Below are 57,671 nucleotides of genomic sequence, written 5' to 3' on the forward strand. Positions count from 1 at the left end.
GCGTCTTGCCATTGACCTTCGTCGTAAAGAGCGGGCTGGCTTGCGTGGCGTCCCAGTCATGCGTGTCGTGCGGCACCAGCTGATAATGCCACTGCCGTTTTCCGGTGCGCACGTCGAGCACGACCATCGAGCTGGTGTAGAGGTTGGCGCCCGGTCGAACGGTGTCGTAGAAATCCGGCGCCGGGTTGGCCACGGGAACATACAGCAGACCTTTTTCATGGTCGAGTGACACAGGCGCCCAGACCGCGCCGCCGCCGTGCAGCCGGGCGTCGGGCTTGCCCCAGGTCTCCGCGCCCGGCTCGCCCTCGTCAGGCACAGTGTTGAAGCGCCAGACCGGCTCGCCGCTCTCCAGTTTGAAAGCACCGATCCAGCCTTTGACGCCCTGCTCGCTGATGCCGAGGCCGACCACCACGAGGTCTTCGAAGATCAGCGGCGCGCCGTTGAACGAGCCTTCGTTCTTCTCCGCGGCGACAACTTTCTTCTCCCAGAGCAGCTTGCCGGTTTCCATGTCCAGGGCGAAGAGGTAGCCGTCGGTTGTGGCGCGGACGACCCGCCCCTCTTTGATGGCCGCGCCGCGATTCGGCGGGAAGACTTCGACGGATTTGGGGTTGCGGTCATAGCGCCAGAGCAGCTTGCCGTTGGCGGCGTTAATGGCAATGGTTGAGCGCGTTGTTGTAATGTACATCACACCGCGATAGACGAGCGGGTTGTTATGAAAGGCCCGCGTGTCGCCGGTCTGATAGATCGCCGCGGGCCGCAGCCGCGCGACGTTCTGCGGCGTGATCTCTTTGAGGTCGACGTAGCGCTGACCCGTGTAATCGTGGTTCGAGACGAGCCAGTCTTTGGTATTTGCCGGCGCCGCGTTCAACTCCTGCTGAGTCGGGAAAGCGGTGGACGGAGATAGCGGGGCGGCGCTCTCGCCCGACTGCGCCCTGGTCTCCGGGGTGGGACGTGCCATCGGTTCTTTGCCCGCGGGCCGCCCCGTGAGCTTGAGGCGGGCGAGTGATTCGGAATTCGCCGGCAGCTCGCGCGCCCCCGCCGTGTAGCCATTGGCTTTGAGAATGTGAGCGATGATGTCTATGTACTGTTGCGGCTCAAGCGTGTTGCCTGCCCCATAGGGCATCTGCGTCCGCGTGATGAAGTACAACTCATCCACGTTGTGGTCGCCCTGTCCCCATTTGCCCATGAAGCGGCTGCCTGAGAGCGCCGACGCTGACGCGCCTTCGAGCTGCGCGCCGTGACACGAGGCGCATTTCTTCTCGTAGAGCGCCCGCCCGCGCTCGGCCTGAGCGGTCGTATAGATGCCGTCCTGGCCGGCGGCGCGCGAGCCTCCGGGCGCGAACGCCAGCCCGCCAATCAGCAAAAGCCCGACGAGGGTGGCGAAAACACGATGGGATTGCAGTAGCGACAGCAGAACGCGCGTGTTCATGGGCATGCCTCTTTCTTCCGCACCTGAGACGGTCTTTCTGAATGTCCCTGAAGGAAAAGCTTGAGTAGAAGGACCAAAGGGCCATCCTTCAGCAGCGACATTATACAGAGTTTCGCGCAAAACGGAATCCCCGATGGCAAGCCGCGCCACCTCTGCCCGGCGCGAAAAGACTTGCCCGCCGGTGTAGCTGGCGCGCTATAATGCGCCCACGATCACGGTTTCAGGAATTGAATAAGCAAACGAGGATATCCGACATGAAACGCCGGCTCTGTTTGATGGCTTTATCCTGGCTTGTGCTGCTTATCCCGTCCGCGGCCCGGGTCGCCGCGCAGCCGCCGCCAACCCCTGAGCCCATCCTGATTCGCAACCGCGTTGATGCGGAGAACTGGCGGCTCGATAATATTCGCAAGCTCGATGAAGAGAAGCGGAGCGAAGGGACGCGCAAATCTGACCCGCCAGCGGTCGCGCCCGACGCCCAGTTCTACAGACGGAAACTGACTGAAGATCAGAAAAGACTGCTCGCCGCGACGGCTGAAGAGAAGGCCGCGCACCGCGACTTTCTGCGCCAGGACCATACAGGGTTGATCCGCCTGCTGCCGCGCGGCAAATACGAGTTCAACGTCACGGTCGCTGCCGCTCATCCCGACCTGATTCTGCCGATCAAAGGTGGCGGCGCGTTCTATTCGTTCATCGAAAAGAAGCACCCCTTTGGCCCGTGGTCAGAGATCAGCTTGCGGGAGGGGCGGCTCGTCGTCGGCTTCCAGCCGCAGTCGCTCGCCGTGCTGACGATGCTCGGAGACGTGCCGCTCGAATCGTTGACGGCGGCGACGCCCGGCATCGCTTACCTGGCGCAGTGGACGCCGCCGACCGAGCGCGGGGCGGCGCGCGACCAGAGCCGCCGCAACCTTAAAGGCTTCGTCAACGCCGACCGCGCCTATAATTCAACCCTGCCGGCGATGGTGCATCAGACCTACGCGCTGCGCACGACGATCTATAAAAAGGAAGGCCGTCTGCGCATGATTCGCGGCATCGGCTCGATCTATGTCCCGCACCCGTATGAATACGGCGGCGCCGACGAGTTGATCGTCTTCCGCATCCTGAGCGCCGGCGAAGATGGCAGTGTCACCCTGCTCTGGAAACGCTTGCAGAAATTCACCCCGCCCAAGCTCGAAGATCGAGGCGACGACACGGCGACGCGGGAACGCGGCGACACGTCGCCACGCGACCGCGGCGACGACCGGAGACAGTAGCCGGCAGAACGTTCAACCCGCTCGCGCGCCGCGTCGCCCCTTCGCCGCGTCGTCTCTACATCGCCTCGTCTCGATTCCGCGTAACGCGCTGGCCCGGCGCGTCGTACAGGGTTAATGATCGCCTTAAACCAGATAGCGGCGCCCCGTAAACTGATTTGCTGCGCGATTCCGTCAACCGCTATCATGTTCACTTGACTGCTTAAACAGATCGCCATTAAAGGAGCGCTTCGAGTAATCAGCAATGTTGTTTCTTCAATCAGCCCAGGTGAAAAGGCAAACCCTCACAACCGTTGCAATGATGCTGGCGCTGGCCGCCGTCGCATTGCTTAACGCTGCCTGCAAGAGCGGCTATCCGGTGTCGGCAAAGAACGCGCCGGGCACGGCAGAATCGCGCGTCGTCAAGACGGCGCAAGTCAGCGAAGTTCCGATGGAGCGCGCCGTCACGGTTTCGGGCACGCTCGTCGCTCAGGATCAAGCCACGGTCAGCGCCAAAGTGCCGGGGCGCGTGCAGACCATCACCGTTGACCTCGGCAGCGTCGTGCGCAAGGGGCAGGTGATCGCCCAGCTTGAGCAGCAGGATTATCAACTGCGCTTGCAGCAAGCCGAGGCGGCGCTGGCGCAGGTGCGCGCCCGCGTCGGGCTCTCGCCGGACGGCAAGGATGAAAAGGTTGACCCTGAGAACACCGCCACCGTGCGACAGGCGCGGGCGCTGCTCGACGACGCCCGGCTCAAGCTCGAACGCGCCAAATCGCTGTTAGCCAAGGGCGTCATTGCTCAGGCGCAGCTCGATGCCGCCGAAGCCGATTACAAGGTGGCCTTGAGCCGTTACCAGGACGGCGTCGAAGAGATTCGCAACCGCCAGGCGCTGGTGGTGCAGCGGCGCTCGGAGCTTGAGATCGCTCGCCAGCAGCTTACCGATTCGACGATCAGCGCGCCCTTCGACGGCGTCGTGCAGGAGAAGCGCACGAGCGTCGGCGAATACCTGGCCGCCGGCACAGCCATCATCAATCTGGTGCGCATGGATCCGCTGCGACTGCGCGCCGAAGTTCCCGAGCGCGAGGCGCACAACGTCAAGCAGGGGCAGCAGGTGCGCGTCACCGTCGAAGGCGACACCAACGTCTACACCGGCATCATTGCGCGTCTGAGCCCGAGCATCACCGAACAGAACCGCATTCTGATCGTCGAAGCCGAAGTCCGCAACAACGGGCGCTTGCGCCCCGGCTCGTTTGCGCGCGCCGACATCGTCGCCGACGCCAAGAGTCTGAGCCCGGCTGTGCCCGCCAGCGCGGTGGTCAGCTTTGCCGGCATTGATAAAGTCATCACCATTCAAGACGGCAAGGCGCTGGAGAAGCCGATCACGATGGGCCGCCGCGCCGGCGATTGGATCGAAGTGCTCTCCGGCGTCAAGACCGGCGACACCGTCATTGTTGAACCCGGCAACCTTCAGTCGGGCCAGCCCGTCACGATTGCAGCAGAGTGACAGGTGACAAGAACAAGCGGGACTTCCCGCTTGTTCTTGTCACCTGTCACCTGTCACTGAATTATTATGCAGAAGCTCGCGGAAATTTGTATCAAGCGTCCGGTCTTTGCGGCGATGATCATCCTGGCGATGGTTGTCATCGGCGCGGCCAGTTACTTTCGCCTCGGCGTTGACCGCTTCCCCTCGGTAGACCTGCCGACCGTCAGCGTGCGCACGACCTTGCCCGGCGCTTCGCCTGAAGAGGTCGAAAGCGAGGTGTCGCAGAAGATCGAAGAGGTCGTCAACACGGTCGAAGGCATTCAGGAATTGCGCTCGGTTTCGGGCCAGGGCACGTCGTTCATTATGGCGACCTTCAGCCTGAACCGTGACATTGACGTGGCGGCGCAGGACGTGCGCGACCGCGTTGCCGGAGTCACCCGCGATCTGCCGCGCGATGTTGATCCCCCTGTTGTCGGCAAATTCAACAATGATTCGTCGCCGGTTATGACGGTGGCGCTGTCGGCGGATCGCCCCTTGCGCGAGCTGACGGAGCTGGCCGACAAAGTCGTCAAGATTCAGCTCGAACGCTCGACGGGCGTCGGCGAAGTCGCCATCGTCGGCGGCCTGGGCCGCGCCATCAACGTCTGGGTTGATCCCGACCGCCTGGCGGCTTATCAAATCCCCATCACCACCGTGCGCACGGCCATCGTCGCGCAGAACGCCGACGCGCCGGGCGGCAATGTCACCGCCGGGTCGCGCGAGCAATCTTTACGCACCATGGGCCGCGTCGTTGACCCCAAGAGCTTCAGCGACCTGGTCATCACCAACATCAACGGCGCGCCGGTGCGCGTGCGCGACATCGGCTGGGCCGAAGACGGCACCAAGGAGCAGCGCTCGCTGGCGCGCTTGAACGGCGTGCCGACGGTGACGCTGGAAATCCGCCGGCAGTCGGGCGCGAACACGATTGAAGTCATCGAAGGCATCAAGGCGGCGCTCGCGCGCATCGCCCCGCAACTGCCCACGGACGTTAAGCTCGAAGTCATCCGCGACCAGTCGCGTTACATTTACGCGGCGCTGCACGAGATCAACCTGCACCTCGTCCTCGGCAGCATCTTCGCCTGCCTGGTGGTGATGTTTTTCATGCGCAGCTGGCGCACGACGCTGATTGCCGGCATCGCCATCCCGACATCCGTAATCGCTTCGTTCGGCGTGATGCGGGCATTGAACTTCACCCTGAACAGCGTCACGATGCTGGCGCTGGTGCTGATGGTCGGCATCGTTATCGATGACGCCATCGTGGTTCTGGAAAACATCTTCCGCCACGTCGAAGAGAAGAAGATGCGGCCCTTTGAAGCGGCGCGCGCCGCGACCGCGGAGATCGGCCTGGCCGTCATGGCGACGACCTTCAGTCTGGTGGTCATCTTCGTGCCGGTGTCGTTCATGTCGAGCATTTCGGGCCGCTTCCTTTATCAATTCGGGATCACGGCGGCGGCGGCGATTCTCGTCAGCCTGGTGGTTTCGTTCACCCTGACGCCGATGATGAGCGCGCGGTTGCTGAAGACCGAAGACGCCGCGGGACATGGCCATGACGAACAGGCGAAATCGCGCGGCGGATTCTATGGCTTTATTGACCGCTTCTACATGGTCGTGCTCGGCTTCGCCATGCGCCACCGCATCGCCGTCGCCGTGCTGGCGCTGCTCGTGGTCTTCTCTTCGGTGCCGCTCTACGGCGTCGTTCATCAGGATTACCTGCCGAGTGATGTGGACGAATCGGAGTTCGACGTTAACGTCACGGCGCGCGAAGGCACGAGCCTTGAGGCGATGAAGAGCGCGATGCTCTCGGTCGAAAGCGAGCTGCGCTCGACGCCCGGCGTTGAGCTGGTGCTGGCGACCGCCGGCGGCGGCTTCATCGGCGGCGTCAACCAGGGCGGCGCTTACGTGCGCATCGTGCCGATTGAAGAGCGCAGCTTTTCGATCAGCCGCCTGTGGCACGGCCTGACTCATGGCCGCCCGCTCGAAGCCTTCCAGACCAACTACTCGCAACGCGACGTGATGCAGGAGATACGCTCGCGGCTGCGCAAGTACAAAGACCTGCGATGCAGCGTGCGCAACGCGCCGTCGTTCAACATCGGCGGCGGCAACTTCGACATTGACTTCAACCTGCGCGGCCCCGACCTGGAGATGCTCTCGAAGTACGCCGAGATTCTGCGCCAGAAAGCGCCGGAGCTGGGCGTCGTTGATGCCGACACCACTCTGAAGCTCGACAAGCCGGAGCTGCGCGTCGAGATTGATCGAGTGCGCGCTGCCGACCTCGGCGTTTCGACGGATGACATTGCCTCGGCCATGCGCTTGATGGTCGGCGGCGATCAGCGCGTCTCGCGGTTTCACGATCCGGGCGTCAACGACGATTACGACGTGCAGCTGCGCTTGACCGAAGGCACGCGCAACGACCCCGGCGCCATATCGCGGCTCTATGTCGGGCGGCGTAGCGGCGGCCTGGCGCGGCTCGACAACCTCGTGAAGCTGACGCCGGCCAACACCGCCTCGCGCATTGACCGATTGGATCGCCAGCGCCAGGTCTCTTTGCGCGGCGCGGTGGCGCCCGGCTTCGCGCTGTCCGACCGCATCAACGCGCTACGCAAAGAAGTCGCGAGCATGAACCTGCCCGCGGCTTACACGACCAGCGTGTCGGGGCGCGGGCGCGAGCTTGAGCGCACCTTCAACGAATTCATCTGGGCGTTCTTGCTATCGATCATCTTCATGTACATGATCCTGGCGTCGCAGTTCGAAAGCGTCGTCCACCCGCTGACGATCTTGCTCAGCCTGCCGTTATCGATCCCCTTCGCGCTGGTGTCGTTGTGGGCGACGGGCAACACGTTAAATCTTTATTCGGCGCTCGGCGTCCTGGTGCTGTTCGGCGTCGTCAAGAAGAACGCCATCTTGCAGATCGATCATATGAACAATCTGCGGCGTGCCGGACAGGAGCGACTGCCGGCTATCATGCAGGCGAACCGCGACCGTTTGCGGCCGATCCTGATGACGACGCTGGCGCTGGTCGCCGGCATGATGCCGCTGGCGCTGGGGACGGGGCCGGGCTCGGACGAGCGCCGCGCCATCGCCGTCGTCGTCATCGGCGGGCAGACCTTATCGTTGCTGCTGACCTTGATCGTCACGCCGGTCGCCTATTCGCTCTTTGATGACATCGGCGCGACCGCGGCGTGGCGGCGATTCGCGGCGCGCCTCTACGCCTTCAGGCACCCCTTCCGCCGGCGCGTACAGTCTGCCGCGCCGCGCCGCGCCGCTGCGAGTCATCTGCAAACCGATAAAGAAGACTTTAAAGCCCGCGCCGGCAGCGGCGACTGACGTTTCAGCCGGATCGTCCACATCAGGTAGCCTGAAAGAAGCCCGCAGCTGCGGGCTTCTTTCGTTTTAGATCGTTTCTGAGTCTGGGAAACGGTGATCCCAAATTCGCGCACTCCGCGCTTCCCACAATTTCAATGATGCAAGCTTAACCGCTTCTGCGCGGGCTCTAGGCCACTTGCCTTGACTGGCACGGCAGTTTCATACTCATCAGCAAATTCGTCTCGGAGGCATATTCATGGATACCTGGCTGCAAGACTTGCGCTTCACCCTGCGTACACTGCTCAAGAGTCCCGGCTTTGCCGCCGTGGCGATTCTTTCACTGGCGCTCGGCATCGGTGCGAACACGGCCATCTTTTCGGTCGTCAACGCCGCCTTGCTGCGCCCGCTGCCAGTGACCGACCCTCAGCAGTTGATGTTCGCCTTTTCGGGCCGCAGCGACCAGCCCTACATCACCGCTTCTTATCCTGATTACGTGGACTTCCGCGACCGCAACGACGTCTTTAGCGGACTGGCCTGTTACTCTCCGGTCACTGTAAGCATGACTACAGATGAGCAAGCCGAGCAGGTTGACGGGCTGATTGTTTCGGGCAACTACTTCGACGTGCTCGGCCTGCGCCCTGCCGAAGGCCGCGCCTTTTCCGCCGAAGAAGATCAAACGCCATTGACCCATCCGGTCGTCATCATCGGCCACGGGCTGTGGCAGCGGCGCTTCGGCGGCGACCCGCAGATCATCGGGCGCACGCTGACGCTGAACGGTCGCGCCTTCACGGTGATCGGCATCACGCCGACCAAGTTCAGCGGCACCGAAGTCGGCGAGACGGTTGACCTGTTTGTGCCGATGATGATGCAGTCGCTCGTGCGCCCGCCACGCGGCGGTTTTTCCGGCGAGCAGGACGCCGACCTGCTCGGCAAGCGCGGCCCGCGCTGGCTCAACATGGTCGGGCGCTTGAAGCCAGGGGTTACGCAGGAGCAAGCGCAAAGCGCCATGACGACCATTGCCGGCCAGCTTGAGCAAGCCTATCCTGCCACCAATCGCGGCTGGATCGTGACCCTCTTCCCTGTAAGCAAAGGCGACCCCGGATTGCGCGGCGAAGCCATGCCCATCGCCGCCTTGCTAATGGCGATTGTCGGGTTGGTGCTGTTGATCGCCTGCTTCAACGTCGCCAACCTGCTGCTGGCGCGCGCCACGGCCCGCCGCAAAGAGATCAGCATCCGCCTGGCGCTCGGCGCCAGCCGCTTTCGCTTGATCCGCCAACTGCTGACCGAAAGCGTCACCATCAGCCTGCTGGGTGGCGGCGTTGGGCTGTTGCTGGCGCTATGGCTGACGGATGTGATGAAAACCCTGAACCCGCCGGCCAACGTCTTTCCGCTGCACCTGGACTTGCGTCTTGACGGGCGCGTGCTCGGATTCACCTTGTTGTTATCGCTGGTGACCGGATTGATCTTCGGACTGGCGCCGGCCATTCAGGCATCCAATCCCGACCTCGTGCCGGCGCTCAAAGACGAGGCGGCGTCGCTCGGGGCCGGCGCACGGCGCTTCAACCTGCGCAACCTCTTTGTCATCGCGCAGGTGGCCATCTCGCTAGTGTTGCTGATTGCGGCGGGGCTTTTCCTGCGCAGTCTGAAACATGCCGAAGCCATTCACCCGGGCTTCAACCCCGACAATATGCTCGTCGTGCCGCTCAACATTCAACTGCTGAAGTACACGCGCGCTCAGGGCCGCACCTTCTATGATGAGGTCATCGAAAAGGTCGAATCTTTGCCCGGCGTACAGTCGGCATCGCTGGCGCGCGTCGTGCCGCTCAGCGGCGGCGGGCGCACGAACACGTTCTTGATCGAAGGCCAGGAGCCGCCGCCCGAAGACCGCCCGCAGACGACTGGCGCCAACGTCGTCGGCTTGCGCTACTTCGAGACGATGGGCATCCCTTTGCTTGGCGGGCGCGATTTCAGCGCCAACGACCGCGAAGGCTCGCCCGGTGTCGTCATCGTCAACGAGACCTTTGCGCGGCGCTTCTGGAACGACGAAAGTCCCCTCGGCAAGCGCATCACCCTGCGCGGCCAGCAGGGACCATACCTCGAAATCATCGGCCTCGCCCGCGATGGCAAATACCGCACGATTGGTGAAAGCCCGCGCTCAATGATCTACCTGCCGGTGTTGCAGAACCATGAGACCGGCATGACGCTGCACGTGCGTACGAGTATCGAGCCAACGCAACTCGTCGCCGCCGTGCGCGGACAGATTCAAGGTCTTGAAAAGAACCTGCCGGTTTACGACATCCGCACGATGCGCGAGCAACTCGGCAGCGCGCTTTTCGGCGCGCGCGTCGGCGCGATCCTGCTGGTCGTCTTCGGGGCGCTGGCGCTGTTGCTGGCTTCGGTCGGACTCTACGGGGTGATGGGCTATTCGGTGGCGCGGCGAACGCGCGAGATTGGCGTGCGCATGGCGCTGGGCGCGACACGGCGTGACGTGTTGCAGCTGATCTTGAAAGACGGCATGGCGCTTGTCGGCATCGGCGTCGGCGCGGGCATCATCGGCGCATGGTTTGCGACGCGGCTGCTGGCCGGCTTCCTCTACGACATCAGCACCACCGACCCGCTAACCTTCGTCGTGATCGCCCTGCTGCTGATCGGAGTGGCTCTAGGAGCCAGTTTCGTGCCGGCGCACCGAGCGACGCGCGTGGACCCGCTCGTGGCGCTCAGATACGAATGACCGCCTAGACTCTAGCCTCTGGATCGGTCAGAATATAGCTTGATGCGATTGAGCAGGGGCAAAGCATGGCGAAACCGAAACTGACTGGGCCGCGACCTGAATGGTTAAAAGTGCGACTGCGCGCCGACGCGTCCTTTGACCGCGTGCATCAGTTGATTAGCGACTTGAGCCTGCACACGGTCTGTCAGGAAGCGCGCTGCCCGAACATCTACGAATGCTGGGGCGAAGGCACCGCGACCTTCATGATTTTGGGCGACATCTGCACGCGCCATTGCGGTTTCTGCGCGGTCGCCAAAGGCAAGCCGCGCCCGGTTGATCCCGAAGAACCGCGCCACGTCGGCGAAGCCGTCAAGCGTCTGGGGGTGCGCCACGCCGTCGTCACCAGCGTCAACCGCGACGAATTGCCCGATGGCGGCGCGCTCCATTTCGCGCGGACGATTCAGTGGATTCGCCGGCTCAACCCCGGCACCCGCGTCGAAGTCTTGATTCCCGATTTCTGCGGCAACCCGGCGGCGTTGAACACGGTGCTGGCGGCGCGGCCCAACGTGCTCAATCACAACACGGAAACCGTGCCGCGGCTCTACAAGCGTGTGCGCCCCGATGCGCGCTATGAGCAGTCGTTGGAACTGCTGCGCCGCGCCCACGCGCACAAAAGCGAATGGCCAATGCTGACGAAGTCGGGGGTGATGGTCGGGCTGGGCGAAACGGTGGACGAGCTGCTTGAAGTGTTTCGCGATCTGGCGGCGACCGGCTGCGATATTCTCACGGTCGGCCAGTATCTGGCGCCGACGCCGAAGTATATTCCGATTGAAAAGTATTACTCGCCTGAAGAGTTCGCCGGCTTGCGCGACCAGGCGCTCGCGATGGGCTTTCGTTACGTCGAGTCGGGGCCGCTGGTGCGTAGCTCGTATCACGCGGGCCGCCACAGCGACGGCCCCGCCGCCGCCGCGGATTATGGCAGCGATCCGATCTTCAGTGAAGCCTGGCAGGTTGAGCCGGCAGCGCCGCTCGTCCAGCTAAAAGGCCGCGCCGAAGCCGGCGATTAGCCATATACTCAGCTAAAGCAAAAGGCCGGATGCACCTGCATCCGGCCTTTGTCGTTGAATAGGGTGATTGAAATAGCTTGAGCTTACTTCTTGCCGCGCGCGGCTGCCTTCGAAGCCTTCAAAGGGTTCTTGGTGCCGTCAGACCTGCGCATGGCATCGAGCGCCTTCTCGTGCGCCGCGCAATCGTGTTCGGCGGCCCGCGCCTTCCAGTATTCCGCGGCGTCAATCCCTTGCGACAGGTAAGCGACCACCGTGAACCCCGCGGCGCATTTCGGGCAGGTCAAGCGCACTCCGCGTGCTGCTCCTCTTCTTACAGACATTAGCCTCGACTCCTTTCTTTTACGTTGCTCGACGCCTCGCGGCATCAATGATGGCCACCATGACGCGAATTGCGCGCCTGGTGCAAAATCATAGCTTAACAGAACCGCTGTCAGCTTTTCAATCTTTACAAAAAATCGCTCAGGGCCGCTGCCAGCGCGGGCGCTTTCGCGGGAACGGCATGGCGTTGCCGGCATCGCTTTGCGATGTAGCCGCGGGCACGCGGTCGATTTGAATCTGCATGATGTTGAGGCCGGCGTTTAGCGTTTGCATCTTGGTGCCGAGCATTGCGCCGCGCAGCCCGAAGACGGCGACGCGCACGCGGTGGCCTGCCGTCAGACCGCATTTGCGCAAGCGCCCTTTCTCGTTCGTGCGCCCGTTGTACATGGCTGCCGCCGCCGTATCCGGCTCTTCGATGACCACGACGCGCAAATCTGCGGGCGCCATCTCGCCAGCCGGCCCGGTGACCCAGACGCCTATGCAAGTCATTCCCTGTGTGGCGGGCGGTTCAGCCTCGGTCTGCTGCGGAGGCGTGGGCGTCGCCGGTGCCGCCGCGGGCGGCGCGGATTCATCCTTTGCCGGTTTCTGCTGTTCTTCTTTCTGCTTGCGCTCGGCTTCGGCGCGTTTCTTTTCGAGCGCCGCGCGCTCGGCATCTGTTCCCTTTGCCGCATCCGGGCTAGCCGGCGGCGTCGCCGCATCGGGCGCGGCGGGCGGCGGGATGGCTCCCTGTGGCGCGGGTGGCGTATCGGGCGGCGCCTGGCCGGGCGACGGGCGGCGAAAGACCATAAAAGCACCCACTGCCAGCACAATCAGCAGCACCGCCGCTGCCGCATAAGCGATGCGCCGGCCTTGTGGCGAGGGTTCGGGGCGAACGGCGACGGGCGCAGCCGCGCGCGCCGGCCCAGCCGCCGAAGTCGCGCCGGCGACGAGCGAGGCCGCAGCCGGCGCTTGCACTGACGCGAGCGGCGTTGAAGCCGATGCCATCACATTATTGGTCGGCAAGGCGGGCCGCGCCGTAGGCCGTGCCGGTGACTCGACAGGCATGGCAACGGTCCTCAACGAGCCTGTGTCTGCTTCGTTGACATGGATGACGGTGATGGCGCTAGCGCCGTTCGGGTCGGTGACGCGGACGGCGTGCGCGCCGGGCGGCAACTGTAGCGTCGCGCGTCCGTCTTGGCCGGCAGCGGCGATGACTTCGGAGCCGAGAAAGACGGTGCTGCCCGCCGGCAAGCTCTCCAGCACCAGCATCGCGGTTTTGCTGGTGTCGGCGCTGGCAAACTTGTCCGTGCCGAAGCTGGCAGCGGCGGTGACTTCAGCCGGCGGCATCATCGCCGTCGCCCGCGCTGCCAGCGCGACCTGTAAATCGGTCTGCTGGCCGGCTTCGAGGGCGACGCTGATTTTGTAATCCGAATAACCCGCCTTTGATACCCTGACGGAGCGCAGACCGGGCGCGAGCTGCTCGATGACAATCCGCCCGCGAATGGCGTCCGACGTGCCCTGCCGCGCCTCGTCCACGTAAACGTCAGCGCCGCCCGGCACGGTTGTTAGCATCAGCCGCGCCGTGGCGCTCGGCGCCAGCATCGTTGCGGCCATCTGCGCGTTGAGGCTTTTGCTATTGCCGCGCTTCAGCTCGTCGAGCATCTCATCCACAGAGGCGTAACGGTCTTCGGCGCGCTTGGCGGTGGCGCGAGCGATGATGTGCTCAAGCTCTGCGGGGATGCCGGGGACCGCGAGCGCCGGCAGCGCCGTGCTTTCATGCAGGGCGCGCATCTCTGACCAGTAGACGACCGGATCGGTGGCGACGGATTGAAAGGGCGGGCTGCCGGTCAGCATCTCGAAAAGGATGATGCCGATGGCGTAGATGTCTATGCGCGGGTCGTCGCTGGTATTGCCCCACATCCGTTCGGGCGACATATAAGCCGGCGTGCCGAAGCCTTCGCCCGCGAGCGTCAGGTTTTCGCCGCCGACCAATCGGGCGATGCCGAAGTCGAGCACCTTGACGCGCAGCATACCGCCCTCGTCAATCAGGATGATGTTATCGGGCTTGAGGTCGCGGTGGATGATGCCGTTGCGGTGGGCATAGCTGACGGCTTCGAGCACCTGCGCGAGAATCGCTGTGGCGGGCTCTGCCGGCATCGGGCCGTTCTGGTGCAGTTCATCGGACAGCACGCGCCCGGAGATAAATTCCATTACCAGGTAATAGCAGCCGTTGTCTTCGCCGAAGGTGTAGAGCCGCGGCAGGTTCGGGTGATCGAGCCGCGCCATCGCGACCGCTTCTTGAAAGAAGCGCTGTTTGATAACGCTGTTGCGGGTGTGCTTCTTGTGCAGCTCTTTGATGGCGACGATGCGCCCGGGCTGCGTCGTGTCTTCGGCCTTGAAGACCGAGCCGAAGCCGCCGCCGCCAATATATTCGGTGATCAGGTAATTGCCGATTCGTCTGCCGCTCATAATGCGCTCCGAAGCGATAGTTCACACAGCGTAATTCGCATCACGCCAACAAAGTCACGCCGGCCCGAAGTATGTTTAACAACGGATGATCGTCCCAGGCCGCAATCTCAACACGAGGGCTTTGACTTGGAGAGTCTGGTGCCGCCGTCCGATTCTCACACAACCGCCCATCGCAGTCAACAATTCGCCACCTGATTAAGACGCAGGTCGGCGGCCAAAAGACGTGCCGACCATTGGGGAAAGCAAAAGGCAAAAGGCAAAGGGCAAAAGGCAAAAGGTCGGCAGGGGATTCAATCGATAGGATCAAGCGCTTTCACTACTCGCCCTTTCCTATCTGTTGATCCGGCTCCGCCACTTTTGCCTTTTGCCTTTTGCCCTTTGCCTTTTGCCTTCCCAAAGGGTTGTGCTATTGTTCGTCCTGTCGGTCGCGGGTCTCCCGGATCGCGCGTGCAGGGGCCGCGTCGAGCGGCTGACAAATCTCAACCAAAGCCCGAATGATGAAAGACGACAGCGCACAACCGGGGCAGCAAAGGAGGATTATGAAGAGTTCCGCGCAACTGGAGCGTCGGCGATTTGAGCGCGCCCCCATCACTGCGCAAGTCGAATACGAGCTGACCAACAGCAGCAGCGGGCCATCGCGCGTGCGCCGCAACATGGCCAACATCAGCCTCGGCGGCATGTTTATCACCACCGAAGAGGCGATCCGCACTGGCACCCGCATGGTCGTGCGCTTCGAGCTGCCCAACCGCCACCGGGTCATTGCCGTGTCGCGCGTCTGCTATGCCCGCAAAGGCGTCGGCCTCGGCGTCGAGTTCCTCCACCTCGACGAGGAAGACCGCGAAGAGATCGAAGCCTATATCGACGCGCTGAAGGTCAAAGGAGAGCTGCGCGCCTGAGACTCGTGGCGCGAATTCATCCCCCATCTGCGGGACGTTTTGGCGCAAAAAAATAAACTCTTGTGTTGCCCCTACCGCTGTGTGATAATCGCTATCGCCTAAACTTTCGCCCCACTTTGAAATAGCCCCAACTCATCAGTCAGCATACAGAAGTGGTCTGCGCCGCTTTGCGTCCGGCCATCAGCGCCCGAAGCCATTGCCGACTGGCGATAGAGGTTGCTCAACCGGCAGGTCCGTTTATGCAAGGTGAAACCTTAAGCCCAATCTGTCCGCTCTGCCGCCGTTCCGCCAACGGCGATGGCGCGCCGACGCGGCTGTGCCGCGATTGCCGCGCGATGCTCGCGCCGATTATGTCGCGCGCCGGCGGCGTTCAAACCGATTACGCCGTGGCCCTGCCAAACGCTACGGCCCGGCAAGCCATCGCGGTCGCGCCGGCGGTGGCCGAAGCGGATTTTGATGATGTGGTGTTTGCGCCCGCCACCGCTCAGGGCGAAGTGATTGCGCCGTTGAGCGAGCCCTTCGATGAGGATTTCGGCGGCGACTTCGACACCCCGCTCGTGGCCGGCGAAACGGCCGAGGCCAGCCATACGACTCCTGTGCCGGATGCCGCGCCGTTTGCGACCGAAGTTTTTATCGCGCCCGAGCAGTACGAAGAGGGCGATTCTGTCGTCAAGGCGGATCATTTCGTAGGTGAGCGGATGACCGCGCCGCTCGGCCCGCCGCCCGCACCTGCTGATGACATTTTTGAATTGGATTTACCTGACGCCGAGCCTGCGGTCGGGCAGCCCGCCGAGCCGCCCGCGCCAGCCATCGAAAGCCACGCCGCGCTGGTCGAGGCGCACACTGAACAGATCACTACGGCCGGGCCGATTGGCGACGCCTCTGCCGCGGCCGAGACCGTAGCGCCCGCGGACCCGTGGGATGATCCTTTGCCGGCGGACGAATACTCGCACCGCGAATGGCCCATGCTGGCCAGGGATGAACGGCCATCGCTGATCTCGCGGCTGAAATGGCCGCTCGTCGCTTTACTGGTCTTAGCGGTTGCCGCCGCCGCTTACTTCCTGTTTATCAAGCCGCGCGGCAACGCGCCTCGGGCCGGCGTACAAGAACCGTTGACCGTGCCGGTCGCGCCGCTGCCCGCGCCGCCCGCTCAGACGCCGCCCGCTCAGACGCCGCCTGCGACCAGTTCAGCTTCGGCCGGCGCTCAACCGGAAACGTCCCCCGCGCCTGCCGGCCAGGCCATAGACAGCCAGTTGAAGCACACACTGCAAGTGATGGCCTCGAAGGACGAAGGCGAAGCCACCAGCATGGTCGCCCGTTTGAAGAGCGCGGGCCTGCCGGCTTATGTAGTGCGCGCCGACCTCGGCAGTCGCGGCGTCTGGTATCGCGTGCGCATCGGCGGCTTCGCGACTCAGGAAGAAGCGCAGCGCTTTGCCACGGAAGCCCGCAGTCGCGCCGCTGCTGCCGGCGTGCAGATCAAAGACTTGCCAGTGACCGCTTACGACAAGCCCTGAGCGAAGGCGAGAGATAAACGCCGGAAGTGTGGATTGCGAAGATGCAGGACATAAATCCACAAAACCTCAGACACGCGAAACTGGTTGATCGCTATTCGCGTTACATCAAGTCGCCGATTCTGCGGCTGAGGTTTTTGCAGAGCGCGATGAAGATCGAGCCGCCCGCGGGCTTCACCAATCGCGTGCCGATTGTCGGCACGCTTCCCTATCGCGCCTTGTTGATCGTTGAACTGTCGAAAGTCATGCCGGTCAACGAAGCCGCGCCGCTGGCCTTGCGGCTCACGGCGCTGCTCTACCGCCTGCGCTATGGCGTTTACGCCGCCTGTGTGATTGTGGCGCTCGGGGCCGGCGCGGGATTGGGATACGCGATGATGAATGTCGCCAGTCATTTTCTCGCCTCGACCGAAGCGAAAGGCGCGGGGACCGAGCAAGCCGACGTCGCCAACTCGAACGCCAATGCCAGCGAAGCCGTAGCGCACATCGGCTCTGAGGCGGGGCTGACGCTCGATAAGGTCTGGCTTGCCGAGCAAGGCGGCGGCTACGAGTTTTACAGCAATGGCGCGCGCGTGCTCACTGAATATCAGACGGCGGGCGAACGGCGCGACTTTTACCGCTTCCCGTCTGATCAGGTGGCGCGCGGCGCGGACGACGGCCAACGGCAGAGCCAGCCGCTCGGCATCGTCTATCACGTTTCCGAAGGCGATCAGTTGCCCTTTGACAATCAGTATAACCAGTCGCTGCAAACGCACTCGAAGGCGCTGCTCGAATATGCGCGGGCGCACCGGCTCTACAATTATGTGATTGACCGTTTCGGGCGCGTCTACCGCGTCGTGCGCGACGAAGAGACGGCCAACCACGCCGGCAACTCGGTCTGGAGCGACGGGCGCGACATCTACGTGAACTTGAACGCCAGCTTCCTCGGCGTCTGCTTTGAAGGCCAGTCGCGGCGCGGCAAAGCGGTCGGCGCCGACGGCATCAACGAGGCGCAGATTTACGCGGCGCGCCAGTTGACCGCCGTGTTGCGCTCGAAGTATCAGATCAGTGACGCCAACTGCGTGACCCACGGCCTGGTCAGCGTCAACCCGTCGAATAAGCTGATGGGCTATCACACAGACTGGGTAGCGGGCTTCCCGTTTTCGGCCATTGGATTGACGGACAAGAACGAGACCGAGATCGCGGCGATTTCGCGGCTCGGCTTCAACTATGATTCGGCTTACCTGGCCGCCGCCGGCGGGCGGCGCTGGCCCGGCCTCGACAAAGCCGACGCCAGCTTGCGCGATACGGCGCGGCAGAGCGGCGTGAATGTCGAAGAGAAGCGCGCGGCGCTACAGGAAGTCTACGAGCGCCTGTACGCCAGGCAGCGCGCTTTGGAGAAAGTGACAAGTGACGAGTGACAAGTAACAAGACGTTGTCGCTGCGGCTTCCTGGCAGGCACCGGGATGCGGATTCTTCTTGTCACTCGTCACTTGTCACTTGTCACTGTGAGTTATGAACAAGACCCAGCTCATTCGAGAATCGGCGCGGCGCAGCGGGCTTTCGCAACAGAAAGCGGCGCGCGGCGTCGAAGCCGTGCTGGCGATCATCAAGCGCGAGCTGGGTGATGAGAGTCAGATCGCTATTCGCGGGCTTGGCCGCTTGCAGTCAAAGCCCAAACGCGCCGGTTTCGTGCCGCCGCAGGCGGACGGTGCGCCCCCTCGACCTATTCCCGCAGGCCGTGCCGTGCGCTTGAAAGCGACGCGCAAAGCCGTTGCCAGTCTGAACACAGAGCAGCCCCTCACGCTCGATGCGTTTGAATCAAATTCTGGAGGAATGATTGCCATGTCAAATGAAACCAATAACCCGAACACCAATGAGGGCTCGGCTCTGGGACTCGATGTCGGCACCAGCCGGCTGGTGATGGCCAGCGGCTCGGCCACCCAGATCAAATCCAAAGCCGAGTTGAACGCCTTCATCACCGTGCCGTATTCCAAGTTTACCGAAAACATTCTCAAGCAGAACAAGGTGAGCTATCAGCTCAATGGTGGCTCGACGCTGCAAATTTTCGGCAACGAAGCGGCGCGCTTCGCCAACGTCTTCAACACCGAAGTCCGCCGCCCGATGATGGACGGCACGCTCAACCCGACCGAAGAGTATTCGCTGTCGGTGATGCAGGCCATCATCCAGCAATTGGTGAAGAAGACCAGGCACGGCGAGACCCTGCGCTTTAGCGTGCCGGGCGCGCTGCGCGGCGGCGGCTCGCCCGACCTCGTCTATCACGAAGCCATGCTGCGCGACATGCTCAACCAGATGGGCTATAACGCCAAAGGCGTCAACGAGGGGCTGGCGGTGGTCTTTTCGGAGCTGGAGAAAGAGAACTTCAGCGGCATCGGCATCAGTTGTGGCGGCGGCATGTGCAATGTCGCGCTCGCCTTCATGTCGATCCCGGTGATGACCTTCAGCCTCGCCAAGGCCGGCGATTACATTGATCGCAGCGTTGGCCAGGTGACCGGCGAAGTCGCCACGCGCATCCGCACTATCAAAGAAGAGAGCCTCGATCTGTCGAGCGCCCCGCGCAGCAAGTACGAGAACGCGCTGCACGTCTACTACGACGACGTCATCCTGTCGCTGGTCGAAGGGCTGCGCGGCGCGCTGGCCGAGACCAAGAATATGCCGCGCATTGACAAGGCCATCCCAATCGTCCTGAGCGGCGGCACGGCGCGACCGAAAGGCTTCCTCGACAAGTTCCGCCAGGCCATCGAGCGCGACGGCTTCCCGCTGGAGATCAGCGAGATTCGCATGGCCGGCGACCCGCTGACGGCCACGGCGCGCGGCTGTCTGATCGCCGCGATGTACGACGCCTAATTGCGACGCGGCGAGGGAAAGCCGACGCGGGGACGCGGCGATGCGGCGAGGGAAAGACACAGCGGCTAACCGCCTGTCTTCCTTTCCCCGCGTCGCCGCGTCTCCCCGTCACCGCGTCACTCTTCCCGCGTCACTCTTCCCGCGTCCCGCAGCGGCTCCGGCGGGTTGATTGAAGTGTGTGCGGGTGGATGGTAGAATAATTATTCCATCCCAGCGCATTGCTTCGATGAACCCTGGAGAGCTGTATGAAAGTATGCCCAGTCTGTAATGAAACCTTCGCCGACGAGATGAGGTTTTGCGACCTCGACGGCACGCGGCTGGCGCGACAGGCCGAAGCCACCGGCGCGCCGGCGCATCACCGCACATGGTCATTGCTTGGCGTCGGCCTGCTGGTCGGAGCGTTAGTTCTGTCCGCCGTATCGGTTTTTATGATTCCGCGCTCGCGCGCGCTGCCTAGCACCACCAGCTCATCCGCGCCGGCAACGCCTTCGACCGGCAAGCCCGCGGATTCCGGCAACTCGGTGAGCGCCGCTACGCCGAGCGATCAGCCCGAAATCGTCATCGCCGAAACGCCGCCCGACCCGAACGCCAAGAAAAAAGACAAGGCCAAGCCGACCGCCGAAAACGACGCGGCCTCGCCGCTCAACCCCAAGGCCGCCGCGCAGACGGGCGAAGAAACCGCTACGCCTGCACCTGTAGCCGCCGAGCCGCCGCCCGCGCCTAAGAAGACCGAGCCCGCGCCAACGCCGAAGACTGCGAGCGAAACCCGCGAGCCGGAAAGCGCGCCGAAACCGGTCGCCGCACCCGATCCCAAGCGCGACCCGAAACACTCGAACGCGACTAAGGATTCAGACAAGAAGAGAGAGGAAGACAAAGATAAGAAGAAGGGCGGCGGCTTCTTTAAAGTCTTCAAAAAAATCTTCGGCAAAGACTGATGCGCGCTGGCCATACTTTCGTGTCGCCACGCGGCTCACACTCATCCCTGTAAACAAAAAGGCGAGCTTCAGGCTCGCCTTTTTTCATGAAATAAAGCAGACAAAGATTCGCTGCGCGTTAGCCATTTGCCTTAAGCCGTGCGCCTAAGGTTTCGACGAGTGTTTCGATGGCGACATCTTCCGATTGGCGCGTGGCGCGCGTCAGCACCTCGACCTTGCCGTCCTTGATCTTCTTGCCGACCGTCACGCGATAGGGGATGCCGATCAGGTCGGCGTCGTTGAATTTGACGCCGGCGCGTTCGTCGCGGTCGTCGAGCAAGACGTCAACGCCGGCGGCTTCAAGGTCACTGTAAAGCTTTTCGGCGGCCTCAAGCAGCGCCGCGTCGCGGACGTTCACCGGAGTGATGACGACTGAAAAGGGCGCGATGGCCGCCGGCCAGATGATGCCCGCCTCGTCGTTGAACAGCTCGACCGCCGCCACCAGCACGCGCTCGACGCCGATGCCGTAGCTGCCCATGACAATCGGCACTTCCGTGCCCTCCGCCGTCAGCACGTTGGCGCCCATGCTCGCGCTGTACTTGGTGCCGAGCTTGAAGATGTGGCCGATCTCGACCGCCTTGAAAACGTCGAGCGTGCCTTCGCAGTTCGGGCAGCCTTCGCCGCTCTGCACCGTGCGCAGCGAAGCCCACTTGTCCACCTGGATGTCGCGATCAATGGCGACGCCACGCAGGTGATGGTCATCCTTATTCGCGCCAGTCGTCATGCCGCGCCGCCCGCGCAAAGCGTCGTCGGCAATGATCAACGTCACGCGCGAGTGCGAGGCGCGCGTCACCCCCACCGCGCCGAGACTGCCGGCGGAAGCGCCGAGCGCGTCACGAATCTCTTCGGGGTGCGCCGGTCTGATGTCGAGCGCGCCGGTCGCGTCTTGCAACTTGGTCTCGTTCAGCTCGTGGTCGCCGCGCATCAAGACGAGCGCCAGCCGGTCGTCCAGCACGTAGACCAGCGTCTTAATCTGGTGATCGGCTGCGGCGCCGCCGGGAAATGTCGTCAGGTCATCAATCGTGCGCACGCCGGGCGTCGGAAACTCTTCGGGCTGCGCCAATCCGTCGCCGTCGTCAATCGCCTCTAGCCGCGCGATGGCTTTCTCGACGTTGGCCGCATAGCCGCATTGCTCACAGACGGCGATGCGGTCTTCGCCGGCCTCCGTGCGCACCATAAACTCGGTGGACTGACTGCCGCCCATCGCTCCGGAGCTGGCTTCGACCGGCGTGAATTTCAAGCCGCAGCGCGTGAAAATGCGGGAGTAGGCGTCGTGCTGGTCCTGAAAGGCTTTGTCTAATCCGGCGCGGTCAACGTCGAACGAGTAGGCATCTTTCATGGTGAACTCGCGGACGCGCAGCAGGCCGGACTTGGGGCGTGCTTCATCACGGAACTTAGTCTGAATCTGATACCAGACCTGCGGCAACTGGCGGTACGAGCTGATGGCGTGGCGGGCGATGGCCGTGAAAATCTCTTCATGCGTCATGCCGAGGCACATCTCAGTATTCTTGCGGTCGCGCAGGCGGAACATATTGTCGCCCATGACCTGCCAGCGGCCCGACTCTTTCCATATCTCAGCCGGGTGTAAGGCGGGCAATAAAAATTCCTGCCCGCCGATACGGGCCATCTCTTCGCGGATGATCTTCATGACCTTCAGACGGGCGCGCTGCCCGAGCGGCAGCAGGCTGTAGACACCGGCGGTGAGCTGGCGGATGAAGCCGGCGCGCACCAGCAAGCGGTGGCTGGTGACCTCGGCGTCCGCCGGGTCTTCGCGCAGAGTCGGGACAAACAGTTTAGACCATCGCATTCGCGGGACTCCTTTGCTGAACAGTTGTAGCGCGCATGACGGCTGCTATGCGCTCAATCGAAACTCCAACGCTAACAAGCTGGAATGGGCGGCGTCAAGCAACCACCGGCTCTTAGAATCGCGTTGAGTTCCGCCTGACAAGAGCCTAGAATGGCTTTACCACTGCGAGCTGGCATTGGTCAGACCTGTGACGTGGAGGTGAACAATGAGCGCAGATAATCTAGACACCAAGCCGACGCTTGAAACCGTGCTTGAGCGCATCAACGCGCTGGCGGAAAAGCTCGACGATCAATCAACTGAAACCAAGAAGGATATGACGGAGTTCAAGGCACAGCTCAACGAAGAAGTGAGCAAGCTTCACACACGACTCGACGAAGAAGCGGGCAAGCTTCACACACATCTCACCGAAGAAGTTGGAAAGCTTCATACACGACTCGATGAAGAACTAGGCAAAGTTCACACACACCTCGACGAAGAAATGGGCAAGCTCAACGAAGAAGTGGGCAAACTTTACACACGGCTCGACGAGGAAATGGGCAAAGTGCATGCGCGGTTCGATGAGTTTGACATTCGCTTCGACCGCCTGGAGAGCGTTGCCTATAAGACGCGCTCGGAATTCGCGGAATTTCGCGGAGACTTCAAAGAGTGGCGCAACCAACTGAAGGGCGCTCTTCCACCGGTGGCCTGATCCGGCATTGCGCTGACCCGACTGACTGAAATCTTCCCCAACTGATTTACCACAGGCCGCTTCCCCAAAGTAAGTTGAGAAAAACTGACGCGCTAGCGGCGCGCCCCGGCCTTTGTGTGCGGCGAACGAGCGCCGCGCTTGCCATCGTGCGAGCCGCTTTGCTACATTCCATAGCTGGGGACTACAAATCCAGCAACGACATCTTGTGCTTCACCGACCCCGACAGGTGAGAGCAGAGCATTAACCCGGCGCCCGGTGGCGCGCCCACATTCGAGGTGTTCATTATGCTTGCTGGTGAAATCCAAGAGGGCCTGACTTTTGACGACGTAACCCTCATCCCGGCGCGCAGCGACGTCCTGCCGACCGAAGCCGACACGACGACGCGCTTTTCGCGCAACATTCCGGTTAACATCCCCGTCTCATCATCGGCGATGGACACGGTGACCGAATCGCACCTGGCCATTGCTATCGCCCAGCAAGGCGGCATCGGCGTCGTTCACAAGAACCTATCCGTCGAAGAGCAGCGCGACGAAGTCGACAAGGTGAAACGCAGCGAATCGGGCATGATTGTTGACCCGGTGACGATGACGCCCGACCGCCGCATCAGCGATGCTATGGATGTCATGGATCGCTACCGTATCTCCGGCGTGCCGATTGTCGAGGCCAACGGCCATCTCGTCGGCATCCTGACCAACCGCGACCTGAGATTTGAGACGCGGCTCGACCTGTCGATCAGCGAGGTGATGACGAAGGACAATCTCATCACCGTTCCGGTCGGCACGACGCTCAACGAGGCGAAAGCCATCCTGCAACGCTACCGGGTCGAGAAGCTGCTGGTCGTCGACGACAACTACCGGCTCAAAGGCTTGATCACCGTCAAAGACATTCAGAAAGCCATCAAGTACCCGCTGGCCGCCAAAGACGACCTCGGACGCTTGCGCGTCGCCGCGGCCATCGGCGCGACCGGCGATTACCTGGAGCGCGCCGAAGAGCTGGTGCGCGCCCGCGTGGATGCGCTGGTCATCGACACGGCGCACGGTCACACGGAAGGCGTCATCGCCGCCATCAAAAAGGTCAAGAGCCGCTTCCCCGAGCTGGATGTCGTCGCCGGCAACATCGCCACTGCCGACGCCGCGAAAGATTTGATCCTTGCCGGCGCTGACGCCATCAAGACCGGCATGGGTCCCGGCAGCATCTGCACGACGCGCGTCGTCAGCGGCGCCGGCATGCCGCAGATCACTGCCATCCTGGAGACGGCGCGGGCGGCGCGTGGGTCGGGGGTGCCGGTCATCGCCGACGGCGGCATCAAGTATTCGGGTGACATCGCCAAAGCCGTCGCCGCCGGCGCTGATTCCGTGATGATCGGCTCGCTGTTCGCCGGCACGGACGAGAGCCCCGGCGAGATCATTCTCTATCAGGGTCGCTCGTTCAAAACCTATCGCGGCATGGGATCGCTCGGCGCGATGAAGGAAGGCAGCAAAGATCGTTACGGCCAGGCGAGCGAAGCGCAAAGCAAGCTCGTGCCTGAAGGCATCGAAGGCCGCGTGCCGCATAAAGGGCCGCTCTCGGCGCTGGTCCATCAACTGGTCGGCGGCCTGCGCTCAGGGATGGGCTACTGCGGCTGTCGCACGATTGCCGAGATGCACGAGCGCGCACGCTTCATGCGCGTCACCTCCGCAGGGCTGCGCGAGAGCCACGTCCACGACGTCATCATCACCAAAGAAGCGCCGAATTACCAACTGGAATAAGGCGACGCGGGGACGCGGGGACACGGCGACACGGCGAGGGAGAAAGCCGACGCGGTGACACGGCGACGCGGCGACGCGGCGAGAGAACGAGACAGAGGCTAACAACTTGTCTTCCTTTCACCGCGTCGCCGCGTCACCGTGTCCCCGCGTCATTCAGCTATGAGCTTCGATACCAAGACAACCTGGGACGCTTGCGGCGCGGCTTTTGACCGTTACACGTCAACCGAAGATTCTTACTCGGAAAACGTCGAGCGGCTGGTGATCGAATCGCTGCTCGGTGATCTGTCGGGCGCGAGCGCGCTCGATCTAGGCTGCGGGTCGGCAACCTACTCGACGCGGCTGGCGGCGCGCGGCGCGCGGGTCGTCGGCGTTGATCTTTCGGCGACAATGTTGGGGCTCGCAGGCGAGCGGGCACGCACAGATGAGGTTGAGCTGGATTTGCTAATCGCAGACATCGGCAAGCCTCTGCCCTTTTCAAGCGCGCAATTCGATCTCGTCTTCACCGCGACGGCGCTGCACTATGTCGAAGACCTGCAAAGCGCGATGTGTGAGATGGCCCGTGTGCTGCGACCGCGGGGATGCTTGATCGCCAGCGTCTTGCACCCGATGAGCACGGGGCGGTTTCCTGTGCGTGATGGCGACGCCGCCGGCTCGGATGAATGGGAAGGGCGCGCGCGCTGGCCGGCGCGTTATTTCGCCGCGGCGCCGCGGCGCATCCAAACGCCGTGGCTCGGTTGCGGCGAGGTGCCCGACGAAGGCCGCCACCTCGACTGTTTTCATCACACCCTCAGCGATTATTTCGCGGCGATGCAGTCGGCAGGGCTGCGCCTGACGCAGCTCCGCGAGCCTGTGCCGCCCGCTGCGTTCGCCGCCAAGAATGCCGCGCGTTATGAAGAGGCCATGAGCCTGCCGCTTTTCTTGGTCTTTGCGGCTTGCAAATGAGCCGGGCGGGTGGCCTGAACCGATAGCCTCTCGCGTCAATTGTCAGGTAATCACTGCACTCCACGCCTGCTTGCCGCGGTTCGCGCGGCGCTTTTACAATACTTGCAGCGCCGCGCGAACGGCACCCGAGTTGCACTCACACGAACGGAAGCGACATGCCGCAACAGCAAGCTGTGATCATCTACAACCCGATGTCGGGGCGAGCCGGCAGCCGCGGCGAAAATGCGCGGCACATGGCGGGTCTGCTGGCGGCGCGCGGCCTTCAGGCAGAAGCGCACGCCACAACCGCGCCTGACGACGCGACGCGGCTGGCCCGCGAAGCCGTGAGCCGGGGCGTTGAAACGATTGTCAGCTACGGCGGCGACGGCACGCTCAACGAAGTGATTCAGGGGGTGGCGCGCAGCCCTGCGGCGCTCGCCGTCTGGCCCGGCGGCACGGCGAATGTGGTCGCCCGCGATCTTGGGATGCCGTTTACTGTCGAGCGCCTCGCCGACGTGATTGCCGCAGGCAAGTCCATGCGTGTCGCGCTCGGCCTGGCGCGGCGCACTGGGGACGCGGCGACGCGGCGACGCGGTGACACGGAGAAAGAACAAGAGAGGGAAGCAGAGGATAGTTTATTAATCCCCGCGTCGCGGTATTTCCTGATGATGGCCGGCATCGGCCTTGACGCTTCGATTGCGCGCGGCGTCAACAAGCGATTGAAGCGCCGCACCGGCGAGCTGGCTTACTGGGTGAGCGGCATCAAGCACCTGTTCACCTGGCCCGCCGATCTCTTCACGATCACTGTGGATGGCCAGCGGTTCGAGAGCGCCTTTGCCATCATTGGGAATGGCAAAGGCTACGGCGGCGGAATGTTGCTGACGCCGAACGCCCGGCTCGACGAGCCGCTGTTCGAGGTTTACATTCTGCCGGTGCTGAGGAGCAATATGGCTTACCTGCGCGTGCTGTCGGCCTGCATGCGCGGCAAGCCCGAAGCCAGTGGCGCGACGATGATCAAAGGCCGCCGCGTCGAGGCCAATTCCTCGCACGCGCCCTGGGTCGAAGCCGACGGCGAGGTGATCGGCCCGCTGCCGATGCGCTTTGAAATCGTGCCCGATGCCCTGACTCTTATTGTCCCTTGATGTGCTCGCCGCAGATCAACGGAAGTGAAACAAAGAGTATTCAGGAGTCAGGAGTCAGGAGTCAGAATGAATAAGGAAATCGGCTCCGCCGCCGCTTTCATTCTGACTCCTGACTCCTGACTCCTTCTCTTTAAGGAGATTCAACGATGCGTGCAGTACCGATTCTACTCATATCATTGCTGGTGCTGGCTTCAGCCGGCACGGCACAACCGGCCGCGAGCGCGACGGCGAAACCAGCAGCCGTCAACGTCGCCGAGTTTGACCGCGTCCGCCAGGAAGGCAATGACGCGCTCTATAACATGGACTACGCGACGGCGCGCGAGCGCTATACGCAGATGACCAAACTTGCGCCCAACCACCCGGCGGGCTACGTCTATCTGGCCAACAACCTGTGGCTCGAGCTGTTGAACCAGAGTCGCCGGCTGACGACGTCGACCTACACCGGCGGCTCGTTTTACGAGCAGGATAAGGATGAGGATAAAGTTGACCCGAAGCGCGACCGCGAGTTCAGCGAGCTGATCAAACAGGCGCTCGCGGCAACGCAGGCGCGCTTGCGCGCTAACCCGAAAGATGCCGAGGCGCTCTACTATCAGGCGTCGGCTTATGGGTTGCGCGCCGGTTATGACACCACGGTCAAGCGCAGCTTCGTGCGCGCGATGGGCGATGCCAACGATTCGATTGCCATTCAAAAGAAAGTGCTAAAGGCCGATCCCGATTATGTTGACGCGTACATGAGCATCGGCCTCTACGAGTACGTGATTGACAGCCTGCCGTTCGGCTGGCGCTTGCTGGCGCGGGTCGCCGGCCTGAAAGGCTCGAAGCAGAAAGGTATCGAGCACCTTGAGCTGGTCACGCAGAAAGGTAAGTATGCCGCTGACGACGCCCGCGTGCTGCTGATCGGCATCTACACCAAGGAACACAAGCCGGAGCGCGCGCTGGAGATCATCAGCCAGCTTGCAGCGAAATACCCGCGCAATTACCTGTTCGGCATCGAGCGCGCGACGATGCTCTATCAGATGAAACGCGCCGACGAAGGCAGCGGCGTCTACGCCGAGCTGCTCAAAGACCCGCGCATCGCCGCGCAGGCTACGGACCTGGTTAATTATCAGTGGGGCGAGTCGCTGGTTGCGAGCGGCGATCATGCGGCGGCGCTTGAGCGGTTCAATGCCGTGGCGCGCTGGCCGAAGTCGGACGAGGATTTGATTTCGATGGCGCATCTACACGCCGGCCAGGCGCTCGACGCGCTCGGCAAACGCGAAGCGGCGGTGGCCGAGTATCAGATCGTCTTGAAGCGCGGCAATGTTTACGACTCGCACAAGCAGGCGATGCAGTACGTCAAGAAGCCTTATGCGCCGCAAGCGCAAAAGAGATGACCAGTCATTAGAATCGGCAAACGGGCCGGGAAGCCTTCGCCGCGATTCTTCAAAGGGAGGTGACAAGTGAGGCGAAGCTTTCCCGGCTATCTTAGACACCGGCCCGCCTCATTTGTTCCATTGGCTGTAGCGCAATCGCCAACGGCTCTAGTTGCCGTTGGCGATCATCACCAGATCGGTCGTCTGCCGCTTTATTTTTATCGATCAATGCCTGGCTGTTTGCTGCAAGCCGCGCGGCTAATGGGCGGCGCTGATGGCGCGTTGCAAGGCCAGCTCGACTGCCGCATCAGGCAGCGTCTTTTTGATCGCGTCCGTCAGCTCGGGCGTGACCCGCACGCGGACAAACTGATTCGGCTGAATCCGCGCCACCTGACCGTCATTCAACTCGACTTCAAACACGACGTTGCATTCGCCGCGATGGCTGTCGAGCAGGTGATGAAGCGATTCGAGCCGTTCGCTGGTGATGGCTTCGACGCCGAAGCGTATGATGATCGAGCGTGCCGCGCGCTCGCGGATGTTTTCGAGCGATTGAATCTCTTCGGCAATGATCGCCACCGAGCCGCCGTCATCAATTTCGAGCCGCCCTTTGACCAGCACCGCCGCATCATTCTTCAAGGCGCTTGCCGCTTTGCCGTAAGGTTCGGGCCAGACGACTACCTTGACTGTGCCGTACTGGTCTTCGAGCTGAAAGAGCGCAAAGCGGTCGCCCTTCTTCGTCATCTTCAAATTCATCTCCATGACGATGCCGCCGAGGGTGACGACCGCGCCGTGATGAAAGTTCGCCAACCGCTCCATATCGGCGTTGGCAAAATCGGCAAGCGCCTGATCGTAGCGCATCAGCGGGTGGCCGGAGATGTAAAAGCCCAGCGTCTCCTTTTCGCCCTTGAGCAGTTCGGTCTGCGCCCACGGCTCGGCCCGCGGCAGCAGCGGCTCGGCCATAGACATCGAGGCGGCGAGCGCGCCGAACAGATCAACCTGTCCGGAAGCGCGCGACTTCTGCGCCCGCTGGCCGCTCTCGACCGCCGCATCAATCGCCGCAAACATCTGCGCGCGGTTGTTGTTGATCGTGTCAAAGGCGCCCGACTTAATCAGGCTTTCAAGCACACGCTTATTGACGGCCTTTGAATCCACCCGCTCGGTAAAATCAAATAGCGAGCGGAACGCGCTGCCGCTTGAGCGTGCTTCGACGATGCAGGCAACCGCCGACTGGCCGATGCCTTTGATCGCCGCCAGCCCGAAGCGAATCGAGTTGCCGCTGGCCGTGAAGCTGTCGAAGCTGACGTTGACATCGGGCGGCAGGATTTCGATGCCTTGCGTGCGCGCTTCGTTGATGTACTTGACGACCTTGGCGGTGTTGTTCAATTCGTTCGACAACACGGCGGCCCAGAAGTGCGTCGGGTAGTGCGCCTTGAGAAATGCGGTCTGGTAAGCCAGATAGCCGTACGAAAAACTGTGGGCGCGGTTGAAGGCGTAATCGGCGAAGCCTTCGATGCTGGCCCAGAGCTTTTCGAGCTTATTCTTATCATGGCCGCGCTCCATCGCCTGTTTCAAGAATTTCTCTTTGTGCTTGTCCAGCTCTTCGCGCTTCTTCTTGCCCATAGCGCGGCGCACCAGGTCGGCCTCGCCGAGCGAGTAACCCGCGAGCCGCTGGAAGACCGCCATAATCTGCTCTTGATAGACCAGCACGCCGAGCGTATTGCCCATGACCTCTTTCATCTCGTCGAAGTCATACTTGACCTTCTTGCGTCCGTGGCGGCGGTCAATGAAATCATCAATCATGCCGCTGTCAATCGGGCCAGGCCGGTAGAGCGCGTTGAGCGCCGACAGGTCTTCCAATCCATCGGGCTTCAGGCGGCGGCAAATGTCTTTCATGCCGTCGGACTCAAACTGAAAGATCGCTTCGGTCTTGCCGTCGCAGAAGAGTTGCAGCGCCTCGCGGTCATCGAGCGGAATCTGCGTCAGGTCGAGCGGCTTGCCGGTTTCGCGCTCGATGGATTTCAATGCGTCGTCAATGATCGTCAGCGTCGTCAGCGCCAAAAAGTCCATCTTCAGCATGCCGGTCTTTTCGAGATCGCCCATGGCGTACTGCGTAGCGATTTCGTCGCGCGAGGTTTTCGCCACCGGCACCAGCTCGTAAAGCGGCTTCGGCGAAATCACCACGCCCGCCGCATGCACAGACGAATGGCGCGAGCAGCCTTCCAGTCGCTTGGCGATTTCGATGACCTCTTTGACGCGCGCGTCGGTGTCAATGGCGCGCTTCAAATCGGGGTTCTGCTTGATGGCGTCTTCGATAGAGACGTTGCGCCCGCGCACCGGCGGCGGGATCATCTTGGCGATCTTGTCCACCTCGGCGTAAGGCATCTCCAGCGCGCGGCCTACGTCTTTGATGGCCGCTTTCGAAGCCATCGTCCCGAAGGTCGAGATCATCGAGACGTGGTCGCGACCGTAGTAGTCGGCGACGTAATCGATCACTCGCTGCCGCCCGCGCACGCAGAAGTCAATATCGATGTCGGGCATAGATACGCGCTCAGGGTTTAAGAAGCGCTCGAACAGCAAATCGTATTGCAGCGGGTCGAGGTCGGTGATCTTCAGACAGTAAGCGACCAGCGAGCCTGCGGCCGAGCCGCGACCGGGGCCGACCGGAATCTGACTGCGCTTGGCATAGTTGATGAAGTCCCAGACGATCAGAAAATAGCCAGGGAAGCCCATCTTCGTGATGACCTCGATCTCCTGTTCAAGCCGCCGCTTGTAATCGTCGAGGTCGCACTTGCGGTCGGGGCGATTCTTGATCGCCTGCCATCGCTCTTCCAGCCCGGCGCGCGCCATGCGGGCAAAGTAGCTATCAATCGTCTCGCCATCGGGCACGCGGTAAACCGGCAGGTGGTTTTCGCCCTTCGGCAATTCCAGGTCGCACATCTCGGCTACGGCGACGGTGTTGAGCAGGGCTTCCGGCATGTCTTTGCCGAACAGCAGCCACATCTCTTTAGCCGAGCGGACGTAGAACTCGCCTTCTTTGTACTTGACGCCGCGCTTCTCGTTGACGGTTTTGCCGGCGCCGATGCAGACCAGGATGTCGTGCGCCCGCCAGTCGTCTTGATTCAGGTAATGGCAATCGTTGGTCGCCACCAGCGGGATGCCTGTGCGCTTCGACAGCTCGGCCATGCCGGGGATGACGGTCTTCACCTCTTCTTCAAGGCCGTGGTTTTGCACTTCGAGAAAGTAATTGCCCTTGCCGAGAATGTCTTGAAACTCCATCGCCTGCTTGGCCGCCTGCTCGAACTTGTCGGTGAGCAGCAGGGAAGAGGGCACGCCCGAAAGGCAGGCCGACAGCGCGACGATGCCTTCGCTGTGTTGGGCGAGCAATTCTTTATCGATGCGTGGCTTGTAGTAGTAGCCCTTCGTGAAGGCGAACGATGAGAGCTTGACGAGGTTTTGATAGCCCGCGAGGTTCTTCGCCAGCAGGATGATGTGATTCGTGCCGCGCTCGCCCTGCGCGTCGCCGCGGTCTGTGTGCTTGCCGCGCGCGATGTAGGCTTCCATGCCGATGATGGGCTTGATGCCCGTGCCTTTCATCTGATTGTAGAACGAGATGGCGCCATACATATTGCCGTGGTCGGTGACGGCGACGGCGCGCGCGCCGAGTTCCTGGGCGCGCTTGGCGAGCGGCTTGATCTGAATGGCACCGTCCAGCAGGCTGAAGTCGGAATGGAGATGGAGGTGGACGAAGTCTTTTTCGTTCATGGCATTCTTATGAAATTGGTAAGGCCCGCACGGCGTGGGGGACGCCGCTTGAGCGATGATTATTGGTGCCTGCGATTGACCTCTGAGGACGCAACCTGCACGTTACTCACTGCTTGTCTACGGGACGGCAGTGTAGCACAGGGCGGCGCGAAGTGTACACCACAAATTGTGGCGTTTTTCTTACGATGCCCAACATCTTGAACCGCAACGGTTACCCTGTGGAAATTATGTGGAAAAGCTGTGGAAGAAAATAGGCAGGGATGAGGGATGAGCAAAGAAGGCCGCGCAATGCGTTCTCTTTAACTCATCACTTTCAACTCCTCACTCATTACTGCCGGAGGCTTCCCATTCGCCGTAGAGTGATTCGAGCCGGGCTTGCAGGTCATGCTGGCGCTGGCCGATTTCGGCGTACTTCTCAGGCCCCCAGTCGGCTGCCGCGTTGGCGAGCTGTTCGCTCAAAGCGGCAAGGTCGCGCTCGCGCTCGTGAATCTCTTGCTCGATCTCTTCGATCTTGCGGCGGCGGGTTTTGGTTTGCGGGTTGGCGCGGGGCTTGGCGGTGGGTTTAGCCGAGCGCGCCTTCTGCGGCGCGGCGGCGGCGAGCGGCTTGCGGTGATGCTCGGCGTAGAAATCCGAATAGCTGCCGGTGTGGTAAACGGCCGCGCCGTTATCGAAGTGGAGGATTTCGGTCGCCAGCTTGTCGAGGAAGTAACGGTCGTGCGACACGGTGATGATCGTGCCGGGGTATTCCACAAGCGCTTGCTCCAGCGCCTCGCGCGCCGGGATGTCCAGATGGTTGGTCGGCTCGTCCAACACCAGCACGTTGGCCTGGCTGTAGATCAGCTTGGCCAGCGCCAGGCGGCTCTTCTCGCCGCCCGACAGTCCGGCGACCGGCTTGAAGATGTCGTCGCCGGTGAACAGGAAGCGGGCGAGATAGCCGCGCAGCTCGTTCGGCGTGGCGCGCGGCGCGGCGACGGCGATCTCTTCGATTACCGTTGATGAGAGGTCGAGGCTTTCAAGCTCTTGATCGAAGTACTCCATCTGCACATTCGCGCCCCAGGTGAAGCCGCCATCGAGCGGTTCAAGGTCGCCGATCAGGGTTTTCAAAAACGTCGTCTTGCCGGTGCCATTCGGCCCGATGATTCCCAGGCGCTCGCCGCGCCGCAGCAAGAAATTGATCTCTCGCGCCAGCGCCTTCTGCCCATAGCCAACCGCGAGGTCTGCGGCCGCCAGCACGTTATCGCCGGCGCGCGCCACGCCCTTGATGCCGAAGCTCGCCGTGCGGTCATCGCGCACCGCGTCGACGCGCTCAAGCTTTTCGAGCATCTTGCGGCGCGACTTGGCCTGCTTGGTCTTCTGCCCGGCGAGATTGCGGCGGATGAATTCTTCGGTGCGCGTGATCAGCTCTTGCTGCTGATCGTACTCGCGCTGCTGCACCAGCCGCCGCTCTTCGCGCTGTTTGACGTAAGCCGTGTAGTTGCCCGTATAAACCGTGGCGCGGCCCGCGTCAATCTCGATGATCTTTGCCGCCGTGCGGTCGAGCAGAAAACGGTCGTGCGAGATGATGACAAAGGCGCGCTTGTATTCGCCGAGAAAATCTTCGAGCCATTCGACGGCGTTAACGTCCAGGTGATTGGTCGGCTCGTCGAGCAGCAAGACATCCGGCTCTGACAACAGCAATTTGGTCAGCGCCAGCCGCGCCTTCTGACCGCCGCTCAACTGGTCGGCGGGCTGACTCAGCTCGCCGCTCTTAAAGCCCAGACCGATCAGCACCGATTCGGCGCGCGCTTGATAGGTAAAGCCGCCGTCGATCTCGTAACGGTGGCGCAGGTCGCTATAGTTGTGCATTACCGCTTCGAGCGCCGCGCCTTCACACTCGGCCATCGCATGTTCGAGTCGCGTCATCTCGGCTTCCATGTCTTGGATGGCGGCAAAGACCGACAGGGCTTCATCGCGAATGCTACGGTCACCGCTGAAGGTGGGTTGTTGGGCGAGCAAGCCGATGCGCAGACCGCGCAGCAGAATCACCTCGCCGCGGTCGGCTTCTTCGCGATGGGTCAGCAGGCGAAAGATCGTCGTCTTGCCGGCGCCGTTGCGGCCCACCAGGCCGACGCGCTCGCCGGGGTTGACTTGCAGGGTCACGCCGCGCAGCACTTCGTGCGCGCCATAGAATTTGTGAACGTCTTCGAGGCGGAACAACATGGCAGGAAGCAGGAGGCAGGAAGCAGGAGGCAGGAAACAGTAGGCGTCCTTTTAGCGAGAAGAAGAGTTGCTGCACTGGCTCAACTTCCTTCCGGACTGCCTCCTGCTTCCTGCCTCCTGCCTACTGGCTCATCGGTTGGCGTTCGCGGCAGCCGGGCGGTTGGCCGCGCCGCTGCCGGCAGCCGGGCGGTTGGCGTTGGCCGTCGCCTGGTTCTGATTCTCGAAGCGCGGCTGCGGCGGCGCGGTCGGCGCGGGCCGCGGCTGCGCCGGGTTCTGCGGCGTCTGGTTGAGCAATTCCGACGGCTTCATCTCGCTGATGATCTGCGGATTCTGGACAATGCGCTCGGCGAGATAGTTCTTGACGCCAGCTTCGTTGACCGCATTCAGCATCAGCGCGTTCAATAGAATGCCCTGGCGCTGCTGGGTGATGGCGTTGGTGATGTTGGCGCGCACGTCATCAAGCGAGAGGTTACGCGGCTGTTCGACCTTGTTATTGACTTTGATGATGTACCAGCGGTTCGAGCCGTTATCCTTGATCGGCTCGGTGTACTGGCCGGTGCTCATCGTCATCAATTTGCCGACCAAATCCGGGCGCGACGGGAAGATCTGCTTCAATTGATCTTCGGTGGCGAACCCGAGCGAGCCGCCACGCAAGGCGCTCTGGGCGTCTTCGCTGGCCTGCGAGGCCAGCGTCGCGAAGTCGGTGCCGCCACGCAGTTGCTCGTAGAGCCTTTTGATCTTCGTTTCGGCCTGGGTGTCGCCGATGGCGTCGTCCGCCGCGCCGTTGTTCTGCGGGTCGGTGGCGATCACCGCGAGGTCAACACCGCGCTCGGCGCGGAATTCGCTCTGATGGTCGCCGTAATACTTCTCGATTTCGGCAGTCGTTGGCTGGGCGACGCGGGCGTTCTGGGCGTCGCGCAGGGCGCTGATGGCCAGCTCGCGGCGGATCTTTTCGCGCACTTCCTCTTCGCTCAGGCCGGCGGCTTTGATCTGCGCCTGGTATTGATCTTCGGTGAGGTTGGCCTGCTGCTTGCGGCGCTGAATCTCTTGATTCACCTTGTTGTCGTCGGGCACCAGATTCTCTTTCTGCGCCCGCTGAAACAGGGCCTCATCCTGAATCAGGTTTTCAAGGGCGGCCAGCCGCGCCGCCACCAACTCTGCCGGCGTCAGCGAGTTGCCGCCGGCTTGATCGAGCTGTTGCTTGATGGCGCTGTCCACCTGTTTCATGGTGATTTCGCGCGAGCCCACCTTGGCGACGGCTTCGCTGTTGTCGGCCTTGCCGTTGCTTTTGCAGGCGGCGATAAACAGGGAAGTGAGGATAACGAGTGCTGCCAAAAGAGTCTTAAAGGACCTGAACACGAGATTGCTCCTTCGCAAAATTGAATTGACGGGACACTTCCCGACCGTGTTAAACTTTCGTTTTGCTTTCATGACAAAATTCTCATCGGAGGTGTAAGACCATGTCAAAACGGTGCGATGTCTGCGGCAAGGGACCGCAGTTCGGTCATCGCGTTTCTCACGCGAATAACCGCACGAACCGCCGCTTCAACCCGAACCTGCAAGCGGTGCGCGCGCTCGTCAGCGGCCGCGCCCAGCGCGTCCGCGTCTGTACGCGCTGCCTGAAGGCCGGCAAAATCGTCAAAGCCGCCTAGCTCGATTTTGGATTTTAGATTTTGGATTGAGGGAGAGGCACATTGAGTTGAAGCGTCCCCTTCGCCAATCCAAAATCCAAAATCGAAAAATCCAAAATTGAAACTTCCCACCCCTTTTCACTCCACCAGCTAATCAGCCAGAGCGATCAGGTCGATCTCGACGCGCACGTCGCGCGGCAGGCGTTTGACTTCGACGGTCGAGCGCGCCGGCGGCACCTCGGCGAAAAAGCTGCCATAGACTTCGTTCATGGCGGCAAATTCGTTCATGTCGGCCAGAAAGACCGTCGTCTTGACGACCCGCTCCATGCTGCTTCCCGCCGCTTCGAGTACGGCGGCCAGGTTACGCATCACCCGCTCGGTCTGCTCGCGGATGCCGCCATCAACGATCTGCATCGTCGCCGGGTCGAAGGCGACCTGCCCCGAAGTGAAGACGAAGCCGCCGGCCTTGACGGCCTGCGAGTATGGGCCGATGGCTTGCGGCGCGCGGTCGGTCTGAATGCGGTCTTTCACCTTGTCTGACTCCACATGGATGAGAATCTAATACCCCGTTGAAATTGCAAATTATCTCAGATGCGCCGGTGCTTGTCCACACGCCGATAGGCCGGGCCGCTATGGAAACGTGCGCTCGCTGTCGCGCATGGCTAGGGCGACAGAGGCGGCTCACTGGAAGTAGGTTTGCAGGTTGTCGCGTGTGACCGTGAGTTTTGCGCCCCAGTTCGGCGTGCCTTCGGGGAAGCGCGCCTCGCGGTTGTTGATGCTCATCTTGACGGCGGGGCGGTTGCCGATGCTCAAGCGGACTTGATTCTGCGCCGGCGGCAGCGATTGCGACTCGCCTTTCTTGAGGGTCACATCGGAAGGCTTTTGCGCATCATCAATCCAGTAGCGGATCGAGCAGTTGTCTACCGTCGCCTCGAACTTCACGACCAGCGGCTCGCCTGCCACGGCGGGCGGCGCTGAACCTGATGCGCCGTTTGATGCGGGCGGCGGGTTGCTTGCCGGGTTGCTCTGCGTGTTGCTGTTGGCTGGCGCGCTGTTGGCGCGTGACGGGCTCTCAGGCGACGTGCGATTCAACTGGCGGACGAGGGCCAGCACGATGATGATGATGAAGATGGCGATGCCGCCACCGATGACAATCGTCGTCCAGTTGATTTGTGGGCCGGTCGGCTTATAAGTCACCGGCTCGGCGCGGCGTGTTGCGGGGCGGCTGACCGGGCGTGAGGGTTCGATAATCGTTTTCGGGCGCGACTCGATCTGCGGCGGCGCTTCAGCCGCGCCGCCCGCGGTCTGCTGCTGGTAGAGAGCAATCGCTTCATCTTCGTCCATGCCGACTTGCTTGGCGAAGGAACGGATGAACGAGCGCGTGAAGATGCCGCCGGGTAGCACCCCGTAATTGTCCGCTTCGATGGCTTTCAAGAAACGGGTGCCGATGCGCGTCGCTTCCGAAATATCGTTCAGCGCGATCTGACGCTCTTCGCGCCTGCGTTTGAGTTCTTCGCCCAGTGTCGGCATAGTCGCCGAGCGACCTCTCTTGTCCAGCAAAATCCGAGGGGGATTAAAACAACCTCATCTTAGAAAAACCCTTTTGCACTGTCAAGCAAAGCCTCTGATTTACAAACTCACGCTTGCTTGTCAATAGGATTGGGATTAGAATGAGAGCGTCTATGTGGGCGATTGAAGGGCGGGGCGGAAGTACAGCACTTGGAAGGTCGTTCTGACCGGCCACCGTTTCTGTCAGGCAACCTATTAAAATTCGCGGGCGACAGCGCATGCCGCCTGATGCCGAATCAATCAACGCTCCAGAGGCCGGGCACACCGGCCCACTCTGCCGGAGGGCAAAGCCATGAGAGGTAGATTAGCGTGCGCCTTCCTGATCGTGTTCCTGTTCTTGTCATTGGCGCCGTTCGACCGTGCGATTGCACAGAAGGAGAGTAAAAACTCTCCGGCGCAGGCGACTGCCGATGCTAAAGAGGCGGCCAAAACCGACGACGACAAAGCCGCGCCCAAGCCTGCCGACCTGAAGACCGGCCCGAACGGCCAGATCTTCCTGGGCACCGGCGTCGTCAACGTCCTGGTCAGCGTCACCGATACCTACGGACGGTTTGTGACCGGCCTGACGCAGGATCACTTCGACCTCTTCGACGACAAGGTCAAGCAGCACATCCACCACTTCACCGACGAAGATGCGCCGATCTCGGTCGGCATCGTCTACGATGTGTCGGGATCGATGAAGGATCGCATTATGCGCTCGATCAAAGCGCTGCGCCGCTTCATGGAGACCTCGCACGAAGACGACGACTTCTTCCTTATCGGCTTCAATGACCGCGCCAAGCTAGTGCAGGATTTCACCACCTCAAGCGAGCAGGTCGTCGGCCACCTGATGTTCGTCAACCCCAAAGGCTCGACCGCGCTTTATGACGCCGCCTATCTGGCGGTCGAGAAGGTCGCGCAGGGGCGGCATCAGAAGAAAGCCCTGCTGATTATCTCTGACGGCCAGGACAACAACAGCCGCTACACTTACAAAGAGCTGCGCAATCGCGTCAAAGAAGCCGACGTGCAGATCTATGCTATCGGCATCACCGACCCGGCTTCAGACTCCCTGGCCGGTTACGGCCGCGGCGTGCTCGAAGAGATTTCGCGTATGACGGGCGGGCGCTCATTCTTCCCGAACGCCTACAACGAGCCGGAATTGGTCGAAATCTGCACACGCATTGCGCTTGAGCTGCGGCACCAGTACTCCATCGGCTATTACCCGTCGGATATGACGAGCGACGCCAAGTGGCATAAGGTGATGGTCAAGGTGAACCCCCCGAAAGGGCTTGGCCGGCTGTCGCTGTCTTACAGAGACGGCTATCAATCGTTCAAGAAATAAACGGCGCGTCCCGGCCGCCCGTCGAGCGTTCGACGGCGGCCGGGCGCGGTCTCGCTGCCAGCCTTAAAGTTCGACTCCGCTCACCTGCTTTCGGCAACCGATGTGACGGTCGCGCGCATCCCAGACCAGGCAGCGAAGGGAAGGCGCTCGCCGCCGGCATCACTGTTTCCAAACCCACATCGCGCGGAGTAGAATTTGCCTATGAAAGCTGTACAGACCCGATTGCTCGCCGTGAGCCTCGCATGGCTCGTGCTGCTCGTCGGTTCGTTCGCTAACGTCTCGGCGGCTGACGACCAGGAGAAGCCGAACAAGCCGACCCTCAACAAGCCGCAACACCCCGACCCGAAAGAGAAAGAGGCGGAAGGCCAGGACGATCAGGGTGTCATCCGCCTGGGCACCGACCTGGTCTTGCTCGACGTGACGGTCGTCGATCAGTCGAATAAGCCAGTCATGGACTTGAAGCAGGACAACTTTCAGGTCTTTGAAGACAAGCTGCCGCAGAAGATCGATTTCTTCAGCAAAGAGCAGGTGCCTGTGTCGCTGGTCTTCGCCATAGACACTTCCGGCTCGATGCGCTCGAAGCTCGACACGGTGATTAAAGCCTCGGTCAACCTCGTCAAAGAGACGCGCAAGGATGACGAGATGGCGGTCATCGAGTTTAAAGACCAGCCCGAGTTGCTCGAAGAGTTCACCGCAGACACCGCCGACGTCATCGATACGCTGCAAAGCCTGGTCGCCTCGCGCCAGACCGCCATGCTCGACGCGCTCTATGTCGGCGCCGATTACGCCAGCAAGGAAGGCAAGAACCGCCGCAAGGCCATCATCCTGGTGACCGACGGATTGGACAAAGACAGCTACTACAAGTTCAACGAAGTGGTTGACCACCTGCGCGAAACCGATGTGCAGATTTACCTGATCGGTTTCATCAGCGACCTGGACGGCGACCGCGGCCTGTTCCGCAAGAGCGACAAGGACAAGGCCGAAACGCTCTTGAAGAAGCTGGCCGATGACACAGGCGGGCGCGCCTTCTTCCCGCGCGAGCTGTCTGAAGTTCACACCATCGCGCAGCAGATTTCGACCGATCTGCGCACGCAGTACTCAATCGGTTACTACCCGACAAACAACAAGAAGGACGGCGCCTTCCACCCGATCCGCGTCGCGGTCAATGCCGGCGACCGCCACATCGTCGCGCGCACGCGTAACGGGCGCACGGCGCCGCGCGAAGGTGGCGCTGCCGCGGTCAACAAATGACGTGTGTGGCTTGAAATGCTGCCTGTGCGGCGGCGAAAACAGTGATTGCGTTAAGCGAATCAAGGCGCTATAGTCTACGACGGTGAATCCAACGCGCTCAAAGATTGCCGGATTGCTGGTGGCGCTGCTGGTGCTGGCGGCGCTGCCATTCAGCGCCGCGCCATCGGCGAGCGCCGATACGGCAATCGATCCGGCCCTGCGTTTCGGTCAGACCCTCGTGCTGGCCGATTTCAATAACAACGGCGACCTTGATCGCGCGCGCCTCGCCGGCACGGGAGCGCGGCGCAGCGTTGAGATTCGCCTGGCGATGGCCGACGCCAGCTCCTGGCTTCACTTCGAGGCGTTGAACGCCGCGCCCGGCACGCTCCTCTCCAAAGACCTCGATAACGACGGCGACGCCGACCTGATCTGGACAGACCTGCTGCATGCGGAAGCCGTTGTCGTCTGGCTCGGTGACGGCACGGGCCGATTCGCGCGCGTTTGCGCCGACGAGTTTGCGCCCGACTTTTTGCCCGGTCGCTTTAATCTATCGCTGCCCGACGAAGACAACCGCGAGCAGGCGTCTGACGACGAAACCAATTCGCCGGTTGCGCTCGAAGTCAACAGCCCGTGTGCGCCGCCCGGTGCGCCGGCCTTGCTTGATTGCCCGCATGAATCGCGCGTCCTGCCTGACGGCGTGATGCGCCGCCCGACCAGCCGTGGCCCACCTGCCATTCGCATCTGACTCGCCTTCGCGTGAATGCGCGGCACGCTGGCTGTCCTCTGGACAGCCGCTGCAAATCATTCATCGCATCCGTTTCGTGCTTTCCGTTTGCTGAATGAACTCCCCGCATTCACGGCGACTCTCCATGCGTCTACCGCATGTCTGGGGAAGCTGGCTGTTGCGGGCTAACGGGATCAGCAAAGCTTGCTTGGGATCGAACCAACAGGGTTGCGGGGATCGCAGTGGCAGCAGAATTGTGGCGGCCTCTGCTTGCCCGAACTGATCGTCGGCCTGATGATCTCTATCCTTAGGATCAGGGGAGAGACCACGGGATGCCTCATCACGCTGCGTAGGTTCGGGCAAGCGGGGGCCGCTCATAGCGGCCAGTGATCTTGAAACGCGGCGGGTTGCCGCCGCGCTGAATTGAATGACCATCGCCTTGATCGCCGGCGTCGCAGGCTGTTGGCGCTGGCCGGTCGCACGGGAATCGGTCGACCAACCTTGGCAGGGACGAAGACGGCACCGAGAGCCTCGCCTTTCTTGCGGTCTCTGCCACGACTCCTCCTTGGCCATTCCCGGCTTCACGCTGTCGCTGACGGCTTGCGACGCGGGCGATCAAGGGGCACGGAAAATGATGAATGAGAAATGATGAATGATGAATGATGAATGGGGGAGACAAATTCCACCGCAATGGGCGCTGGCTCCGCCACTTCATCATTCATCATTCATACTTCATCATTTCAGTTGGATGGGATGTCTTTGTCGAAAATCTCGTTGAGGATTCGCGCCAGCCGCACGCCTCCCCTTTGCAACTGCTTTTCAACAACCGGCATGTTATCGGTGAAGTACTTCTCGTCCAGCACGACGATGTCTACAGGCTGGCCCTGCACAATCTTCTGAAAGCCGCGGGTCGAGGTCTTAACCGTCTTCGAAGGCAAGTGGTAAGCGCCGCTTTTCGCCAGCTCGTGCGCGGCTTCGGCCCAGGCAATGACGTTTTCCGCATGCCCCGACTCGATGTGTGCGGCTTTCAGTTGCGCATAGTCGCGCTCGGCCTGGCTGAGCTTGTCGAATAGCGCCTTGGCGTAAAAGTTATCTGTCTGCTTGTTCTGCGGCATCAGCATGATGTTGCGGGTGACCAGGTAGTCGTCCCAGACCGAGTGCAGATTCCAGACGTTGTCATAGGCGTACTTCGGCTCGCCTTCCCAGGTGACCGCGACGTTGTTGCCGCCGGCGTCGTGATTGCGCTCGGCGGCGTGCAGCGGCTGATGAATGTCGCCGAGGAAGTGGACCAGGAAGCTCAGCGCGTCGTTGAGCTTGCGCTTCTGCTCGTCGCCGTTCGAGTCGAACGCCCTCTTAGTCGAGCGGTTCAGGATGTCGCGAAAATCTTCGATGGCCGGGATGATGCAGTCGCCGTAGCGCGTCGAGCGGCAGTAGTCCGCATGCGGATCGTACTTGTCCTTGTCGTAGGGAATGTCAACGAAGTGCCACACTGCCGTCTCCGGCCTGTATTCGGATTTACACCCCGCCGCGCCCGGTATGACACAGCCCTTGCCGGCGCTTTTAATCTGGTCGGGCCAGGTCGCTACTTCGATGATCTTCCGGCCCTGCAAAACGGCCAGCACGTTCTTCTGGGCGCGCGGCGTCAGCAGCAGGTAGGCGATGAGCGCCGTGACCCGGTGCCCGTCGCCGCTCCATGCCGCCGCTTTGCCCGGCATCAGGGTGATTAAACAGACCAGCGTAATCAGGCAAGCCAGTCCCCGCGTCAGCCGCCTGCTTCGATTCATCAGCATCATCTTGGCGTCCTCCTTATTTTCGGCGTTTGAAATAATAGACCGGGCCGCCCGGCGCGCCCGATACCGACACCAGCTCCCAGCCTTTCGCTCCGAGCTTGTCCATTTGCTGCTCGACGACAAAGTCTTCACGGCTAAAGCCGACCGACTCTTTGCGCAGGCTCGAATTGCCGGACGGCGTCAGGTTGGTCTGGGGGCCTGTGACCACCAGATATTCCCACTGCTCCTGTGTGACGGCGTCGCTTTCGCCGCCCGCCCGTTGCGCCCGCGCCGTCTTGATGACGACCAGCACACTGGCCAGCAGAATCAGCGCCACAAGAACAAATGTAATTCGCTTCATAAATCCTCCTTAGTGGCAGGAAACCTGAAAAGCTAGTATCCGATACCTGATAGATGGCTGTGGGCTGTGCCGGCATTAGCCGCGGGCGAAAATTTCATGCTCTTCGCCGAGGTCACGGGCTGCCGGCGTGATGATCGTCCGGGCGTTGACGTGTATCTTTTCACGCGCGGTGATGGCGCGGCGCACGTCGTCTTCGCAAACAAAGTCGTAAACTGCCGGCTTGACCGCGCCATTGCCTGACGCGGCGACGGGAGGCGTGGCCTGTGGTGGCGGCGGCGGCGGCGCGGGCGGCTCAGGCAGACCTGCCTGACGTGATGCGGCCCACTGGCCGCCTGACGGCGCGGCCGGTGGTGGCGGCACAGGCAACGCAGACGGCACGGGCGGCGGCGTCGCATGCGTGTGAGCCGGGGTGTGAGCCGGCGCGTGGCGCTCGGCAAGAAAGCGATCTACCAGCGAAGCGATGGCGGCGCGATCAACTGTCAAAGGCTGTGCGGGCCGCGCCGCCGCGCGCTCGGTGGCTGCCGGTTGATTGATCGGCTTGGTCTCAAACGCGATGCGCTTGACGTCCATCAAGTGGCGCGGCGAGATGTTGTCGGAAGTGACGTTGCCACCCCACGAGCCGCACCCCAGGGTCATCGAAGGCTCAAGGTCGGTCGTAAAGCCAATGGCGCCATGCGTGGACGGGCTGTTGACGATGACGCGCGACACAGGCATGCGGATGCCGTATTCTTTGGCCGCCTCGCGGCTGCCTGTGTGAACCGAAGCCGTGTGTCCCATACCGCCATAGCGCAGGATCTGCGCGCAACGCTCGCTGCCTTGCTCCAGGTTATCAACGACGTAGTAGGCGAGGATCGGCGACAGCTTCTCCATCGACAGCGGGTGATCGCGCCCGACGCCGTCCAGCTCGCAGATCAGCACGCGTGTTCCGTCGGGCACACGGAGGCCGGCCATCTCGGCAATCGCCTTGACGCTGCGGCCTACGATCTTCGGGTTGAGCGTGTTGGTCGCAGTCGCCACGACTCTGGCCAGCGCCGCCTTCTCTTCGGCGTTTAAGAAGTACGCGCCCTCGGCAAGCAGGCGTTCGCGCACCTGCGCTTCAACCGCGCGCTCGGTGACAATCGCCTGCTCCGACGAACAGATGGTGCCGTTGTCGAACGTCTTGCCGGTGAGAATATCTTTAACCGCTTTGGTGACATTGGCCGAGCGCTCGATCATGGCCGGCACGTTGCCGGGGCCGACGCCGAACGCCGGCTTGCCCGACGAGTAAGCCGCGCGCACCAGGCCGATGCCGCCGGTCGCCAGGATCACCGCCGTGCGCTTGTGCTTCATCAACTCCTGTGTGCCTTCGATGGTCGCCACCGTCATGCAGGAAATCGCGCCGGGCGGCAGTCCCGCGGCTTCGCCGGCGGCGCGCATGACTTGCGCCGTTTCGTTGATCGAGTTGGCCGCCGAAGGGTGCGGGCTTAAGACGACCGCGTCACGCGCTTTGACCGACACCAGGATTTTGAAGATGGCCGTTGAGGTCGGATTGGTCGAAGGGATGATGGCAGCGACGACGCCGCGCGGCGAAGCGACTTCGACAATCGTTTCGGTCTGCTTGAGAATGCCGACGGTGCGCATCGGCTTGATGAAGTTGTAAATTTGCTCGGCGGAGAAGCGATTCTTGATCGCCTTGTCGGCAGCGACGCCGAAGCCGGTTTCGAGGTGTGCCATCTCGCCGAGCCGATACGCGTCGGCGAGCGCCGCCCGCGCCATCGCCGCGACGATGCCATCAATCTTCTCCTGCGAAAACGTGGCCAGCGTCTTTTGCGCTTGCGAAGCCCGCTCGACCAGCTCGCGCGCCTGCTCGACCGATTGCGATGCCTTGTCGCTACTCATAACTTAGTTACCGGTCGCCGGTTGCCGGTTTATGAGCTGACCAACCCGCGACCAACTGGGAACCACTAACTGGCAACTGACAATTACTTCACGCGATCTTTGTTGCCGGATTGCAGCGAGCGTTTGCCGTCTTCCTGTGAGCCGGCGGGGAGTTGCTTTTGATCCGCGCCGCCGAGCTGTTTGGCGCCGAGGCCGTTGGCGTCGAGCACCTGTTCGAGCTCGCGGTGCGGGCGCGGAATGACGTGGACGCTGACCAGTTCGCCGACGCGGCGGGCAGCGGCAGCGCCGGCATCGGTCGCGGCTTTGACCGCGCCGACATCGCCGCGCACAAAGACGGTGACGTAACCGCCGCCGATGTATTCGCGGCCAACCAGCACCACATTGGCGGCTTTGCTCATGGCATCGGCGGCTTCGACAGCGCCGACGAAGCCTTTGGTCTCGATCATTCCGAGCGCTTCCGTGTTCATAAGGACACCCTCCGAGTAAAGCTATTCAACCTGATTGTGAGCGCGAGATAAGGCGAGATAGCAATGGCTCACTTGAGAGTTGAAACTAACAAACCGGCAGGGGCGCGTCAAGCAAGCCGACATCAGCATGGTCTGCTCAATTTTAAACGGCTACCGACCTACAATTTTTTTACGGCTGAATGTCTCCACTCAATCTTGTAAGAGGCCATCAGTTTTAAGTTCGGCAATCAAATCAGCGTGCGTAACCGTTTCTTCCTCGCGGCGTTCGGCAACCGCAGCCAGGTCTTCAAGGTCTTCAAGGTCTTCAAGAGCCTTTAACATGCGTTCATTATATCTTGGTCCCGTAACAAAGGGTGGATCAACTGGCCAGTGCTTGCTGGGAATTAGGTTGAGAGAACGATGCGGGTGGCCACGACGGTTACCGCCCGCATCGCCTGAATGTTACTTGCCGCTGCTGGTTGAAGTGCGGCGCGATAGCCCGGCGATCTTCGGGATGATCTCCTGTTCGTAAAACTTCATGAAGCCCTCTTGATCCGGGCCGACCTGATGCACATAGACGTGATCAAAGCCGGCGTCGGCGAACTCCCGAATCTTCTCCAGGTGGCGCTCGGCTTCGGGGCCGCAGGTGATGGCCTCGGCGACATCTTCTTCCCTGACCATCTTCGCCGCCTGCTCGAAGAACTTCGGTGTCGGTAGTTCCTGAGACAGCTCGCCGCGCACGGCGGCATTCGGCCACCACTCGTAAGCCGTGCGGACGGCCTGCTCTTCATCCTGCGCCCAGCAGACGGTCAATTGGCCATACTTCGGCTTACCCTGGCCGCCGGCCTCTTCAAACTTTTGCACGATCTCTTTTTCGGGCGCGGTGCTGACCAGCCCGTCGGCGATGCGCCCGGCGGTCTGCGCCGCTTTCGGCCCCGAGGCGGCATAGATGATCGGCGGCGGCTCGTCGGGCAGCGTGTAGATGCGCGCGTTTTCGACATCGTAGAAGTCACCGCGGAAGCTGACCTCTTCGCCTTCCCAGAGCAGGCGGATCAACTCGACGGCCTCTTCGAGACGCTCGTCGCGCTCATCGTGTGGCGGCCACTTGTCGCCGAGAATGTGCTCGTTGAGCGCTTCGCCGGTGCCGACGCCGAGAAAGAAGCGGCCCGGCATCATGGCCGCCGAGGTCGCCGCTGCCTGGGCGATGATCGCCGGGTGAATGCGAAACGTCGGGCAGGTTACGCCGGTTCCCAGCCGCAGCTTTTCGGTGACCTGACTGATGCCGCCAATCACATTCCAGACGAAAGGGCTCTGGCCCTGCTTGTCTATCCACGGGTGAAAGTGATCCGAGATCAGCGCGAAGGTAAAGCCCGATTCTTCGGCGCGGCGCGCATTACGGATCAGGTCGTTGGCAGTATGCTCTTCGCTCGACAATGCATATCCGATTTCCAGCATCGATGATCGCTTCCTCTCATTAGCCTGTTTGCTCACAAGCGTCGTTCGCAGGTTGGCTAGATCAATGGATTCTCCGCTCACGGTTGCGCGGTCCGAATAGGGCGATGGCAAATGCCGAGAGCACCAGCAGCGCCAGCAGCGCTACCCAAAGCGGGCGCGGCAAGACTCCCGACAGCCCAACAAAGCCCCAGATGACAATCCATAAAGCCACCAGCGCGACGAACCAGTTTTTCTGTAGCCCGCGGCTGCGCGCGTCATGCTCGTAGGCGTGACGCAATCTGGCCATCTCTTTCTTGTCGTTCATCATTTCAGTTTGCATAACTCCCTCCATTTCGTTGACCGCTGACCGACGCAAGCCATCGCTCGGCGGTCGGTTCTAAACGGCCTCTTCGCCCTTTGATAAGATTGCAAACGTGTCCCAGCCAAATATTCACACTGTCTGACAACGCCTGAGACTGTTTTGCAACCAAGCAGCCGGCGCGCGCTGCTCGGATGAATTCCATTCGCTTCCTTTATGCAAGCGGCTGTCGGCCTTTATCTGAACGCGCAGCCGCCTTTCTCGTGTGTGCATAGACCAACCCCTGTTTTCTTACGCACAGACTGTGCCATCACCATTTCTCATTTTCCTTGCGTGTCTGATATATTCACGGCGCAACCGGGGCGCGTATCCGGCGCGATGGGTTTCCTTCCACGACGAAACGGAGAGTGAATTGATGTTGCTGAGAGCCGCGTGTGTCGTCAGTGCTTACTTGCTCGGTTCCGTTCCGTTCGGCTACCTGCTGATCAAGTACGTCTTCACGCGAGGCGAAGACGTGCGCCGCATCGGTTCGGGCGGCATCGGTGCGACCAACGTTTCGCGGCGCGCCGGCTGGCGTGGCGGCCTGCTCACCTACGCGCTCGACGTCGCTAAAGGCGCGGCTGCGGTTTTGCTGATGTGCCAGGTCGAGCCCGCCGATTATCTCTGGGTCGGCGCGGCAGCCATCGCCGCCATCGTCGGCCACATCTTCCCGGCCTTTCTTAAATTCAAAGGCGGCAAAGGCGTCGCCACCGGCGTCGGCGTCTTTCTGGTGCTAGCGCCCTACGCGGTGTTGACGACGCTGGGCTTATGGCTGCTGATCGTCTACCTCTGGCGCTACGTCTCGCTCGGCTCGATCATCGCGACCGCCGCGGTGCCGCTCTGGGTGTGGTTGTATTATGGATTACTCTTGCCGGACAGCCCGCAACATGGGCATCTGACGGCGCTGATCGTCATCGCCATCGCCGGCTGCGCCTTGATCGTTGCCAAGCATCACGAGAACATCAGCCGCTTGCTAGCGGGCCGCGAAAATAAGATCGGCATGCGGGTTTCGTCGTCGGACGCGGCGGCGGGCGGAGGCCGGGGTTAATGTCCGCCGAACCCGTGACAACGGAATCACAGCAGGTCGCCGTCATTGGCGCGGGCAGTTGGGGGACGGCGCTCGCGTTAGTCGCGGCGCGCAACCGCCACGCGGTTCGCTTGTGGGCGCGCGAACCGGAAGTCGCCCATCAGATCAACGCCACACACCGCAATCCATATTACTTGACCGATATCGAGTTGCCTGAAAACCTGCACGCCACCGATTCGCTCGCCGAAGCATTGGACGGCGCTGGCTTCGTCCTCATCGTCGTGCCTTCGCATGCGACGCGCCAGGTCGTCGAGCAGATGCGGTCTTACTTGAGCGTTCAACAAACACTCGTCAGCGCCACCAAGGGCATCGAGAACGTGACGCTGATGCGCATGGACGAAGTCATCGTTGATGTCCTTAAAGAGCGATTCGCGCCACGCTTCGCGGCGTTGTCGGGGCCGAGCTTTGCGCGCGAAGTGGCCGGCGGCGACCCGACGGCGATTGTCGCGGCGAGCCGCGAGCCGCAAGCGAGCGAAGCCGTACAGCGCCTGTTGAGCGCCAACGTCTTTCGGGTCTACACGAACTCGGATGTGATCGGCGTCGAGCTGGGCGGCGCGGTCAAGAACGTCGTGGCGATTGGCTCAGGCGTGGTGCGCGGCTTAGGGATGGGGACGAACACGGTGGCGGCCATCATCACGCGCGGGCTGGCCGAGATGACGCGGCTGGCGCTGGCGCAAGGGGCGCGGGTTGAAACCCTTGCCGGACTTGCAGGGCTCGGCGACCTGGTGTTGACCTGTACGGGCGAGCTGTCGCGCAACCGCCGCGTCGGGGTTGAGTTGGGGAGGGGCCGGAAGCTTACGGAGATCGTCGGCGAGATGCGCGAAGTCGCCGAAGGCGTGAAGACGACGCGGGCGATTTATGAGCTAGGCAAACGCTTGAATATCGATATGCCGATCACCGCCAGCATCCATGCGCTACTTTATGAAGACAAACCGGCCATTGAAGCCGCCAACGAGTTGATGGGCCGCCCGCTCAAGAGGGAATAGGGGCAGGAGGCAGTTGCCAGTTATCAGTTGTCAGTTGATTCCCTAGCTCCGTTAGGAGCGCGATGTTTATAGTCACCGATGCGCTTAAGATTCAAGCTCCGTCAGGAGCGCAATGTCGCCATTTCGCCCCTCCGGGGCTTCGTCATTTTCGGTGGCTGCAACTATAAACATCGCGTCCCTACGGGACTGCCTCCTGCTTCCTGCTTCCTGCCTTCTGTTTTCCCCCTCTAACGACTAGCGGCGATGACGGCGGCGGTACTGGCGTTTCTTGTGGACGTGATAAGCGGTGCCGCCGGCGGCTCCGGCGCCCGCGCCGATGGCCGCGCCTTTTTTGCCGCCGATCAATCCGCCTGCCGCTGCGCCTACTGCCGCGCCGATGCCGATGCGCTTGGCGGCTTTCTTCTTGCCGGCTTCGGGATTGCGATGCCGCCGGCGCTGCGCCGCGTCGCTGCTGATGTCAAAAGACAGCATCAACACTAGCGTCGCCAGCACCAGGCAGATTACTCTTCTCAGCTTCTTGGGGCTCATTCTGTTGTCCTCCGCTATGAAGATTATTCAGACGGTTCAGCTTCTCTTGGCCATCTCATCAAGCGCCGCGCCCAGTCGCGCCAAACCTTCCCGCAGTATATCACCGGGAATGCCGATGCCGATGCGAAAATGCTCCGGCATCTCAAAGAAGCGGCCCGGCACGATAGAGGTTTCGTACTTCTCGCGCAGCAAGGCGCACAGGTCGTCCACCTGCCCATGCCTCAAGCGCGGCGAAACGACGGTGCCGAATCGCGGGCGAAAAGATTCGAGGTCGCGGCGCGATTCGAGGAAGTGATCGAGCGCGCGCCAGTTGGCGTCGAGCAGCGCTTTGGCCCGCGCCGCAATGCGGTCAAGATGGTGCAGCGCGACGACGCTTAAGCGTTCTGCCGGGTGCGCCGGAATGCCGCCGAAGATGTCGTGCAATCGCCAGATGCGCCGCGCCAGCTCCGGCTCGGCCAGAATCCAGCCGCAGCGCAAGCCGCTTAAGCCATACGCCTTTGTCAGACTGCTGGTGGTTACGAATTCGCGCCCGAGCTGAAAGGCGTAGGGACGCGCGTCGTCAAAGATCGCTTCGAGGTAAACTTCGTCCACCAGGACGCGGGCTCCGACGCTGCGCGCCAGCTCGCCAACCTGCTTCAAAGTTTCTTCGCCGGTGAGCGCGCCGGTCGGATTATGCATGTTCGTCAGGACGATCAGCCGTGTGCGGCTGCTGACCCGACGCTCTAACTCGGCGAGGTCAACGCGAAAGCCATCCTCGCGCCGCCGCTCCAGTCGTTTGACGGTCGCGCCGAGATAACGCGGCACCGCGAGCAACGGATCATAACCGGGCTGCTCGACAATCACTTCGTCGCCGGGCTCTAGCAGTGTCGCCATCGCCAGATGATTCGCCAGCGATGTGCCGGTCGCCTGAACGACGCAGTCTGTGTCAACGCCGCACTTCTTGGCGAGCGCCTGTTGTAACGGCGCGTAGCCATAAAAACTTGGCCCGCTCAATTCCAGGTCGGCGAGCGTTACCGGCAACTCGGCGAGCGGGTAATGAATCAGGCCGCTGGTCGCCAGGTTGAAGCGCGCCGCAGCCTCTGTCTTGGCCCATTCGATGTACGGCGAAGCTTTGACTCGCTCAGTGTTGCTCATCACGTTTTCCGCGCCAGAGGAAATAGATCGGAATGCCCGCGAGCAAGATCGCCCAGCCTTTCACGCTATCGAGCGGATAGTTGACCACGACGCTTACGGCAACAAAGCATTCGGCGATGATGAAGACCAGCGTCGTCAGCGGGTGCCAGGGCACGCGGAAGCTGGCCCGCCCGTCGCGGCGGCGAAAGACAAACAGGCAGGCCGCCGATAACGCGAAGAAAATCGTGTCTACGGACATCACATAGTTGAGAATCTTCGCGTAGATTCCCGCTAGAGCCAGGATGATGACGATGGCCAGCGCGCCTTGCAAAGCGATGGCGACGACCGGCACGCGGGTTCGCGGGTCGAGCCAGGCGACGCGCTTGAAGAACAAGCCATCATCGGCCATCGCGAAGTAGACGCGCGGCGCGGTCAGCATCCCCTGGCTGAGAAAGCCGAGCGTCGAGATGGCAATGCCGGCGGCAATCAAGCTCTTGCCGCGTTCGCCGAGGATCAAGCGCATGACTTCCGAAGCCGGCGTCTTGGTCTGTGCCAACTGGTCAACGCCGAGCACGTGGACGTAGACATAATTCGCCAGCATGTAGAGGATGATAACGCCCAGCACACCGATCAACAGGCCGCGCGGCATGTTCTTGCGCGGCTCGCGCACTTCGCCGGCGATGAAGCACGACGTCTGCCAGCCGCCATAAGCGAACATCACCGGCACCAGCGCCGCGCCGAAAGCCGTCAACGTCAGCCCGTCGAGGCCCGGCGTAAAATAGCCTGCCGCCGGTCGCCATTCATCGTTATAAATCAGCTCGGTCGGCTGGGCCGGCGTCCGGGCAATGAACAGACCGCAGGCAATCAACGCCAGGATGGCGATGATCTTTAAAACCATCAAGACGCTCTGCACAGTGCTGCCGGCGCGCACGCCGAGACAGTTAATCAGCGTCAACAGCGCCAGCGCAATGACCGCAATGATGGCGCTCGCCCGGTCACTGTCGGGCAGGTTGGTGAGCTGCGCAAAGTATTTTGCGAAGGTCACGGCGACCGCGGCCATGCCGCCGGTCTGCGTCACCAGCAGCAGCGTCCAGCCATACAGGAAGGCCGGCAGCGGGTGAAAGGCTTCGCGGATGTAAGCGTACTGGCCGCCGACTTGCGGGCGGTGCGCCGCCAGCTCGGCGTAGATGAAAGCGCCGGCCAGCGCAATCACGCCGCCCATCGCCCATGCGCCCAGCACCAGCCACGGCGGATGCACCTGGCGGGCGACGACGTAAGCGTTGATGAAGATGCCGGAGCCGATGATGCCGCCCATGACGATCATCGTCGCGTCGAACAGTCCGAGCCGGCGCGCGAGCTGCGGCGCGTCGTCGTCGGCAACTGTTTGGTGGGCGGTCTTCAAGCCGGAGGGCCTCCGTTGTGGCGCAAGCTGTTAGCTTGCGCAAGTCTGGACGCAAGCTAACAGCTTGCGCCACATCTTAAGCCGAGCGCGTCGCGCCCGACGAGGTCAGCCGCTCGCGCATGCGTTGTTGCCAACGGGTGCGCGGCGCTTCTTCGGCCTCGAATTGATCGAGCATCTGGTTGAAGCGTTCGCCGCCGAGCTGGCGCACTTTCAGGTAGAGCAGCGCCGTCAACATCGAGAGCAGCGGCAGGATGAAGATTTTAATGATCGTCGGGATCAGCTCGCCCACTCGCACGCTGAGCTTGGCCCCTTCGCCCATATGGCGCTTCTGAATGCCGAAAGCGGTGGTAAACAGGAGGCCGAGCAGCACCGGCAATAGGAGGTTAATGAGGACGATGGCGATCACTGTCGGTCGGGCGCGTTTGACCAATTCCTTCGAGCGGCGCACCGCGGCCCGGCCTCGCAGATTCTCCATCACCACCACAGGGCTGACCAGCGATGAGTTGATGAAGTAAAGCACACCGGGAATGATGAACAGGCACATGCGTAGAATGGTGCCGATGATGACGCGAAAGCTCGTCGTCGTCAGACGCTTGATCCGCGACTTTAAAGCGCGCAGCGCGTGCCGCAGCTTCAAGGGCCTGAGCGGCGCGACCGCCAACTGCACGACGAACCAGATGCTGATGCCGGTAACCACCGCCGTCGAGACGAGCTCAGTAATGAACATCACGATGCCGAGAACGCCGGCGATGATGCCGCCGGCCAGTCTCGGCAGCCAGCCTGCCTTGAGGAGCAAGTCGAGGATCACAAACAGGCACGTCAGCAGCAGCACCGGCATGTAGGCGACCAGCGACAGGCGGAAGAAGACCGGGAAGTGCTCGCTGTAGAGGGCCAGAGCGCGCCGGAACAATTTGCCCGGCCCTTCGTCGCTGGCGCGCAGGGCATTGGCGAAACTCATCGCTGTCGCCGGGCGCTCGGCAGGTGACTTGGCCAGCGCGCTCATGATGACTTGCTCCGTGCGCTTGGAGACCTTCTTGCGGCGCTCGCGCAGCGGCGGCGGCTCGGCTTCCATGTGACCCCTGAGCACGTCGTTGATTTCGCCGGTAAAGGGCGGACTGCCGGCGAGCATTTGATAGGCGATGACGCCGAGGCTGTAGATGTCCGAGCGCGGGTCGAGGGCTTCGCCGCGAGTCTGTTCCGGCGACATATAAAGCGGCGTGCCGAGGATCGCGCCGACGCGCGTGATGCCGCCCGCCGAGCCGGTCGCGGCGGCAATCTCTTCAGCCGTTGGCTGCGCGCCGTTTGCCGTGGTCCTTGCCGCCACAGGTCGTGCCAACTCGCCGCTGGCGCTCGTGTGGTCGCCGGGTGGCAGCAATTGAGTGGCGCTGTTGTCGTCGAGCGATGTGGCGTTGTTCGGTAGCTCAACCATGATGAGCGTGCCGCCCTCTTCGTCTACGGTTGGCGACGTGAAGCGCCGCACTTCACCACTTGCCGGCGATTGAATCATCGTGACGGCCTCGGCGGTCGCATTCGCCGCCGGCGGCGCCATCATCTGGTCGCTTTCGGGCGCGATGTGCGTCTTCGCCTCTTCATTCAAGGGCAGCGTTTGGGTTGCGGCGGTGTCCGGCGTGATGGCTTGCGTTAGCGCCTGATCGGGCAGGAAGGTTGGCGCGCCCTGTCCGATGATGTTCGTGTCGCGCGCCGAGGCGGCAATGGTGGGCTGGTTCGCCGACTCGTCGCTCAGTGAAGGATTCGCCGCCGCGCCGGCAAGGGCCATCGGGTCGCCCTGCTTGGCCAGACCGAAATCGAGCACCTTGACGGTGTAGCCGCCGCGCCGGTTCGGCTCCAGCCAGATGTTTTCGGGTTTCAGGTCACGGTGGATGATGCCCGCCTGATGCGCTTCGTCAGCCGCCGAGCAAGTCTGTTCGAGGATGTCGACCACCCAGGCGACCGGCAGTTGGTTCTCTTCGATGAGGATGTCGGCGAGCGTGCAGCCGTCGAGGTATTCCATCACCAGATAGGCGACCTGTTCGCGGTCAACGGCGGCGAACCCGAAGTCGGTGACGTCGACGATGTTCGGATGGCGCATGCGCCCGGCGGCTTTGGCTTCGCGGCGGAAGCGCTCGACAAACTCTTCATTGCGCGTGAACTGCGGCATGATGACCTTGATGGCCACAGGCCGGTCGGTGCCGAGGTGTGTCGCCAGATAGACCGCGCCCATGCCGCCCTTGCCGAGCTGCCGTTCGATGCTGTACTTGCCATCGAGCACATGGCCGACGAGATTCGCTAGTGACATGAGAAACCTCGAAAGCGAAAGCTGGAGCAGGTCATCGTCAATAAACCTGATGAGCATACCTACACCGGCGGCGGGCGCGCAAGTTTGCATTGCGCGCCGCACCGAGCCATCCGCAAAAAAAAAAATCTAAAAAACTCTGGAACCATCCACGCGCCTCGCGGACATCACCACCGAGGACGATTCGCCAGCCAGTGGCGGCGGTGGCCGACGCGATAATCGCGTTGCCAACGCGCCCAACTCCGCCGTTCTCCCCGGCATCATATTTCATTCAACCCATTGCGCCACGCGTGTGCGCGCAAATTTAGACGATCAACAAGGAGAGTTCATGCAGAAGGGAATTTACCGAATACTTACCAGAGGGACGCTTGCTTGTGTTTGCCTCTTTAATCTCGTCATTGGCGCCGCTGTGCTGGCGCAGCATCACGAGGGGCGCGGCGGCGACCCGGCGAACCGCGCCGGCGGCAAGATCACGGCCATCAGCGGCGCTTCAATCACCGTGCAGGGCCGCAACGATCAGACCAACGTCATCAATGTCACGGCTAATACGACCTACGAACGCAACGGCCAGGCGGCGCAGCTTGCGGATTTCAAAGTCGGTGATTTCGCGTTCGCTCACGGAGCGCGCAACACCGATGGCCAGTTCGTTGCCGACCGCGTAATGGGTGGCGACCAGCCGCCGCGCGGCAGGGGGCAAGGCGAAGGCCGTTTTAACGGCGTCGGCGGGCAGTTGCAGTCGGTTGACGCGGCGGCGCACACGCTGACCGTGACGACCCGCGACGGCGCGGCGCAGACCATCTATACGACTACCAGCACCGAATTCAACCGCAATCGCCAGGCTGCGACACTGGCCGATTTCAAAGCCGGTGACTTCGTGATGGCGCGCGGCGCTCGCAACAGCGACGGCCAGTTCGTTGCCGAGCGCGTGATGGGTGGCGACCAGCCGCCGCAGCACCGCCAGCGACAGTAATCCGCCGGGGCGCGCCGTGCGTAGAGTTCGTTCCGTAGAGACAAGCAGACGCGCTTGTCAATGTGTGAGTGAACCAGCATCTTGCTGTCCTCCTCCGGGCCGACCCGCAAGGGCCGGCCCATTTTTTCGCGCGCCGCAAATATCGTCCGCCATTTGTCGCCGGGCTGTGATCTAATGAACTAATGGAACTATTGCGGCGCGCCGCGGACAACCAGGACGGGGCCGAAAGAGGGAGAAGCTGAGAATCGGATGAAAGAGGCGCTGGCAACGACCAACGACGAAACGCTGCTGCGGCTGATGATCGCCGGCGATGCCGAAGCGTTTGCCGCGCTCTACGACCGGCGGCAAGCGGGCGTCTATCGCTTCGCGCTGCGCATGAGCGGTTCGCCCGCGGTTGCCGAAGACGTGACTCAGGATGTCTTCATGGCCTTGATGCGCGATGGCAGCCTGTTTGATTCGACGCGCGGCTCGGTTGCCGCCTACCTCTACGGTATGGCGCGCAATCGTGTGCTGAAGCGGCTTGCGCGCGACCGCGCTTTCGTATCATTGACCGACGAAGCGGATGACGAGATAGCCTCAGATGCGCGCTTGATTGCCCGCGAAGACCCGCTCGCGGAGCTATCGCGCAGCGAAACGATTGTGGCGGTGCGGCAGGCCATCCTGGCGCTGCCGCCGCATTACCGCGAAGTCGTCGTGCTATGCAATATGCAAGAGATGAATTACGAGCAGGCCGCCGCCATCATCGGTTGCCCGGTCGGCACGGTGCGCTCGCGGTTGCACCGGGCGCGGGCCATGTTGATCAGCAAGCTGCGGGCGATGGGCGAGGCGGAAGAGGGTGAGCGATTGCCGACAGCGAGGTGTGCCTTATGACATGCGAAGCATTCGAGAGAGTGGTGACCGATCTGGCCTGCGAATTCCTGATCGAAGCGGCGGCGCGCAAACGCGCCCTGGCGCACGCCCGCGCCTGCTCGCGCTGCGCCGCGCGCTTACGGCATGAGCGCGCCCTGACTGCTGCGTTGAATGCCGCCGCAAGCACTGAACACGGGCAAGCATCGGCAGGCATGAAAACCGCCTTGCTCGGCGCTTTCCAACAGCAGACCGCACCCGTTCCCGTGGCTGCGCCGCCTGTCTTCATCAACTCAGCGTCGCGCCGCCCGACGCGCTGGCTGTTGGCGGCGGCGGCCGCGCTCTTGCTGTTGGCGATGCTTGTCACGCTACAGGTTTTGCACCGGCAATCGCTGGTCGAGTCATCCGCAAGTTCGCAACCGCTGATTGCCGATGCCGTGCCCGCAACCGACGTAACAAACAAGACGAATGTGCAAGTCGCGGCGACTAGCGATAAACCCAAAACCGCGACCTCGGCATCGCGCCGCCGAATGCGGCCGGTCTTTCATCACGAGATGGCTAACCGTGGCGACCGCTCGCCGGAAACGGTGACGGAATTCATCCCGTTGACCGCTCTTGACGAGGCCACAGCGATGGGCAGCGGCACGATCATGCGCGTTGAGATGCCGCGCGCTTCGCTGATCGCGATGGGGCTACCTTTGAACGCCGAGCGCGCACACGAGACCGTGAAAGCAGACATCGTTGTCGGTGACGACGGCTTAGCCCGCGCCATCCGACTGGTTTACTGAATAGTGACAAGTGACAAGAAGTGATGAGTGATGAGTGATGAGTGGAAGAGCGGCGCAGTATTACCGATACGCTCTTGTCACTTGTCACTTGTCACTTGCCACTCAAAAGAAGAGAGGCACAATGATTACGAAAAAACATCAACCGTTCGCTTTAATCCTGGTGGGCGCGCTGATGCTCTCCCTTGCCTCAAGCCTGGCTGCGCAAGAGCAGACCGGCCCGCGAAACTGGCATCACCGGTCGCAGGCGGCAAGCGAGCAACAGGCGGGAAGCGGAGAGGATCACAAGCGCGATTTCCCGCGTGGCCCGGGGTTCAACTTGCTATCGTCCGAGATGCGCTTCGGAGACAAGACCGTCACCGGCGCGCCGTTTTCGGCGCAGGTCGAGATGGAAAGCACGCGGACGCTCGCCGACGGCACCCCCGCGACTCACAAGAGCACAGGCATGTTCTATCGCGACAGCGAAGGCCGCATCCGCCACGAGATGACGGTCGGCGTCCTCGGCCCCTTCGCCTCTGCCGGCGATCCGCCGCGGATGGTCTTCATTAACGACCCCGTAGCCAACGCCCACTACGCGCTGGACGCCACCAACCGCACGGCGCACAAGATGTCGCTGCCCGCGGGCCGCCCGCCACACGACATGACGGCGCAGAGCGCGCGGCGTCAGCCGCCCTTCGACATCAAGACCGAATCACTCGGCAAGCAGGTGATCGAAGGCATCGAGGCTGAAGGGACGCGGTCGGTGATTACTATCCCAGCCGGACTGCACGGCAACGAGCAGGCGGTCGAAGTGGTTTCCGAGCGCTGGTATTCGCCGGAATTGCAGACCGTGGTGATGAGCAAGCACAGCGACCCGCGTATGGGCGAGCACGTCTATCGCCTGACCCACATCAAGCGCGAAGAGCCAGTGCGCTCGCTGTTCGAGGTGCCGGCGGATTATCAAGTTCAGGAAGGCGGCTTCGGCCCAGGTCGCGGCGGCCGTCGCGGCCCGCGCCACCCGAACGAGAATTAAGCGGAGTATAGCCTGGGAGCGCGGGCGTCTCGCCCGCTTGCTTTTGCATTTGTGATATGAG

46 protein-coding genes and 1 pseudogene are annotated in these 57,671 nt (G+C 62.0%); 25 read left to right on the forward strand and 22 right to left on the reverse strand.

The window, feature by feature from the left end; translation table 11 throughout:
- A partial coding sequence (locus tag VJ464_19555; GenBank protein ID HKQ07331.1) for a PQQ-binding-like beta-propeller repeat protein occupies positions 1 to 1,429 on the reverse strand: 1,429 nt, incomplete at its 3' end.
- Positions 1,430 to 1,683: 254 nt separating this feature from the next.
- Here VJ464_19555 and VJ464_19560 point away from each other — a divergent pair.
- The 5 genes from VJ464_19560 (at position 1,684) to lipA (ending at position 11,257) form a co-directional block, all read left to right on the forward strand.
- Positions 1,684 to 2,679 carry a hypothetical protein gene (locus VJ464_19560; GenBank protein ID HKQ07332.1) on the forward strand — a complete coding sequence of 332 codons (996 nt, stop codon included), beginning with the start codon at positions 1,684 to 1,686 and terminating at the stop codon, positions 2,677 to 2,679.
- A gap of 265 nt (positions 2,680 to 2,944) precedes the next feature.
- The gene (locus VJ464_19565; protein ID HKQ07333.1) at positions 2,945 to 4,159 is read left to right on the forward strand and encodes an efflux RND transporter periplasmic adaptor subunit; all 1,215 of its coding nucleotides are present in this window, start codon (positions 2,945 to 2,947) and stop codon (positions 4,157 to 4,159) included.
- Positions 4,160 to 4,225: 66 nt separating this feature from the next.
- Positions 4,226 to 7,501 (forward strand): efflux RND transporter permease subunit, encoded by a 3,276-nt coding sequence (locus tag VJ464_19570; protein ID HKQ07334.1) that lies wholly within the window; start codon positions 4,226 to 4,228, stop codon positions 7,499 to 7,501.
- 235 nt (positions 7,502 to 7,736) lie between these two features.
- Complete coding sequence (locus VJ464_19575; protein HKQ07335.1) at positions 7,737 to 10,211, forward strand: ABC transporter permease; 2,475 nt, start codon at positions 7,737 to 7,739, stop codon at positions 10,209 to 10,211.
- Between the two features lie 65 nt (positions 10,212 to 10,276).
- Positions 10,277 to 11,257, forward strand: coding sequence for a lipoyl synthase (lipA, locus tag VJ464_19580; protein ID HKQ07336.1), 981 nt, complete (start codon positions 10,277 to 10,279; stop codon positions 11,255 to 11,257).
- An 83-nt stretch (positions 11,258 to 11,340) separates the two neighbouring features.
- Here lipA and VJ464_19585 read toward each other — a convergent pair whose 3' ends face one another.
- Positions 11,341 to 11,577 carry a hypothetical protein gene (locus tag VJ464_19585; GenBank protein ID HKQ07337.1) on the reverse strand — a complete coding sequence of 79 codons (237 nt, stop codon included), beginning with the start codon at positions 11,575 to 11,577 and terminating at the stop codon, positions 11,341 to 11,343.
- 139 nt (positions 11,578 to 11,716) lie between these two features.
- Entirely contained in the window at positions 11,717 to 14,023 is a 2,307-nt protein-coding gene (locus VJ464_19590; protein HKQ07338.1) for a protein kinase, read from the reverse strand.
- Between the two features lie 539 nt (positions 14,024 to 14,562).
- On the opposite strand from VJ464_19590, the gene VJ464_19595 reads away from it, so the two are divergent.
- The 5 genes from VJ464_19595 to VJ464_19615 all read left to right on the forward strand — a co-directional run bounded on the left by VJ464_19595 (position 14,563) and on the right by VJ464_19615 (position 20,209).
- A complete protein-coding gene (locus tag VJ464_19595; GenBank protein HKQ07339.1) occupies positions 14,563 to 14,919 on the forward strand; it encodes a PilZ domain-containing protein in 357 nt (118 codons plus the stop codon).
- 239 nt (positions 14,920 to 15,158) lie between these two features.
- Positions 15,159 to 16,433, forward strand: coding sequence for an SPOR domain-containing protein (locus VJ464_19600; GenBank protein HKQ07340.1), 1,275 nt, complete (start codon positions 15,159 to 15,161; stop codon positions 16,431 to 16,433).
- A 41-nt stretch (positions 16,434 to 16,474) separates the two neighbouring features.
- Complete coding sequence (locus VJ464_19605) at positions 16,475 to 17,827, forward strand: N-acetylmuramoyl-L-alanine amidase (protein HKQ07341.1); 1,353 nt, start codon at positions 16,475 to 16,477, stop codon at positions 17,825 to 17,827.
- Positions 17,828 to 17,921: 94 nt separating this feature from the next.
- Complete coding sequence (locus VJ464_19610; protein ID HKQ07342.1) at positions 17,922 to 19,274, forward strand: HU family DNA-binding protein; 1,353 nt, start codon at positions 17,922 to 17,924, stop codon at positions 19,272 to 19,274.
- A 245-nt stretch (positions 19,275 to 19,519) separates the two neighbouring features.
- Positions 19,520 to 20,209 carry a hypothetical protein gene (locus VJ464_19615; protein HKQ07343.1) on the forward strand — a complete coding sequence of 230 codons (690 nt, stop codon included), beginning with the start codon at positions 19,520 to 19,522 and terminating at the stop codon, positions 20,207 to 20,209.
- Between the two features lie 118 nt (positions 20,210 to 20,327).
- Here the strand turns inward: VJ464_19615 and VJ464_19620 are convergent, their stop codons facing one another.
- Positions 20,328 to 22,055 carry a proline--tRNA ligase gene (locus VJ464_19620; protein ID HKQ07344.1) on the reverse strand — a complete coding sequence of 576 codons (1,728 nt, stop codon included), beginning with the start codon at positions 22,053 to 22,055 and terminating at the stop codon, positions 20,328 to 20,330.
- A 205-nt stretch (positions 22,056 to 22,260) separates the two neighbouring features.
- On the opposite strand from VJ464_19620, the gene VJ464_19625 reads away from it, so the two are divergent.
- From VJ464_19625 to VJ464_19645, 5 genes are all read left to right on the forward strand, one after another.
- A complete protein-coding gene (locus VJ464_19625; protein ID HKQ07345.1) occupies positions 22,261 to 22,743 on the forward strand; it encodes a hypothetical protein in 483 nt (160 codons plus the stop codon).
- A gap of 284 nt (positions 22,744 to 23,027) precedes the next feature.
- Entirely contained in the window at positions 23,028 to 24,491 is a 1,464-nt protein-coding gene (guaB, locus tag VJ464_19630; protein ID HKQ07346.1) for an IMP dehydrogenase, read from the forward strand.
- Positions 24,492 to 24,650: 159 nt separating this feature from the next.
- Entirely contained in the window at positions 24,651 to 25,433 is a 783-nt protein-coding gene (locus VJ464_19635) for a class I SAM-dependent methyltransferase (protein ID HKQ07347.1), read from the forward strand.
- A 155-nt stretch (positions 25,434 to 25,588) separates the two neighbouring features.
- Positions 25,589 to 26,554 (forward strand): diacylglycerol kinase family protein, encoded by a 966-nt coding sequence (locus VJ464_19640; GenBank protein HKQ07348.1) that lies wholly within the window; start codon positions 25,589 to 25,591, stop codon positions 26,552 to 26,554.
- Positions 26,555 to 26,700: 146 nt separating this feature from the next.
- Entirely contained in the window at positions 26,701 to 27,927 is a 1,227-nt protein-coding gene (locus VJ464_19645; GenBank protein HKQ07349.1) for a tetratricopeptide repeat protein, read from the forward strand.
- A gap of 237 nt (positions 27,928 to 28,164) precedes the next feature.
- On the opposite strand, the gene dnaE is transcribed toward VJ464_19645, so the two are convergent.
- The 3 genes from dnaE to VJ464_19660 all read right to left on the reverse strand — a co-directional run bounded on the left by dnaE (position 28,165) and on the right by VJ464_19660 (position 35,298).
- Positions 28,165 to 31,668 (reverse strand): DNA polymerase III subunit alpha, encoded by a 3,504-nt coding sequence (gene dnaE / locus VJ464_19650; GenBank protein HKQ07350.1) that lies wholly within the window; start codon positions 31,666 to 31,668, stop codon positions 28,165 to 28,167.
- Between the two features lie 321 nt (positions 31,669 to 31,989).
- Positions 31,990 to 33,867, reverse strand: a complete 1,878-nt coding sequence (locus VJ464_19655; GenBank protein HKQ07351.1) for an ABC-F family ATP-binding cassette domain-containing protein — start codon at positions 33,865 to 33,867, stop codon at positions 31,990 to 31,992.
- Between the two features lie 129 nt (positions 33,868 to 33,996).
- Positions 33,997 to 35,298: a SurA N-terminal domain-containing protein gene (locus VJ464_19660; GenBank protein ID HKQ07352.1), complete on the reverse strand. Its 1,302-nt coding sequence runs from the start codon at positions 35,296 to 35,298 to the stop codon at positions 33,997 to 33,999.
- 29 nt (positions 35,299 to 35,327) lie between these two features.
- Between VJ464_19660 and rpmB the strand changes: the two genes are divergently transcribed.
- The gene (rpmB, locus tag VJ464_19665; protein ID HKQ07353.1) at positions 35,328 to 35,519 is read left to right on the forward strand and encodes a 50S ribosomal protein L28; all 192 of its coding nucleotides are present in this window, start codon (positions 35,328 to 35,330) and stop codon (positions 35,517 to 35,519) included.
- A gap of 129 nt (positions 35,520 to 35,648) precedes the next feature.
- Here rpmB and VJ464_19670 read toward each other — a convergent pair whose 3' ends face one another.
- Together VJ464_19670 and VJ464_19675 are read right to left on the reverse strand one after the other, a co-directional pair.
- The gene (locus tag VJ464_19670) at positions 35,649 to 36,029 is read right to left on the reverse strand and encodes a RidA family protein (GenBank protein ID HKQ07354.1); all 381 of its coding nucleotides are present in this window, start codon (positions 36,027 to 36,029) and stop codon (positions 35,649 to 35,651) included.
- 150 nt (positions 36,030 to 36,179) lie between these two features.
- Complete coding sequence (locus VJ464_19675; protein HKQ07355.1) at positions 36,180 to 37,028, reverse strand: helix-turn-helix domain-containing protein; 849 nt, start codon at positions 37,026 to 37,028, stop codon at positions 36,180 to 36,182.
- 331 nt (positions 37,029 to 37,359) lie between these two features.
- On the opposite strand from VJ464_19675, the gene VJ464_19680 reads away from it, so the two are divergent.
- From VJ464_19680 to VJ464_19690, 3 genes are all read left to right on the forward strand, one after another.
- Entirely contained in the window at positions 37,360 to 38,388 is a 1,029-nt protein-coding gene (locus VJ464_19680) for a VWA domain-containing protein (GenBank protein HKQ07356.1), read from the forward strand.
- Between the two features lie 201 nt (positions 38,389 to 38,589).
- Positions 38,590 to 39,639 carry a VWA domain-containing protein gene (locus tag VJ464_19685; protein ID HKQ07357.1) on the forward strand — a complete coding sequence of 350 codons (1,050 nt, stop codon included), beginning with the start codon at positions 38,590 to 38,592 and terminating at the stop codon, positions 39,637 to 39,639.
- 82 nt (positions 39,640 to 39,721) lie between these two features.
- A complete protein-coding gene (locus tag VJ464_19690; protein ID HKQ07358.1) occupies positions 39,722 to 40,363 on the forward strand; it encodes a VCBS repeat-containing protein in 642 nt (213 codons plus the stop codon).
- 560 nt (positions 40,364 to 40,923) lie between these two features.
- Here the strand turns inward: VJ464_19690 and VJ464_19695 are convergent.
- From VJ464_19695 to VJ464_19730, 8 genes and pseudogenes are all read right to left on the reverse strand, one after another.
- A complete protein-coding gene (locus tag VJ464_19695; protein ID HKQ07359.1) occupies positions 40,924 to 41,067 on the reverse strand; it encodes a hypothetical protein in 144 nt (47 codons plus the stop codon).
- A 15-nt stretch (positions 41,068 to 41,082) separates the two neighbouring features.
- Positions 41,083 to 42,135 (reverse strand): S1/P1 nuclease, encoded by a 1,053-nt coding sequence (locus VJ464_19700; GenBank protein HKQ07360.1) that lies wholly within the window; start codon positions 42,133 to 42,135, stop codon positions 41,083 to 41,085.
- Positions 42,136 to 42,148: 13 nt separating this feature from the next.
- Positions 42,149 to 42,472, reverse strand: coding sequence for a hypothetical protein (locus VJ464_19705; protein ID HKQ07361.1), 324 nt, complete (start codon positions 42,470 to 42,472; stop codon positions 42,149 to 42,151).
- Between the two features lie 75 nt (positions 42,473 to 42,547).
- Positions 42,548 to 44,350, reverse strand: coding sequence for an aldehyde dehydrogenase family protein (locus tag VJ464_19710; protein HKQ07362.1), 1,803 nt, complete (start codon positions 44,348 to 44,350; stop codon positions 42,548 to 42,550).
- 203 nt (positions 44,351 to 44,553) lie between these two features.
- Positions 44,554 to 44,817, reverse strand: a pseudogene (locus VJ464_19715) (BMC domain-containing protein).
- 189 nt (positions 44,818 to 45,006) lie between these two features.
- The gene (locus tag VJ464_19720; GenBank protein ID HKQ07363.1) at positions 45,007 to 45,138 is read right to left on the reverse strand and encodes a hypothetical protein; all 132 of its coding nucleotides are present in this window, start codon (positions 45,136 to 45,138) and stop codon (positions 45,007 to 45,009) included.
- 120 nt (positions 45,139 to 45,258) lie between these two features.
- Entirely contained in the window at positions 45,259 to 46,251 is a 993-nt protein-coding gene (locus VJ464_19725) for a TIGR03557 family F420-dependent LLM class oxidoreductase (protein HKQ07364.1), read from the reverse strand.
- A gap of 61 nt (positions 46,252 to 46,312) precedes the next feature.
- Entirely contained in the window at positions 46,313 to 46,570 is a 258-nt protein-coding gene (locus VJ464_19730; GenBank protein ID HKQ07365.1) for a hypothetical protein, read from the reverse strand.
- 394 nt (positions 46,571 to 46,964) lie between these two features.
- Between VJ464_19730 and plsY the strand changes: the two genes are divergently transcribed.
- Together plsY and VJ464_19740 are read left to right on the forward strand one after the other, a co-directional pair.
- Positions 46,965 to 47,636, forward strand: a complete 672-nt coding sequence (plsY, locus tag VJ464_19735; protein HKQ07366.1) for a glycerol-3-phosphate 1-O-acyltransferase PlsY — start codon at positions 46,965 to 46,967, stop codon at positions 47,634 to 47,636.
- Positions 47,636 to 48,661, forward strand: a complete 1,026-nt coding sequence (locus tag VJ464_19740; GenBank protein ID HKQ07367.1) for an NAD(P)H-dependent glycerol-3-phosphate dehydrogenase — start codon at positions 47,636 to 47,638, stop codon at positions 48,659 to 48,661. Before plsY ends, VJ464_19740 begins: the two co-directional genes overlap by 1 nt.
- Before the next feature lie 234 nt (positions 48,662 to 48,895).
- On the opposite strand, the gene VJ464_19745 is transcribed toward VJ464_19740, so the two are convergent.
- From VJ464_19745 to VJ464_19765, 5 genes are all read right to left on the reverse strand, one after another.
- Positions 48,896 to 49,189, reverse strand: coding sequence for a YMGG-like glycine zipper-containing protein (locus tag VJ464_19745; GenBank protein HKQ07368.1), 294 nt, complete (start codon positions 49,187 to 49,189; stop codon positions 48,896 to 48,898).
- Positions 49,190 to 49,225: 36 nt separating this feature from the next.
- Positions 49,226 to 50,323, reverse strand: a complete 1,098-nt coding sequence (locus VJ464_19750; protein HKQ07369.1) for an aminotransferase class I/II-fold pyridoxal phosphate-dependent enzyme — start codon at positions 50,321 to 50,323, stop codon at positions 49,226 to 49,228.
- Positions 50,310 to 51,704, reverse strand: a complete 1,395-nt coding sequence (locus VJ464_19755) for an amino acid permease (protein HKQ07370.1) — start codon at positions 51,702 to 51,704, stop codon at positions 50,310 to 50,312. Before VJ464_19755 ends, VJ464_19750 begins: the two co-directional genes overlap by 14 nt.
- A 76-nt stretch (positions 51,705 to 51,780) precedes the next feature.
- Positions 51,781 to 54,000 carry a serine/threonine-protein kinase gene (locus tag VJ464_19760; GenBank protein HKQ07371.1) on the reverse strand — a complete coding sequence of 740 codons (2,220 nt, stop codon included), beginning with the start codon at positions 53,998 to 54,000 and terminating at the stop codon, positions 51,781 to 51,783.
- A gap of 37 nt (positions 54,001 to 54,037) precedes the next feature.
- A complete protein-coding gene (locus tag VJ464_19765) occupies positions 54,038 to 54,268 on the reverse strand; it encodes a hypothetical protein (protein ID HKQ07372.1) in 231 nt (76 codons plus the stop codon).
- 57 nt (positions 54,269 to 54,325) lie between these two features.
- Here VJ464_19765 and VJ464_19770 point away from each other — a divergent pair, with 57 nt between their 5' ends.
- The 4 genes from VJ464_19770 (at position 54,326) to VJ464_19785 (ending at position 57,610) form a co-directional block, all read left to right on the forward strand.
- Entirely contained in the window at positions 54,326 to 54,967 is a 642-nt protein-coding gene (locus tag VJ464_19770) for a DUF5666 domain-containing protein (GenBank protein ID HKQ07373.1), read from the forward strand.
- A 249-nt stretch (positions 54,968 to 55,216) separates the two neighbouring features.
- On the forward strand, positions 55,217 to 55,837 hold the full coding sequence (locus VJ464_19775) for a sigma-70 family RNA polymerase sigma factor (GenBank protein HKQ07374.1): 621 nt from the start codon (positions 55,217 to 55,219) through the stop codon (positions 55,835 to 55,837).
- Positions 55,834 to 56,601, forward strand: coding sequence for a hypothetical protein (locus VJ464_19780; protein ID HKQ07375.1), 768 nt, complete (start codon positions 55,834 to 55,836; stop codon positions 56,599 to 56,601). Before VJ464_19775 ends, VJ464_19780 begins: the two co-directional genes overlap by 4 nt.
- 121 nt (positions 56,602 to 56,722) lie before the next feature.
- A complete protein-coding gene (locus VJ464_19785; protein ID HKQ07376.1) occupies positions 56,723 to 57,610 on the forward strand; it encodes a hypothetical protein in 888 nt (295 codons plus the stop codon).
- The last annotated feature ends 61 nt before the right edge of the window (positions 57,611 to 57,671 follow it).

It is taken from the genome of Blastocatellia bacterium, assembly GCA_035275065.1.
In the GTDB taxonomy this organism is placed as follows: domain Bacteria; phylum Acidobacteriota; class Blastocatellia; order UBA7656; family UBA7656; genus DATENM01.

Coding starts and splice junctions, on each gene's coding strand:
- VJ464_19560 (HKQ07332.1), top strand. CDS start 1,684: ATGAAACGCCGGCTCTGTTTGATGGCTTTATCCTGGCTTGTGCTGCTT.
- VJ464_19570 (HKQ07334.1), top strand. CDS start 4,226: ATGCAGAAGCTCGCGGAAATTTGTATCAAGCGTCCGGTCTTTGCGGCG.
- VJ464_19575 (HKQ07335.1), top strand. CDS start 7,737: ATGGATACCTGGCTGCAAGACTTGCGCTTCACCCTGCGTACACTGCTC.
- lipA (HKQ07336.1), top strand. CDS start 10,277: ATGGCGAAACCGAAACTGACTGGGCCGCGACCTGAATGGTTAAAAGTG.
- VJ464_19585 (HKQ07337.1), bottom strand. CDS start 11,577: ATGTCTGTAAGAAGAGGAGCAGCACGCGGAGTGCGCTTGACCTGCCCG.
- VJ464_19590 (HKQ07338.1), bottom strand. CDS start 14,023: ATGAGCGGCAGACGAATCGGCAATTACCTGATCACCGAATATATTGGC.
- VJ464_19595 (HKQ07339.1), top strand. CDS start 14,563: ATGAAGAGTTCCGCGCAACTGGAGCGTCGGCGATTTGAGCGCGCCCCC.
- VJ464_19600 (HKQ07340.1), top strand. CDS start 15,159: ATGCAAGGTGAAACCTTAAGCCCAATCTGTCCGCTCTGCCGCCGTTCC.
- VJ464_19605 (HKQ07341.1), top strand. CDS start 16,475: ATGCAGGACATAAATCCACAAAACCTCAGACACGCGAAACTGGTTGAT.
- VJ464_19610 (HKQ07342.1), top strand. CDS start 17,922: ATGAACAAGACCCAGCTCATTCGAGAATCGGCGCGGCGCAGCGGGCTT.
- VJ464_19615 (HKQ07343.1), top strand. CDS start 19,520: ATGAAAGTATGCCCAGTCTGTAATGAAACCTTCGCCGACGAGATGAGG.
- VJ464_19620 (HKQ07344.1), bottom strand. CDS start 22,055: ATGCGATGGTCTAAACTGTTTGTCCCGACTCTGCGCGAAGACCCGGCG.
- VJ464_19625 (HKQ07345.1), top strand. CDS start 22,261: ATGAGCGCAGATAATCTAGACACCAAGCCGACGCTTGAAACCGTGCTT.
- guaB (HKQ07346.1), top strand. CDS start 23,028: ATGCTTGCTGGTGAAATCCAAGAGGGCCTGACTTTTGACGACGTAACC.
- VJ464_19635 (HKQ07347.1), top strand. CDS start 24,651: ATGAGCTTCGATACCAAGACAACCTGGGACGCTTGCGGCGCGGCTTTT.
- VJ464_19640 (HKQ07348.1), top strand. CDS start 25,589: ATGCCGCAACAGCAAGCTGTGATCATCTACAACCCGATGTCGGGGCGA.
- VJ464_19645 (HKQ07349.1), top strand. CDS start 26,701: ATGCGTGCAGTACCGATTCTACTCATATCATTGCTGGTGCTGGCTTCA.
- dnaE (HKQ07350.1), bottom strand. CDS start 31,668: ATGAACGAAAAAGACTTCGTCCACCTCCATCTCCATTCCGACTTCAGC.
- VJ464_19655 (HKQ07351.1), bottom strand. CDS start 33,867: ATGTTGTTCCGCCTCGAAGACGTTCACAAATTCTATGGCGCGCACGAA.
- VJ464_19660 (HKQ07352.1), bottom strand. CDS start 35,298: ATGAAAGCAAAACGAAAGTTTAACACGGTCGGGAAGTGTCCCGTCAAT.
- rpmB (HKQ07353.1), top strand. CDS start 35,328: ATGTCAAAACGGTGCGATGTCTGCGGCAAGGGACCGCAGTTCGGTCAT.
- VJ464_19675 (HKQ07355.1), bottom strand. CDS start 37,028: ATGCCGACACTGGGCGAAGAACTCAAACGCAGGCGCGAAGAGCGTCAG.
- VJ464_19680 (HKQ07356.1), top strand. CDS start 37,360: ATGAGAGGTAGATTAGCGTGCGCCTTCCTGATCGTGTTCCTGTTCTTG.
- VJ464_19685 (HKQ07357.1), top strand. CDS start 38,590: ATGAAAGCTGTACAGACCCGATTGCTCGCCGTGAGCCTCGCATGGCTC.
- VJ464_19695 (HKQ07359.1), bottom strand. CDS start 41,067: ATGATGAATGATGAAGTGGCGGAGCCAGCGCCCATTGCGGTGGAATTT.
- VJ464_19700 (HKQ07360.1), bottom strand. CDS start 42,135: ATGATGCTGATGAATCGAAGCAGGCGGCTGACGCGGGGACTGGCTTGC.
- VJ464_19705 (HKQ07361.1), bottom strand. CDS start 42,472: ATGAAGCGAATTACATTTGTTCTTGTGGCGCTGATTCTGCTGGCCAGT.
- VJ464_19710 (HKQ07362.1), bottom strand. CDS start 44,350: ATGAGTAGCGACAAGGCATCGCAATCGGTCGAGCAGGCGCGCGAGCTG.
- VJ464_19720 (HKQ07363.1), bottom strand. CDS start 45,138: ATGTTAAAGGCTCTTGAAGACCTTGAAGACCTTGAAGACCTGGCTGCG.
- VJ464_19725 (HKQ07364.1), bottom strand. CDS start 46,251: ATGCTGGAAATCGGATATGCATTGTCGAGCGAAGAGCATACTGCCAAC.
- VJ464_19730 (HKQ07365.1), bottom strand. CDS start 46,570: ATGCAAACTGAAATGATGAACGACAAGAAAGAGATGGCCAGATTGCGT.
- plsY (HKQ07366.1), top strand. CDS start 46,965: ATGTTGCTGAGAGCCGCGTGTGTCGTCAGTGCTTACTTGCTCGGTTCC.
- VJ464_19740 (HKQ07367.1), top strand. CDS start 47,636: ATGTCCGCCGAACCCGTGACAACGGAATCACAGCAGGTCGCCGTCATT.
- VJ464_19745 (HKQ07368.1), bottom strand. CDS start 49,189: ATGAGCCCCAAGAAGCTGAGAAGAGTAATCTGCCTGGTGCTGGCGACG.
- VJ464_19750 (HKQ07369.1), bottom strand. CDS start 50,323: ATGAGCAACACTGAGCGAGTCAAAGCTTCGCCGTACATCGAATGGGCC.
- VJ464_19760 (HKQ07371.1), bottom strand. CDS start 54,000: ATGTCACTAGCGAATCTCGTCGGCCATGTGCTCGATGGCAAGTACAGC.
- VJ464_19765 (HKQ07372.1), bottom strand. CDS start 54,268: ATGAAATATGATGCCGGGGAGAACGGCGGAGTTGGGCGCGTTGGCAAC.
- VJ464_19770 (HKQ07373.1), top strand. CDS start 54,326: ATGCAGAAGGGAATTTACCGAATACTTACCAGAGGGACGCTTGCTTGT.
- VJ464_19775 (HKQ07374.1), top strand. CDS start 55,217: ATGAAAGAGGCGCTGGCAACGACCAACGACGAAACGCTGCTGCGGCTG.
- VJ464_19780 (HKQ07375.1), top strand. CDS start 55,834: ATGACATGCGAAGCATTCGAGAGAGTGGTGACCGATCTGGCCTGCGAA.
- VJ464_19785 (HKQ07376.1), top strand. CDS start 56,723: ATGATTACGAAAAAACATCAACCGTTCGCTTTAATCCTGGTGGGCGCG.